The following is a 40,789-nucleotide window of genomic DNA, read 5'->3' as shown; positions in this document are numbered from 1 at the left end:
GCGCAGGAGGACGAGACCGTCGAGGTCGGCGGACAGCTCGCCGTCATCGGCAGCGAGGCTCCCGCCCAGCAGTCCGCCCCGGCCCAGCAGTCCGCTCCGGCCGAGGAGAAGCCCGCGCCGAAGCAGGAGGCTCCGAAGCAGGAGACTCCGAAGCCCGCCGAGCAGAAGTCCGCCGCACAGCAGCAGGCCCCGAAGGTCGCACAGGCCACCCCGGCTCCCGCACCGAAGCCGGTCGGGACCGCGGCGACGACCCCGAAGCCCGCACCTCAGGAGGAGTCCACCCCGAGCGGTGCGACCCCGTACGTCACCCCGCTCGTGCGCAAGCTCGCCTCGCAGCACGGCGTCGACCTGTCGACGGTCAAGGGCACCGGTGTCGGTGGCCGCATCCGCAAGCAGGACGTCCTCGCCGCCGCCGAGGGCGGCAAGGCCGCCGGTGGCGAGCAGCAGAAGCCTGCCGCTGCGGCCGGTCCGGCTCCGGGTGTCCGTCCCGAGCTCGCCAAGCTGCGCGGAACGACCCAGAAGGTCAACCGCATCCGCCAGATCACGGCGAAGAAGACCCTCGAGTCGCTGCAGACCACCGCGCAGCTCACCCAGACCTTCGAGGTCGACGTCACCAAGATCGCCCAGTTGCGGGCCCAGGCGAAGAAGACGTTCTCCGAGCGCGAGGGCGTCAACCTCACCTTCCTGCCGTTCTTCGCCAAGGCTGTCGTCGAGGCGCTGCGCGCGCACCCGAACGTCAACGCATCCTTCGACGACGGCAAGAAGGAGATCACCTACCACGCGGCCGAGCACCTCGGCATCGCGGTGGACACCGAGCAGGGTCTGCTCTCCCCGGTGATCCACAACGCCGGCGACCTGTCGCTGGCCGAGCTCGCCCGCGCGATCGCCGACATCGCCGAGCGTGCCCGCAAGGGTGGTCTCAAGCCCGACGAGCTGGCCGGTGGCACCTTCACCATCACCAACATCGGTAGCCAGGGCGCATTGTTCGACACCCCGATCCTCGTGCCGCCGCAGGCCGCGATGCTCGGAACCGGCGCGATCGTCAAGCGTCCGGTCGTGGTGATCGACGAGACCGGCAACGAGTCCATCGGCGTCCGCTCGATGTGCTACCTGCCGCTGACCTACGATCACCGCCTGATCGACGGTGCCGACGCGGGTCGCTTCCTCAAGACGATCAAGCATCGTCTCGAGGAGGGCGCGTTCGAGGCCGATCTGGGACTGTAGGTTCCCGGATCCGGACTACCCGTCCGGACGACCTCCGACGGGGGCATCACCGCTGCGGTGATGCCCCCGTCGGCGTCCGCGCCACAGCGGGTGCCCTCCCCCTGCGGTGCGGCGTAGAGTTCAGGAACATGAGTGATCCCTCGTCTTCCGCCCGTTCCGATTCGGCTCCCGTCGCCGTCGTACGGCTCGGAACCCTCGGTTATCTCGAGGCCTGGGAGAGGCAGCGCGAACTCGCGAACGAGCGCGCCGACGGCATCGGCGCCGACACCCTGCTGCTGCTCGAACACCCGCCCGTCTATACGGCCGGGCGCCGCACCGAGGACGGCGATCGCCCCACCGACGGCACGCCCGTCATCGACGTCGACCGCGGCGGCAAGATCACCTGGCACGGCCCCGGACAGCTCGTGGGTTACCCGATCGTCAAGCTCGCCGAGCCGATCGACGTGGTCGGCTACGTGCGTCGCATCGAGCAGGGTCTGATCCGCGTCTGTACCGATATGGGCCTGACCTGCGGCCGTGTGGAGGGACGTTCCGGCGTCTGGCTCCCCGCCGAGCTGCGCGACGGGCATTGGCTCCCCGAACGCAAGATCGCCGCGATCGGTATCCGGGTGCAGCGTGGGGTCGCCATGCACGGCTTCGCTCTCAACTGCAATTCGGCTCTCGACGCGTTCGACTCGATCGTCCCGTGCGGCATCCGCGACGCCGGAGTCGCGTCGCTCACCGGCGAACTCGGCCGGGAGGTCACCGTCGACGACGTGATCCCGGCCGTCACCGAGGCCGTCATCGCTGCTCTCGACGGTCGAATCCCCGTGACCGAGTGCGACATCGAGCGGGTCACCTTCGAGCAGGCGGTCGGGACGTCCGGAATTCCCACCACCACCCCGGAATTCACGACGCACCGGTTCTGAGGGGCGGTCGCACCCGCCGGGTCCGGGCGGGACCGGCGGCGTACGATCGAGGGCGTGACTGTGGCCCCAGAAGGACGCAAGCTGCTGCGGATCGAGACCCGAAACGCGCAGACGCCGATCGAACGCAAACCCAACTGGATCAAGACCCGGGCGAAGATGGGCCCGGAGTACACCGACCTCAAGGGCCTGGTGCGACGCGAAGGTCTGCACACGGTCTGTGAGGAAGCCGGTTGTCCCAACATCTACGAGTGCTGGGAAGACCGCGAGGCGACATTCCTCATCGGTGGCGAGCAGTGCACCCGTCGCTGCGACTTCTGCCAGATCGACACCGGTAAGCCCGCCGCGCTCGACCGCGACGAGCCGCGCCGTGTCGCCGAGTCGGTCCGCTCGATGGGTCTGCGCTACTCCACGATCACCGGCGTCGCCCGCGACGATCTGCCCGACGGCGGCGCATGGCTGTACGCCGAGACAGTGAAGCAGATCCACGCGCTCAATCCGGGCACCGGCGTCGAGAACCTCATCCCCGACTTCAACGGCAAGCCCGACCTGCTGCAGGAAGTCTTCGAGTCGCGTCCCGAGGTGCTCGCGCACAACGTCGAGACCGTGCCGCGGATCTTCAAGCGCATCCGTCCGGCCTTCCGCTACGAGCGGTCGCTCGACGTGATCCGGCAGGCCCGTGATTTCGGTCTGGTCACCAAGTCCAACCTCATCCTCGGCATGGGCGAGACCCCCGAGGAGGTCACCGAAGCGCTGCACGACCTGCACGACGCCGGCTGCGACATCATCACGATCACCCAGTACCTGCGGCCCTCCCCGCTCCACCATCCGGTCGAGCGCTGGGTCAAGCCGCAGGAGTTCGTCGATCACTCCGAGACCGCCCGCGAGATCGGGTTCGCCGGTGTGATGGCCGGGCCGCTGGTGCGTTCGTCGTACCGCGCCGGTCGCCTGTACGCGCAGGCGATGGCCCACCACGGACGCGAACTTCCCGCCGACCAGGCGCATCTCGCCGAGGAGGGCACGGCGTCCCAGGAAGCTGGCGCCGTTCTCGCGCGCTTCGGCAACTGACCTCGCGCCGCTCGTCGCGGCAGGTCCTCAGGCGGCCCCGGTGGTGGTAAACGTGCCATCACCGGGGCCGTATCCTTGAGTACATGGCGAAGGGCAGCAAGACCGACAAGGAAGCGAAGGCCGCGGCGAAGGCCGCACGCAAGCAGGCGTCGAAGGAGCGTCGAACCCAGCTGTGGCAGGCGTTCCAGATCCAGCGCAAGGAGGACAAGGCACTCCTGCCGTGGATGATCGGTGCCCTCGTCGGTTCGATCGTGGTGTTCTTCCTCGTCGGCCTGATCTTCGACATCCAGTGGTTCCTGCTGCCGGTCGGCATCCTCGTCGGCGTCCTGTTGGCCTTCATCATCTTCGGGCGCCGCGTACAGAAGAGCGTGTACTCGAAGGCCGACGGCCAGGCCGGTGCGGCCGCGTGGGCGCTCGACAACCTGCAGGGCGCGTGGCGCGTGAGCCAGGCGGTCGCGGGCACCACCCAGCTCGACGCCGTGCACCGCGTCATCGGACGCCCCGGCATCATCCTCGTCGGTGAGGGCAACCCCGGTCGCGTGAAGGGCCTGATGGCCCAGGAGAAGAAGCGGGTCGCGCGTCTCGTCGGCGACACCCCGATCTACGAGTTCGTCGTCGGCAACGAGGAGGGCCAGATTCCGCTCTCCCAGCTGCAGAAGCGTCTGAACAAGCTGCCTCGCAACATCGACACCAAGCGGATGGACACCATCGAGGGTCGCCTGTCCGCGCTGAGCACGAAGAAGTCCGGGCCGGCCATGCCCAAGGGTCCGCTTCCCGCCGGTGCGAAGATGCGCAGCGTGCAGCGCACGATGCGCCGCCGCTGATCTTCCGAAGTACGCCGAAGGCCGCCTCTCGTCCCGGGGACGAAGGCGGCCTTCGGCGTATGCGGAGCAGTTTTCGGGTGATCGGCTCGAACGGACGCGTGCGCGGTCAGCGCGAACGGACGACCGCGGTGCCCGTGGCGCGATCCTGCAGGCCGCGACCGTCGATGTCGGTGACGAGCGCCGGGGCGATGAACACCAGCAGCACCTGACGTGCGAGCGCGCGCACGATGCCGACCCGCACGGGGGCGTCCACCCGCACGACCTGCAGCCCGGCGACGAACTGGCCGGGGGTGAACGAGAACAGGCTTACGCATCCCACGCCCACCACGAACCAGATGATGAGGGTGTACGACGACAGCAGCGGGCTCTCGAGCGGGTTGCCCCCGACGAGGCCGGCGGCGATCGCCATGGACATGAACCAGTCGACCGCGAGGGCGAGTACCCGGCGGACGGTGGGCACCATGGACCCGGGGCCGTGTTCGGGGAGGCCGAGCAGTTGCCCGGGATAGTCCTGCTCCTGCTGGAGACCTTTGGGAAGCGCCGCAGCAGGCCCGGAAAGCCAACTGCCCGTCATGCGTGCCATGGCACCAGGATAAGCTCTCATGGGCGGACCAGCGTCGACCCGTGTTGGCCGCGGTGACTTATACCACCTTTTCGACCTCACAGCAGGACGAAAGCATGTGTAACACCCGCGAAACATAGGCTTGATGGACGGGCAACACCAGATCCATAACGTCTGATCCGACGCAGGCGCCCAGCACCCATGGCGCGCACCGACTGAAGGAGCACAAGCGTGGCGTTCACCACGGCCGAAGAGGTCATCAAGTACATCGCGGAAGAGAACGTCGAGTACGTCGATATCCGCTTCACGGACCTGCCCGGCATCGAACAGCACTTCTCGATCCCGGCGAAGGCGTTCAACGAGGACGTCTTCGAGGACGGCCTGGCATTCGACGGATCCTCCGTGCGGGGTTTCCAGTCCATCCACGAGTCGGACATGCTCCTGCTCCCCGATGTGACGACCGCCCGCATCGATCCCTTCCGCGCCGCCAAGACCCTGAACGTCAGCTTCTTCGTCCACGATCCGTTCACCCGCGAGTCCTACAGCCGCGACCCCCGCAACGTCGCGCGTAAGGCCGAGGAATACCTGATCAGCACCGGCATCGCCGACACCGCCTTCTTCGGTGCCGAGGCCGAGTTCTACATCTTCGACTCCGTCTCCTACGACTCGAAGATGAACGGCGCGTTCTACGAGCTCGACTCGATCTCCGGCTCGTGGAACACCGGCGCCGAGTACAACGCCGACGGCACCCCGAACCGCGGCTACAAGGTCCGCCCGAAGGGTGGCTACTTCCCCGTCGCTCCGTACGACCACTACGTCGACCTGCGCGACGAGATCTCCACCAACCTGCAGCTCGCCGGCTTCGAGCTCGAGCGCGGCCACCACGAGGTGGGCACCGGCGGCCAGGCCGAGATCAACTACAAGTTCAACACGCTGCTCTCCGCAGCCGACGACCTGCAGCTGTTCAAGTACATCGTCAAGAACACGGCGTGGAAGAACGGCAAGACCGCCACCTTCATGCCGAAGCCGCTCTTCGGCGACAACGGCTCGGGCATGCACGTGCACCAGTCGCTGTGGAAGGACGGCAAGCCGCTGTTCCACGACGAGTCCGGCTACGCGGGTCTGTCCGACCTCGCCCGCTGGTACATCGGCGGCATCCTCCACCACGCGCCGTCGCTGCTCGCCTTCACGAACCCGACGATCAACTCGTACCACCGTCTGGTGCCGGGCTACGAGGCTCCGATCAACCTCGTGTACAGCCAGCGCAACCGTTCGGCCGCCGTGCGTATCCCGATCACGGGCAACAACCCGAAGGCCAAGCGTCTCGAGTTCCGCGCTCCCGACTCCTCGGGTAACCCCTACCTGAACTTCGCGGCGCAGATGATGGCCGGCCTCGACGGCATCAAGAACAAGATCGAGCCGCTCGCTCCGGTCGACAAGGACCTCTACGAGCTCCCGCCGGAGGAGGCCAAGAACATCCCGCAGGCCCCCACCAGCCTGTCGGCCGTGATCGACAACCTCGAGCGCGACCACGAGTACCTCACCGAGGGCGGCGTCTTCACCACCGACCTCATCGAGACCTGGATCTCGCTCAAGCGCGAGCAGGAGATCGCTCCGGTCAACCTGCGCCCGCACCCCTACGAGTTCCAGCTGTACTTCGACTGCTGAGTCGAATCCGGTAAGCACTCTTCGAGAGGCCGTTCGTCCTTCCGGGACGGGCGGCCTCTCGCCTTGTCTGCGCCCCTTCCGCTCCGGCATCCTCGCGCGCCGAAACGGGGTTCGCCCCTGCTGCAGCAGCAGCAAGCCCCGGTTCGGCGCGCGAGAATCGTTTGTTCGTCATCGAATCCGGCGAAATCGCGACCGATTCCAGAAAAGTGGTCCATAGTGGGCACGTGCCCTCGACGCGGGATTTCTCCGAGCGGTTACGCGCAGCCGGTCTTCGCGTGACCCGACAGCGTCTGGCGGTGCTCGATGCGGCGCACGAGCACCCGCACGCCGATGCCGATCGCATCTTCGACGCGGTCGGCGCCGTCGTTCCCGGCATCGGCCGGCACACCGTGTACGACATCCTCCACGCGCTCTCGGCACACGGCCTGCTCCGGCGAATCCAGCCCGCAGGTTTCCACGCGCGGTACGAGGTGCGCGTCGGCGACAACCATCACCACCTCGTCTGCCGGTCCTGCGCCGCGATCTCGGATGTCGACCACACCATCGGCGACTCGCGTTGCCTGTCACCGGTGGACGACGCAGGTTTCGACGTCGACGAGGCGGACGTCGTCTTCTGGGGCCTGTGCCGCGACTGTTCGACAGACGATCCACGACAACAGCCCTGAATCGGTCCGATCGACCCTGATCCGGAAGGAAACCGCAGTGTCCGAAAGCGAAAACCCGGCAATCCCCTCCCCCGAGCCGTCACCGCACCGGCCGAGGACCAATCAGGACTGGTGGCCGGACCAGCTGGATCTGACTGTCCTGCACCAGCATTCACCGCTGTCCAATCCGTTGGAACCCGACTTCGACTACTCGAAGGAAGTCGAATCCCTCGACGTCGAGGCGCTCCGTCAGGATCTGATCGACCTGATGACGGATTCCCAGGATTGGTGGCCGGCCGACTTCGGTCACTACGGGGGTCTGTTCATCCGCATGAGCTGGCACTCGGCCGGCACCTACCGCATCGCCGACGGTCGCGGTGGCGGCGGCAAGGGCGCGCAGCGGTTCGCGCCGCTCAACAGCTGGCCCGACAACGTCAGCCTCGACAAGGCGCGTCGCCTCCTGTGGCCGATCAAGCAGAAGTACGGCCGCAAGCTCTCCTGGGCCGACCTGCTGGTCTTCGCCGGCAACTGCGCCTACGAGTCGATGGGGTTCAAGACATTCGGCTTCGCGTTCGGCCGCGAGGACATCTGGGAGCCCGACGAGGTCTTCTGGGGCCCGGAGGACACCTGGCTCGGCGACGAACGCTACGCCGGTGAGCGCGAACTCCAGGGCCCGCTGGGCGCCGTCCAGATGGGTCTGATCTACGTCAATCCCGAAGGACCCAACGGCAACCCGGAGATCCTCGCGTCCGGACGCGACATCCGCGAGACGTTCGCCCGGATGGCGATGAACGACGTCGAGACGGCTGCGCTCATCGTCGGTGGTCATACCGTCGGCAAGACGCACGGTGCCGCTCCCGCCGACAATCTCGGTCCCGAACCCGAGGGTGCCCCGCTCGAACAGCAGGGTCTCGGCTGGAAGAACTCGCACGGCACCGGTGCCGGTGCCGACACGATCACCAGCGGCCTCGAGGTCACCTGGACGCCCACTCCGACGAAGTGGGACAACACCTTCCTCGAGACGCTGTACGCCTACGAGTGGGAGAAGACCAAGAGCCCCGCCGGGGCGTGGCAGTGGACGCCGAAGGGCGGTGCCGGCGCGGACACCGTGCCCGACGCCCACGACCCGGCGAAGAAGCACGCGCCGGGCATGCTCACCAGCGACCTCGCGCTGCGCTACGACCCGATCTACGGCGAGATCACCCGGCGCTGGCTCGACCATCCCGAGGAACTCGAGCAGGAGTTCGCCAAGGCGTGGTTCAAGCTGCTGCACCGCGACATGGGTCCGCTCTCGCGGTACCGCGGACCGTGGATCCCGGAACCGCAGATCTGGCAGGACCCGGTGCCGGACGTCGACCACGAGCTGATCGACGAGAGCGACATCGCCTCACTCAAGGCGAAGGTCCTCGACTCGGGAGCGACGATCCCGCAGCTCGTCGCCACCGCGTGGGCGTCGGCCGCGAGCTTCCGCGGCACCGACAAGCGCGGCGGTGCGAACGGCGCACGCGTGCGGCTCGAGCCGCAGAAGGACTGGGAAGCCAACGAACCCGAGCAGCTCGCACAGGTACTGCAGATCCTCGAGGGTATCCAGCAGGACTTCAACGGCTCGGGCGGCAACAAGAAGGTCTCCCTGGCGGATCTGATCGTCCTCGCCGGTAACGCCGCGGTGGAGAAGGCCGCCGAGGATGCGGGACACGACATCACGGTTCCGTTCTTCCCCGGCCGCACCGATGCGAGCCAGGAGTGGACCGACGTCGAGTCGTTCGAGGTGCTCGAGCCGAAGCACGACGGTTTCCGCAACTACCTGCGCGGTGAAGAGAAGCTTCCGCCCGAGAAGCTGTTCCTCGAGCGCGCCAACCTGCTGACGCTGACCGCTCCCGAGACGACGGTGCTCGTCGGCGGTCTGCGTGCGCTCGGCGCGAATCACGGCGGCAGCAAGCACGGGGTCTTCACCGACCGCCCGCAGACCCTGACGAACGACTTCTTCGTCAATCTGCTCGACATGGGGACCGAGTGGAAGGTCTCGCAGAACAGCGAGGGCGTCTACGAAGGACGCGCTCGGGGATCGGACCAGGTCAAATACACCGCGACCGCCGTCGACCTGGTCTTCGGGCACAACTCGCAGCTGCGGGCGCTCGCCGAGGTCTACGCGACCGACGATGCCGGCCCGAAGTTCGTCCGCGATTTCGTCGCGGCCTGGACGAAGGTGATGAATCTGGATCGTTTCGATCTGAAGAAGTGACCGCGCCGGCGGTCCACGACCGCGCCTGACGCACCGTCCCGGAGCCACCCGTCGTGTTCGGCGGGTGGCTCCGTCGTGTGCAGGGGGTCGTGCGCAGGTCCGCCGAGCCGAAACCGACTGGACAGCCGTACTGCACACGGGTGTACCGTGAGGACACAGCTTTGGTGATGTTCGTCACACCCGCTCGCGGGGGAGTGGATGCGACGTGGTCCGTATCCGAACGACACGTCTCCTCGGGAGGCCACCATGCGTAGATCCCTCGTTTCGGCAGCATGCGCCGCTGTCATGCTGTCCCCCGTCCCTCTGTCCGTCGCACTCGCAGGCACCGCAGCGGCCCAGACCGACATCTCCGTCGTCGGCATGTCGCAGGAGCAGGCACAGCAGGTGCTCTCCGACGCGGGAGTCCCCTACATCATCCTCAACCGGTCCGGCAGCACCATGCAGAACTGCAGGGTGACCGAGCAGCGCGACCGTGGTTACGACGTCGAGGTCGAGTACGACTGGGACCACGAGAACAAGGAGTGGGACAAGACCGAGGTCGAGGTCTGGCGAGGACTCGCACTCGTCGTCTTCTGCGACTGATGGTCCGTCAGTCCCAGAACACCCGCTCGACGACCGCCCGCGCACGACGCGTGACGCGTAGGTAGTGGTCGAGGAACTCCGACGCGTCCTCACCACGCCACCCCGTCACGCGGGCAACGGCTTCGAGCAGCCGCCCCGGCCCCGGGAGCTGGTCGGTCGGTTTGCCGCGGACGAGCACGAGACAGTTCCGCGCATCCGTCGCGGTGATCCATGCCGTGCGCAGGAGTTCGACGTCGGTCGCGCTGAGCAGTTCCGCCGCGCCGATGCCGTCGAGGGCCTCGAGCGTCGAGGTCGTGCGGAGCGCCGGGAGCCGGTAGGCGTGCTGGAGTTGCAGCAGCTGCACGGTCCATTCGATGTCGGCGAGGCCGCCCCGTCCGAGTTTGGTGTGGGTGGCCGGGTCGGCACCGCGCGGCAGCCGCTCGGAGTCCACGCGTGCCTTGATGCGCCGGATCTCGCGGACGGCCTCCTGCGAGACCCCGCCCTCCGGATAGCGCACCTCGTCGATCATGTGCAGGAAGCGGGTGCCGAGTTCGCGGTCGCCCGCGACGGCGTGTGCACGCAGCAGCGCCTGCACCTCCCACACCTCGGCCCACTGCGTGTAGTACGCCCGGTAGGACGCGAACGTCCGGACGATCGGCCCGCTGCGACCTTCCGGACGCAGATCAAGATCGACCTCGAGCGGTGGGTCGGTGCTCGGCGCGCCGAGGAGTCGCCGCACCTGCTCGGCGATGCTCGTGGCCCACTTGACCGCATCGGTCTCGTCGGCGTCCGGCAGCGGGTCGCACACGAACAGCACGTCCGCGTCGGATCCGTAGCCGAGTTCGCCGCCTCCCAGCCGACCCATCCCGATCACTGCGATACGCGCCGGCGCCGGTCCGCGGGACTGTTCCGAGCCCCGGATCACCGCGTCGAGCGCGGCTTCGAGGACACCCGCCCATACCGTGGACAACGCCCGGCACACCTGCGGCACGTCGAGCATGCCGAGGATGTCGGCACTCGCGACGCGCGCGAGTTCGGCGCGGCGCAGCGAACGCGCGGCGGCGATGGCGCGAGCGGGGTCGGAGTAGCGCGAGGACGATGCGACGAGGGCGCGCGCCACCTCGGGCGGGTTCGCCTCGAGCAGCCGCGGCCCGGTCGACGCGTCGGCATACAGGCGGATGACCTCGGGAGACTTCACCAGCAGATCGGCGACGTAGGCCGACGAGCCGAGCACCGTCATGAGACGTTCGGCGACGGCCGGCTCGTCGCGCAGCACCCGCAGGAACCAGACCGTGTCGTAGAGCGCATCGGAGAGCCGCCGGTAGGCGAGCAGACCGGCGTCGGGATCGGTTGTCTCGCCGAGATATTCGAGCAACTGCGGGAGCAGCAGTGCCTGGATGCGCGCCTTGCGGGAGGCTCCCCCGGACAACGCCGCCAGATGTTCCATCGCGTGCTGCGGGCCGTTGTACCCCAGCGCGGCGAGCTGGCGGACGGCCGCGTCGGGCGACAACCGCAGCGCTTCCTTGTCGAGCTTGCTCACCGAGTCCAGCAGCGGCCGGTAGAACAGGCGCGCGTGCAGTTTCCGGATCCGCGACGAGTTGCGCTTGATCTCCGATTCGAGCACGCCGAGGGCGTCCTTGCGCCCGTCCGGCCGCATGTGCGCGGCGCGCGCGAGCCACCGCAGGGCCTCGCGGTCCTCGGGCGGTGGCAGGGTGTGGGTCCGCTTGAGCCGCTGGAGCTGGAGCCGGTGTTCGAGCAGACGGAGGAACTCGTAGGACGCCCGCATGTTCGCGGCGTCGTCGCGCCCGACATAACCGCCGTCGGCGAGCGCGCACAGCGCTTCGACGGTATTGGGCACGCGCAGCGATTCGTCGACGCGACCGTGCACGAGTTGGAGCAACTGCACGGCGAACTCGACGTCGCGGAGGCTGCCGCGTCCGAGCTTGAGTTCGCGTTCGCGTAATTCCGGGGGCACCATCTCCTCGACCCGGCGGCGCATCGCCTGCACGTCGGGCACGAAGTCCTCGCGTTCGGAGGCGGTCCACACCATCGGGCTCAGGGCGTCGATGTACCGGCGACCGAGGTCGAGGTTCCCGGTCATCGGCCGTGCCTTGAGCAGTGCCTGGAACTCCCAGGTCTTGGCCCACCGGTTGTAGTAGGCGACGTGGGATTCGAGGGTGCGGACGAGCTCGCCGCGTTTGCCCTCCGGTCGCAGCGCGGCGTCGACCTCGAAGAAGGCCGACGTGCCGATGCGCATCATCTCGCCGGCGATCCGGCTCGCGCGGGCGTCGGCGGGTTCGGCGACGAAGACGACGTCGACGTCGCTGACGTAGTTCAGCTCGCGCGCACCGCACTTGCCCATCGCGATGACGGCGAGGTCGATCGGGCACGGGCCCTCCGGGATCACCGTGGACACGGCCACCGCGAGGGCCGCGGTCAGCGCCGCGTCGGCGAGGTCGGCGAGCAGCGCCCCGACCTCGAGATAGGGCAGCACCGGTTCGTTCTCGACGACCGCCGCGAGATCGGCGGCGGCGATCAGCATCAGTTGGTCGCGGTAGGTGGTGCGCAGCGCCGCGACCGCGTGCGGGCCGATGAGCCCGGCCCGGTGGATCAGCCGGCCGGGACGTCCGTCGGGCTCGGGTTCGGCGTCGACGCTGTCGAGCATCCGCGCCGTGAAGGTGTGCTTGTCGGGCAGCGCCGCGCTGCCCGCGAGCATCTTCCAGCGATCCGGGTTGGCGACGATGTGGTCGCCGAGCGCCGACGACGCCCCGAACAGCCCGAACAACCGGCCGCGCAGGCGCGTGTCGGAGCGCAGCGCCGAGTCGAGTTCGGCCCAGTCGTCACCGAGCGCGTCGGCCAGGCGCGCGAGGGTGCGCAGGGCCAGGTCGGCGTTGGGGGCACGGGACAGCGCCCACAGCAGTTCGACGCTGTCGGCGTCGTTCCATCCGAGTCGAGCGAGCTCGGCGGGGGCGGTCGGCTCGACGAGGCCGAGCCGACCGGGGCCGGGAACTACCGAACGCGCGCTGGGCGGTCTCACCACGCTTCCATCGTCGCTTACAACCCCAGGTACTGCTCGAGTTCGAAGGGGGTGACCTGGCTGCGGTAGTTCTCCCACTCCCGCCACTTGTTGCGCAGGAAGTAGTCGAAGACGTGCTCACCGAGGGTTTCGGCGACGAGTTCGGACTTCTCCATCTCGCGCAGCGCGATGTCGAGATCGGTAGGCAGTTCGCGGTAGCCCATGGCGCGACGCTCGGCGGAGGTCAGCGACCACACGTCGTCCTCTGCTTCGGGGGCGAGCTCGTAGCCCTTCTCGATGCCGCGCAGACCTGCCGCGAGCAGCACTGCGAAGGTCAGGTAGGGGTTGCACGCCGAGTCGGGGGTGCGGATCTCCACGCGACGCGACGATGCCTTGTTCGGCGTGTACATCGGGACGCGCACGAGCGCGGACCGGTTCGACGGGCCCCAGCACGCGGCCGTGGGTGCCTCTCCCCCGTGCACGAGACGCTTGTAGGAGTTGACCCACTGGTTGGTGACGGCGCTGATCTCGTTGGAGTGCTCGAGGACACCGGCGATGAACGCCTTGCCGGTCGCCGAGAGCTGCAGCGGGTCGTCGGGGTCGTGGAAGGCGTTGGTCTCGCCCTCGAACAGCGACATGTGGGTGTGCATCGCGGAGCCGGCGTGGTCGCGGAAGGGCTTGGGCATGAAGGTGGCCCGCACGCCCTCCTGCATCGCGATCTCCTTGACCACGTAGCGGAAGGTCATGACGTTGTCGGCCATGGACAGCGCGTCGGCGTAGCGCAGGTCGATCTCCTGCTGGCCGGGCGCGGTCTCGTGGTGGCTGAACTCCACCGAGATGCCCATGGACTCGAGAGCGTCGATGGCGTGACGCCGGAAGTGCGGGGCCGAGCGGTGCACGGACTGGTCGAAGTAGCCGCCGATGTCGGCCGGGACCGGGGCGCTCCCCTCGGGGCCGTCCTCGACGAGGAAGAACTCGATCTCGGGGTGCACGTAGCAGCTGAAGCCGAGATCGGAGGCCTTGTTGAGCTGGCGGCGCAGCACGTGGCGGGGGTCGGCCCAGCTGGGGGTGCCGCCGGGCATGGTGATGTCGCAGAACATCCGGGCCGAGTACTGGTGACCCCGATCGTCGACCCAGGGCAGCACCTGGAAAGTGGTGGCGTCGGGACGCGCGACCATGTCGGCTTCGGAGATCCGGGAGAAGCCTTCGATGGCCGAGCCGTCGAAACCGATGCCCTCCTCGAAGGCTCCTTCGAGTTCGGCCGGCGCGATCGCCACCGACTTGAGGGTGCCGACGACGTCGGTGAACCACAGGCGCACGAACCGAATGTCGCGCTCTTCGAGGGTGCGGAGCACGAACTCCTTCTGGCGATCCATACTCGCGAGACTAGGCACAATCCGTTAATTCCGTGTTACATCAGGTGCCACTTGCGTATGGCGTGTCGCTCACGTGCGTCGGCGGTCAGCAGTGAGGATCACTTTCCGGCACCGTCGAATCCACAAGGTAGCTGGTCACAGCGGTGTCGACGCACGCGTTGCCGTCCAGGGCGACGGTGTGCTGCGTTCCCTGGAAGGTGACCAGGACACCGCCGAGCCGGGCGGCCAGTTCGACTCCGGCATCGTAGGGCGTCGCCGGATCGCCGGTCGTCGAGATCACGAGCACGGGCGGCAGGTCGCGGACATCGGGGGTGTGCGGCTCCCCCGTGGCCGGGACCGGCCAGAAGGCACACACGTCCAGGGCCGCCGATCCGGTGCCGCGTCCGTCGTCGAGGAAGGGGGCGGCCGCGCGGAACCGCATGTCGAGTTCGCCCGCGAGGGCCCGGTCGGTCACCGGCGGGTCGTCGACGCACCGGACGGCGTTGAAGGCGTCGGTGATGTTGCTGTAGGTGCCGTCCTCGCCGCGCCCCTCGTAGAGGTCGGCGAGCCGCAGCAGGGTGTCGCCCGTGCCGGTGGTCGCGAGCGACTCCAGCCCACCGCGCAGCGAACCCCACAGGGTCGGCGAGTACAGACCCTGCTGCACACCGGTGATGGCGTCGCGGTGGCTCAGGCCTCGCGGATCGGTGGTGGGCGCCGGAGCGTCGAGCAGCGGGTCGACGAGCCCGCGGAACCGCTCGGCGGCCCGGGCCGGATCGGTCCCGAGCGGGCACCCCGCGTACTGCGCGCAGTACGCCGCGAATTCGTCGAAGGCCTTCTGGAAGCCCTCGGCCTGCAGCACGATCTCCTCGACCGGGTCCTGCTCCGGATCGATCGCGCCGTCGAGCACCATCGCCCGCACCCGACCGGGGAAGGCCTCGGCGTAGAGGGTGCCGAGTCGGGTTCCGTAGGAGTAGCCGAGATAGGTCAGCGCGTCGTCACCGAGGACCCCGCGGAGGACATCCATGTCCTGCACGACCTCTCGGGTGCCGAGGTGCGCGAGCAGATCCGTGCCGTTGCGTTCGGCGCACAACTCCGCGTACTCACGATTGCGTTTCTCCGTCGCGGCGATGCCCTCGGGGCTCGTGTCCCCGTCGTCCACAGCGCGGTCGGCGTCGAACTCGGCATCGGTGAGGCAGCGGACCGCCGGTTCGGACGATCCGACACCGCGGGGGTCGAAGCCGACCACGTCGAAGCGGTCGGCGAGGACGGTGCCGTCGGCGGCGAGCGCGGTGGACAGTCCCGAGGCGCCCGGGCCGCCGGGGTTGACGAGCAGGGAACCGATCCGGTCGCCGCCGGCGGGCAGTCGCGACACCGCGAGGGTGATCACCTCGCCGTTCGGGTCCTCGTAGTCGAGGGGAACCTCGACGCGTGCGCACTCGACACCCTGCCGCACCATCATCGGCCCGTCCGCGCCGTACGACCCGCACGACTCCCAGTCGACGTCCTGCTCGTAGAACCGCTCGAGTCCCGGGACGACTCCGACCGCCGACGGCTGTCGCTTTTCCTGCGCGGTGTCACCACACGCGGTCGCCGCGGCGGCGGCCACGAGCGTCAGGAGGGACAGACGACGGATGCGCGCGCGAGCAGGGTGGGGCACGATCCGATCGTGCCACGCCCCGGTCGGCCTGCAGCGGCACGACCTGCGCTCCCTTCCGAGCGGTCGTGCGGTGTGACGAATCGCACCGCTGCGCGGCCTTCGTCCGTCCGAACCCGAGTGGCAGACTGAGACAGTCATCACCCGACCCGGGGACCCCGAGGGCCTCGAGGAAGAAAGGGACAGTGATGTCCGAGAACATGACGTCCGTATACGGTGGCGCGGCCTCCGCCGCAGCCCCTGCAGACACCCCCAAGCGCAAGACGCGAGTCCATCACCTGCAGGCGATGAAGGCCGAAGGCCGCCGCTGGGCAGAGTTGACGGCCTACGACTACTCCTCCGCCCGCATCTTCGAGGAGGCCGGTATCCCGGTCCTGCTCGTGGGCGATTCCGCAGCCAACGTCGTCTACGGCTACGACACCACGGTGCCCGTGACCGTCGACGAACTCCTCCCCCTCGTCCGCGGCGTCGTGCGCGGTGCTCCGCACGCGCTCGTCGTCGCCGACCTGCCGTTCGGCTCGTACGAGGCCTCGCCCGAACAGGCCCTCGCCACCGCCGTGCGGTTCATGAAGGAAGGCGGCGCCCACGCGGTGAAGCTCGAGGGCGGCGAGCGGATGGCTCCACAGATCGCCGCGATCACCGCCGCCGGCATCCCCGTGCAGGCCCACATCGGCTTCACCCCGCAGTCCGTGAACACGCTCGGCGGGTTCCGCGTGCAGGGCCGCGGCGACGGCGCCGAGCAGCTCGTCGCCGACGCGATCGCCGTCCAGGAGGCGGGTGCCTTCTCCGTCGTGATGGAAATGGTGCCGGCCGAGCTGGCCGGGCAGGTCACCCGCAAGCTGAGCATCCCCACCGTCGGCATCGGCGCGGGCAACGAGTGCGACGCGCAGGTGCTCGTCTGGCAGGACATGGCCGGCTACACCAGCGGCAAGACCGCGAAGTTCGTCAAGAAGTTCGGGCAGGTCGGCGACGAACTGCGCCGCGCCGCAACACAGTACGCAGCAGAGGTCGGGCAGGGCACCTTCCCGGGGCCCGAGCACTCCTTCTGACGATCGCTCGTTTGCCGAGGGGCACCACCGACCGCGGTGGTGCCCCTCGTGCGTCCGGGATCACCGCCGTCCCGGGGTGCCCGCGGAAGCGACACTGAGTAAAATTTCGGTAATGAGCCACCCCTGGCACGCACTCGATTCCGGTGACACGCTCGCCCGGCTCGAGACCACCGAAGCGGGACTGACCACGGCCGAGGCGACCCGCCGGCGGGAGCTGTACGGACCCAATGCGCTGCCCGCTCCCCGCTCGGATCGCTGGTGGTGGCGACTGCTGCGACAGTTCCACAACGTCCTGCTGTACGTGATGATGGCGGCCGCTGTCGTCACCGCGTTCCTGGGCCACTGGATAGACACGGCAGTCCTGATGGGTGCCGTGATCGTGAACGCGCTCATCGGTTTCGTCCAGGAGGGTCGCGCCGCGTCCGCGCTCGACTCGATCCGTGCCATGCTCGCGCCCCGGACGCGGGTCCACCGCGACGGCCGGATCGTCGACATCCCCGCGGCAGATCTCGTGCCGGGCGACGTGGTGCGCCTCGCCTCCGGCGACCGCGTCCCCGCCGACCTGCGGATCCTGAGCTCGCGTGAGCTGCGCATCGACGAGGCGGCCCTGACCGGTGAATCCGTGCCCGTCGCCAAGACACCGGACCCGGTCGACGCCGACACCGAACTCGGCGACCGCAGATCGACGTGCTTCACCGGCACCGTCGCGGTTTTCGGCCAGGGTGACGGCGTGGTGATCGCGACCGGCTCCGACACCGAACTCGGCCGCATCAATGCCCTGTTGTCGGGTGTCGACCGCGCGGCCACACCGTTGCTCGAGCAGATCGGCCGCTTCGGCCGTTGGCTGGCGGCGGTCATCCTCCTCGCGTCCGCCGTGACCTTCGCGCTCGGTGTCGTGTGGCGCGGCGAGAGCCCGGCGGAGATGTTCACCCTCGTGGTCGCGTTGGCCGCCTCCGCGATCCCCGAGGGACTCCCGGCCGTGATGACCGTGGCCCTGTCCCTCGGCGTGCAACGCATGGCCCGGCGCAACGCCGTCATCCGGCGCCTTCCTGCCGTCGAGACCCTCGGCTCGGTGACGGTGATCTGCTCCGACAAGACGGGCACGTTGACCCGCAACGAGATGACCGTGCAGAAGGTCGTGTGTGCGCACCGCACCGTCGAGGTGGGCGGTGTCGGTTACGCGCCGATCGGTTCGATCATCGCCGCCGAGAGTGGCGATCCGGTCGATCCGCACACCGACCCGGCACTCGATCTGGCCGTCCGCGCCGGTGTCCTGTGCAACGACACCGAGGTGGTCGAGGAGGACGGCGTGTGGGAGGTGCACGGCAACCCCACCGAGGCAGCGCTCGTCGTCCTCGGCCGCAAGGCCGGCCTGCCCACCGCGGCGGCCCACGAGCGGTGGCCGCGCCTCGATGTCGTCCCGTTCGAATCCGAACACAAGTTCATGGCGACCCTGCACCCGCACGACGACGGTCGCCGCGAACGCATCCTGCTCAAGGGCGCCCCGGAGCGGGTCCTCGTCGCCTGCACCGGCCAGCTCGGCGCCGACGGCGTGGTACGCCCCGTCGACGAGGCCTACTGGACCCGCCGCGCCGACGAGATCGCGGCCCAGGGCCTGCGCGTGCTGGCCCTCGCGTTCCGCGACCGCGAACCGGAGGACGGCGTGCTCGCCTTCGAAGACGCCCGGCACGACTTCACGATGCTCGCTCTGGTCGGCATCATCGACCCGCCGCGCGAGGAGGCGATCACGGCGGTGCGCGAATGCCACCGCGCCGGGATCACGGTGAAGATGATCACCGGTGACCACGCCGCCACCGCCGCCGAGATCGGGGCGCAGATGGGTCTCGGCACGGGTTCGCGGGCGATGACCGGCGCCGAGATCGAGACCCTCGACGATGCGGAACTGCGCCGGGTCGTCGCGGAGACGGACATCTTCGCGCGCACCAGTCCCGAGCACAAACTCCGTCTGGTGCGCGCCCTGCAGGCCGGCGGTCACGTCGTGGCGATGACCGGCGACGGTGTGAACGACGCGCCGGCGCTTGCGCGGGCCGACGTCGGGGTCGCGATGGGCATGACCGGAACCGAGGCCGCCAAGGAAGCGGCCGACGTCGTTCTCGCCGACGACAATTTCGCGAGCATCGCCGCCGCAGTCCGCGAGGGCCGCGGCGTCTACGACAACCTGAAGAAGTTCGTCCTCTTCATGCTGCCCACCAACGGCGGTGAGGCGCTGGTGGTCGTCGCCGCCATCCTCTTCCAGCTCACCCTGCCGCTCACACCCGCGCAGGTGCTGTGGATCAACCTCGCCACCGTCAGCACCCTCGGTCTGGCGCTCGCGTTCGAACCGACGGAGAAGTCGGTCATGCTCCGCAGGCCGCGACCGCCCGGGGAATCACTGCTGTCCCGCTTCTTCGTCTGGCGCGTGGTGATGGTGTCGGTGCTGATGATGGTCGGCTCGCTCGGCCTGTTCCTGTGGGAACTCGACCGCGGTGCACCGGTGGAGGTCGCGCGCACGCTCGCGGTGGACGCGATCGTCGTGGCCGAGATGTTCTACCTGCTCAACAGCCGCCGCATCCGCGACACGGTCCTCACCCGCGACGGGCTGTTCGGGAACCGGTACGTGCTTGCTGCGATCGCGGCGTGCGCCGCGTTGCAACTGTTGTTCACCTACGCCCCGTTCATGCAGGCGATCTTCGGGTCCGCCGCGATCTCGTGGGCGGACTGGGGCAAGGTGCTCGCGGCGGGCCTGCTGGTGTTCGTCGTCGCCGAGTTCGAGAAGTGGGTGGTCCGGCGCCTGCGACCGGCACCCGTGTCCTGACCGCCGACGGCCCCGTCCCCGGCCGGTGGCAGACTCGACGACGATCCGACCGTACGACCCGTGAGGTGTCCATGCAGATCCGCTCCAGTCTCGTTCCCGCCGTCGCCGTCGCGCTGGCAGGTGTTCTCGCGGCGTGCGCGCCGGCCCAGGACCCGGCACCGACCGGCACGTCCACCGAGTCCCCGGTGACGACGGAGACGACATCGGCTGCGGGGTCGAGCCCCGCGGAGGCCGGAGCGGGTGGCTTCACCGAGGCGCAGGCCGCAGATCTGTGTGCACGCCTCGAGGGCCAGCTGTCGAACTGGCGCACCTACACCCCCTCGGTGGGGCGCGGTGGCCTCAACATCCTCGTCGGCGAATGGGGTGCGGCGAACGGTGTCGACCTCGTCGCGCTCGCAGGCGACCGGGGCCGCATCGACGCGGCGACCTCCGCGCAGTGCCCGGAGGTGCGCGAGGAGGCCGTGCAGGCACTCGAGATCCCCGATCTCGCGTCGGGTCTCGTCGGGTTCTGACCGGTGGAGCGACGCGAACTGTATCCGCCGATCGAGCCGCACGAGACGGGCATGCTCGACGTCGGTGACGGCCAGCAGCTGTACTGGGAGGTCAGCGGTAACCCGCAGGGCAAGCCCGTGGTCTTCCTCCACGGTGGTCCGGGCGGGGGCACCGCGCCGCAGCACCGGCGCTTCTTCGATCCGGACGCCTACCGGATCGTGTTGTTCGACCAGCGCGGCTGCGGCCGGTCGCAACCCCACGTGGCCGACGGCGCCGACCTGTCGGTCAACACCACCGACCATCTGGTCGCCGACATCGAGCGGTTGCGCACCTTCCTCGGTGTGGACCGGTGGATGGTCTTCGGCGGGTCCTGGGGCTCGACGCTCGCCCTCGCCTACGCCCAGCGGCACCCGGAGCGCGTCACCGAACTCGTCCTGCGCGGGATCTTCCTGCTGCGCCGCAGCGAGATCGACTGGTACTACAACGGTGGCGCCGGGCAGCTGTTCCCCGAGGCGTGGGAGGGATTCTGCGCTCCGCTTGCGGCCGCCGGGCGGGGCGAGCATCCCGTGGACGTCTACCACCGTCTGCTGCACTCGACCGATCCGGACGTCGCTCTGGACGCGGCGATCGCGTGGTCCACCTGGGAGGGCGCCACGAGCTCACTGCTGCCGAACCCGGATCGCGTCGCGGAGACGGCCGAACCCCGTTTCGCGCTGGCCTTCGCGCGCATCGAGAACCACTACTTCCACCACCGTGGCTTCTTCGACGAGGGCGCACTCCTGCGCGACGCGCATCTGCTGCGCAACATCCCCGGGGTGATCGTGCAGGGCCGCTACGACGTGGTGTGCCCGGCGCGCAGCGCGCACGACCTGCACGAGGCGTGGCCGTCCTCCCGCCTGCACATCGTCGACGATGCGGGACATGCGGCGACCGAACCGGGGACCGTGCACCGGCTCGTCGAGGCCACCGACAGCTTCCGCTGACCCGGATCGGTCGGGCAGCCGCCGGCGCAGATAAGGCGGGCATCCGCCGGCGCGGATCAGGCGGGCAGCCGCCCGAAGCCCACCACGGCGTCGTCCCCGGTCACGTCGAGTTCGTGGACGCGGATGCGGCCCATCTCGTTGCCGCCGACGGTGATCGCGGAATCACCGTCGACGGCGACGACGATGTTCGTGTGCTCGCGCTGACCGACGCCGATCCTGTTGTGGTACAGCACCACATCGCCGACCTCCGGCCGATAGCCCGTGCCCACCGGTTCGTAGCGGTCGGCCTGCTCGTAGAACTCACCGAGCGTGAACACGCCGGGGATCCGCCAGTGTCCCGAATGCGGATTGGACAGCGGCACACCGGCTTCCCGCATGATCCAGCTGACGAAGTCGGCGCACCACGGTTCGCGGACACCCTCCGAGTAGAACGTGCCGGGATTCTGCGCCTCGTGCTGTTCCTCGAGCAGTTCGACGATCCGCACCTGCGTCGGCGACAACGACGAGGTGTCGATCTCGGGGAATGCCGCACTGTCCCACGGGAACAGCCGGTTCGGCAGGATCCACCACACGAGCACCGCGATCACCGCACACAGTGCGAGCACGACGGCGAGGACGGCAGCGACCGGCCGTCGCCGCCGCGTCGTCTCACCGGTCATGGTCGAAGCGGATCTTGCGTGCCTGCGGGTCGGCGAGCGTGAGCCGCACCCGCACCGTGCTGCCCTCCTCCGGCGCCCCGCCACACGGGCCGATGACGGTCTCGGAGGCGACGAACACCTCCGCGTCGCGCCGGTCGGTGGCCTCCTTCAGGACCGTCGCCTCGAAGGTCTCCCCCACCCGCGGCGCGAGGACGACGGCCTCGGTCAGGTCGACGCACGCTCGGTTCACCTTGCCGGCGAGCGAATCGGTCGACGACATGATCTTCGGCATCGCGGCCAGTGCTGCGCGGACCTCGTCCGGGACGTCCCGACCCGACGACACCGCGAGGCACACCTCGGTGGCGTAGCGGTCGGACAACCGGCGCAGCGGCGCGGTGACGTGCGCGTAGGGCGCACCGATCGCGCCGTGCAGGATCGTCTCGGGCAGGTCGCCGTCGAAGGCCGCGTAGGACGCGCCGCGCAGCAATGTCGGCGCTTCGCTCATCAGCACGAGTGTCTTCGGGTCGTTGGCGTCGAGCGAGGCGAGGAAGGCACCGACACCGAGCCCCGACGGCCACGGCACGTCGAGCGACCGCGCGGTGCGGCGCAGAGCATCGACCGCAGCAGGGTCGGCGGGCGGGAGCGTACGCAGCAGGCCGACCCGTGCGTCGATCATCATCTGCGCAGCGCACATCCCGGTGAGCAGCGAGATCTCGGAGTTCCACTCGTCGGCCTCGGTGCGCGGCTCGATCTGCAGCGTCCAGCCGTCGCCGTGCTTCACGACCTCCTGCGCGGGCAGGCGCAGTTCGATCGCCCCGCGGGCGAGCGCCGCGGCCGCTCGCAACCGCCCGAAGTCGGGCAACGCCTCGACGGACGGATGCAGCCGGCCTGCGTCGGCGTCGCGTTGCACTCCGGCGTAATCCATGCGTGCGACCGATCGGACGAGCGCGCGCCGCACACTCACCGCGACGGGCTCGGCACGGTGGTCGGTCTCGATCCGCCACAGCGCCGCCGGGCGGACGGCGTCCGGCAGCAGGCTCGCGGTGCCCTCGGACACCTCGCGCGGATGCAGCGGCACGGAGCCGTCGGGCAGGTAGAAGGTCTGCCCGCGGCGGTGCGTCTCGACGTCCAGCGCACCACCCGGTTCGACGAGTGCGTACACGTCGGCGATCGCGTAGTGCAGCACGAAGCCGTCGTCGGTGCGTTCGAGATGCAGGGCCTGATCGAGGTCCATCGAGCCGGGTGGGTCGATGGTCACGAGAGGCAGATCGGTGCGGTCCTCACGGACGTCCGCGTAGCGGTCGGTCGCGTGTCGCGCATCGGCGAGGGCCTCCGGCGGGAACTCGCCGACGAGGTCGAATTCGGCGCGCACATCGGCGAAGTCGATCGCGGGCGCAACGACGATGGGAGTGGTCACCACGATGCTCGTGAACTCCTGGTGGTTCGGGTGCTCGTCGTCGAATTCAGCCGTTCTTCCAGTCGTCGTCGGCGGCGTCGGCCGCCTTGTTCCGTTCTGCCGCGATCTCCAGCGCCCGCTGAGCGGTCTCCCTGTCCGGGTAGGGACCCATGCGGTTGAGGGCGTGCGGATCCTTGCCCTGGGAGACCTTCCCGGTGCGCACGTCGTAGTACCAGCCGTCGTCGCTCATGGTCTCAGTGTGCCCGAATCGCGTCTGTCTGTACGGACAACCCGTCGGCAGGCGTGGCGCGGTACTGTCGGGCCGCACACCCGTGCTCGATGTCCGAACGAAGGAGCAAGCAATGTCCTACATCCTCTACGACGCGTTGCTGCCCTGGCTGGGTCCGGATGCGGCCTCGTACTGGGCGCACCTGCTGGTCATCGATCCGATCTGACCCGACCGGTAGCAACGCGGTGGGAGCGGGAGACGCCGGGCGAACGAGTCGGCCTGTAAGCCGGATCCTGTCCCCCGCCGAAACGGGGTGGCGACCATCCATCTGGGCACACCGTCGCCGGGTACCTCGAGCGGTTCACCCGCAGGCTCGGGCGAGCAGCCCTCGAACACCTGCGCAGCCGCACCGCACGCGGTGCGACCTTCAACCTTGCTCCGGGCGGGGTTTACCTAGCCGCCCCGGTCACCCGGGGCGCTGGTGCGCTCTTACCGCACCCTTTCACCCTTACCTGCCGTACGGCAGGCGGTTTGCTTTCTGTGGCACTGTCCCGCGAGTCACCTCGGGTTGCCGTTAACAACCGCCCTGCTCTGTGGAGTCCGGACTTTCCTCGATTCAGGGCCTGGCACCGTGCGGTACCGGTTCCCTGCTCCGCGGCCGCCCGGCCGACTCGTTCGCTCGACCAGACTATCCCGCGGCGTATCGGCGCCGCCAACTACGGTGCACTCATGACGCGACTCGTGGCCCTGCTGCGCGGAATCAACGTCGGCGGCATCCGCATCCGGATGGCCGATCTGAAGGAGGTCTTCGGCGGCCTCGGATGCGAGAACGTCCGCACCGTCCTCGCATCCGGCAACGTGCTCTTCGACGCCGAGGACGACCCCGCCACCGCGAAAGCACGGATCGAGGCCGCACTCACCGAGCGGTTCGGTTACGAGGCCTACACCTTCGTCGTCGAGCAGTCGTATCTCGCACGGGTCGTCGAGGCGTATCCCTTCGACGACGCACGCACCGACCGGCATTCGTACGTCGTGTTCGTCTCCGATCCCGCAGTGCTCGAATCGCTGGTCGCCCTCGCGGACGATCTCGATCCGGACCTCGAATGCGTCGACGCGGGTGAAGGTGTCCTCTACTGGCAGGTCGTGAAGGGCTCGACCCTCGACAGTGCCGTGGGGAAGCAGTCGGGTTCGGCCCGGAACAAGGCGACGACGACCGTCCGGAACCTCAACACGCTGCGTCGACTGGTCTGACAGGGCACATCGCCGGCCATTGCACCTGCGTACAGGCTGCAGGTAGCGTCCCTCTTCGACATTCGTTCCGTTCGGAAGGTCCAGGATGCGCAGACGCACCGGAGTATTCGCCTCGATCGCCGCGGCCGCACTCCTCGCGACCACACCGACGGTGGCGACCGCCGAGGCCGATACCGACTTCTACACGCCCCCTCCGGCCTTCGAGACGGCGCCGCTCGGCGACGTCCTGCGCACCGCACCGTCGGTCGCCGCCGTCGTCCCGAACACCCCGGCCGTCCTCGACGCAGCCGTCACCCGGGTGATGTACCGCAGCACGAACGCCACCGGAGGACCGGTCGCCACCGTCGGCACCGTGCTCGTCCCGTCGCAGCCGTGGACCGGCCCCGGACCCCGGCCCACCGTCGTGCTCGGTCCCGGCACGCAGGGCATGGGCGACCAGTGCGCACCGTCGAAGCTCATGACCTTCGGTCAGGAGTACGAGTACATCCACATCGGTCCGATGCTCGCGGCCGGTTACGCCGTCGCGGTCACCGACTACGAAGGACTCGGCACACCCGGCGTGCACCCCTATCTCAACCGCGAGTCGCAGGGACGCGCGATGCTCGACCTCGCACGCGCCACCCGGTCGCTCGGTGATCTCGGTCTCGACCCCGAGGGCCCGATCGCGTTCTGGGGATATTCGCAGGGCGGCATGGCGTCCGCCTCGGCCGCCGAACTCGCCGCGACGTACGCCCCCGAGCTGTCGGTGGTCGGCGCCGTGGCCGGCTCACCACCCGCCGACCTGGGCGATCTCGCCGTGGCCGGCGACGGCTCCCTGCTCTCCGGCGGGGTCGGCTGGGTCGTCGACGGTTTCATCTCGGCCTATCCCGAGCACGCCCCGTCGCTACTGGCGGCGTTCGATCCTGCCGGACTCGACATCCTGCGTCGCGCCGAGACGGCCTGCGTCTTCGACGCGTTCACACTGAACCCGTTCGGGCAGACCTCGGCGTATACGGTCGACGGACGGCCCATCGCCGAGCACCTCGGCGACGAGCCGTGGGCGTCGCTGGTCGCCGAGCAGCAACTCGGCAACCGCACCCCGTCGATGCCGATCTTCGTCGCGCAGAGCACCGGCGACGACTTCGTGCTCGTCCAGGGTGTCGACACGATGGTCGACAAGTGGTGCTCGGCCGGCGCCGACGTCACCTACCGCCGCTACGACGTCGGACCCGTCCTGACGAAGACCGGAACCGGCCACCTGATCGGCATGTTCCCGGCCGTCGTCGAAGGCCTCGACTGGCTCGCTCAGCGATTTTCCGGCCGGGAATCCCAGCCCGGCTGCACCGCCTGACATCCCGCCGGAAGAAATTTCCGGCAACCGTGTAACACCGTCGGTCGGCCGACAGATAAACCTGATGAGTGGCCGCGCAGGCAACCCCCCGACATGTCTGCGCGGCCACTTTTCGTTTGCGGCCGCTACCGGTTCACAGGTGCGAGGTGTCGTTGACGAGCCGCACCGACGACCCACCGTCCGCGTAGAACTCGGCAATGCTGAGCGACGCGAGATCCAGGTGCAGGCGGTACAGCAGCGATGGACCCGATTCGAGCGCCATCTGCAGGAACGTCTTGATGGGCGTGACGTGCGAGACGACCAGCACGGTCGTGCCGGCGTAGTCGGTCAGCAGGTCGTCGCGCACCGAGGCAATACGCTTGGCCACCTCGTCGAAGCTCTCGCCGTTCGGGGGCCGCACGGAGGTGTCGCCGAGCCAGCGCCGGTGCAGTTCGGGGTCGCGACGCGCGGCCTCGGCGAAGGTGAGACCCTCCCAGTCGCCGAAATCCGTCTCGATGAGCCCGTCGTGCACCGTCACCGGGAGATCGAGGGCGTCCGCCGCTGCGGCGGCCGTCTCCCGCGCGCGCCCCAGCGGTGACGACAGCACGGCGGTGATCCCACCGCGGGCACCGAGCCGCCGGGCCGCGGCGACCGCCTGCTCACGACCGAGTTCGGTCAGCTCCGGGTTGCCCCGCCCCGAGTAGCGACGCTCGACCGACAGCGAGGTCTCCCCGTGACGCAGCAGCAGCAGACGGGTCGGTGTTCCGACCGCACCGGTCCAGCCGGGCGAAGCCGGAACAGCCGGGTCTGGCACCGGCACGACCGGCGGAGTGGTGACGTTCTCGGTCCGCGCGTTCACCTGGACCGGACGTGCCACGGTGTCGGATGCGACGTCCAGCAACGCTTCGGCGGCCGCGTCCATCGCGGCGTTGGCCAGCCGGTCGGCGTAGGCGTTCTCCGCACGCGGGATCCACGTGAAGTCGACGGTGCGGAACCGGCCGGCGAGCTCCCGCGCCTGCGCGGCCAGCGGGATCATGTCGGCATGCTTGACCTGCCACCGTCCGCTCATCTGTTCGACGACGAGCTTGGAATCCATGCGGACGTGCACCTCGTCGGCGCCGAGCTCGGCGGCGGCGGTGAGACCGGCGATCAGGCCCTTGTACTCGGCGACGTTGTTCGTCGCGCGCCCGATGCTCGCCTGGCGTTCGGCGAGGACGGTCCGATGGTCGGCATCGAAGACCACGGCACCGTAACCGGCCGGTCCGGGATTCCCGCGGGAACCGCCGTCCGCTTCGACGACGACCGTCGTCACAGTCCGGATTCCTTGGTGCGGACCAGGATCGCGTCGCACTCCGGGCACCGGACGAGCAGATCGGCGGGTGCGGCCGCGATCCGGGCGATCTCACCGCGGTCGAGTTCGAGACGGCACGCGCCGCAGCGGCGGGCCTGCAGCAATGCGGCGCCGATGCCGGACTTCTCGCGCTGCTTCTCGTACACCGTCACCAGTTCCGCGGGGAAGACGGCGAGCAATGCCTCGCGGTCGCTGCGGCACCGCTGCTCGGCCACCTCGATGTCGGCGAGCGCCTCGTCGCGGGCCCGGACGGCGTCGCCGAGCTGGTCGTCGACCTGCGAGACCTGCGCACCGGCATGGTCGTGGTCGGCCTTCGACGCCTCGCGACGCTCCATGACCTCGAGCAGGTCGTCCTCGAGTGCCGCCTGGCGACGCTCGAGGCTGGTGAGCTCGTGCTGCAGTTCGGTGAGCTGCTTCGATCCCACCGAGCCGCTCTGGAGCATCGACCGGTCGCGGTCGGCGCGCATTCGCACGGCCTCGATCTCGCCCTCGAGCTTCCGGATGTCCCGGTCGAGGTCGTCGAGGATGATCTCGACGGCCACCGCGGCGTCCTTGCGCGCGTTGCGCTCGGTCTGCAGGCGGTCCACCTCCTGCTGTTCGGGCAGTGTCCGACGGCGATGCGCGAGGCGGTTCAGCTCTGCGTCCACGGCGGCGAGGGACAGCAGCTTGGCCTGCACGGTGGGTTCGACGTTCACTCGGGTGGTTCCTGCTTTCGATGGTGTGTCGGTGGGCCGGGAGTCGGCGGCCACGCGGGACGTGTCGTAGCTGATTACCGTACCGCGCCCGCCGCGGTCGTCCAGGGATCGGTGCGCAACTCGCTGACCCGCGCCTGCCAGCCGTCCCGGTCGGCGAACGCCGCGTCGAGGACGTTGCGGGCCTGGGCGCACCACGGGTACTCGCTCGCCCAGTGCGCGACGTCCACCAGCGCGGGGCCTCCCGCGCGCAGATGTTCGTCGGCGGGATGGTGCCGCAGGTCGGCAGTGACGTAGACGTCGACACCCTGCGCGGTGGCGAGTCCGAGGAAGGAATCACCGGATCCGCCGCACACCGCCACGGTCCGCACCGGCCGGTCCGGATCGCCCGCGCCGCGCACGCCCCATTCGGTGGCGGGCAGAGCGGCGGCGACGTCGGCGGTGAACTCGCGCAGCGTGCGGGTCTGCGGCAGCTCCCCCACCCGGCCGAGCCCGCGATCGCTCGGCAGGTCGGCGAGCTCGATGATGTCGAAGGCCGGTTCCTCGTAGGGGTGCGCGTCGCGCAGGGAAGCGAGCACCGCCGCGCGCGACCGGCGCGGGGCGATGACCTCGATCCGGTCCTCGGGGACGCGCTCGAGGTCGCCGACCGAGCCGATGGCCGGGTCCGCGCCGTCGACCGGGCGGAACTGGCCGGTGCCTGTGGTCGACCAGCAGCATTCGCGGTAGTTGCCGAGGGCACCCGCGCCCGCCGCGAACAGTCCCGCGCGCACCGTGTCGGCGGCGTCGGACGGCACCATGACGACCCACTTGTCGGTCGCGGGTTCGGGCTTGGCCTCGAGCGGTCGCAGGCCGGTCAGGCCCAGCGCTCCGGCGAGGGCGTCCGAGACTCCGGGGTTCGCGCGGTCGGCGTTGGTGTGCGCGGTGAACAGGGCGCAACCGCCGCGGATGAGGCGGTGGATCAGCGCACCCTTGGGCGTGTGCGCGCCCACCGTGTCCACTCCGCGCAGCAACAGCGGGTGGTGCACGAGCAGCAGTTGCGCGCCCCACTCGAGCGCTTCGTCGACGACGGCCGCGGTCGCGTCGACGGCGAGCAGCACCTTGTGCACCGGCTCGTCGGGGTCGCCGGCGACGAGTCCCACCGAGTCCCAGCTCTCCGCCAGCGACGGCGGGTAGGCCGTCTCCAGAACGTCGATCACCTCACGCAGCGTCGCCGCCGTCACGTCCACCTCCAGCTGATCCGCTCTCTCCTACGCGCACGACCCTACGCGGCGGAAGACCGGACGAACGGGGAGAATGGCCCGGTGACCGTTCTCGCTGCCACCCAGCCGCTCGTGCTCCCCGCTCCCGTCGTCCTGTTCGATCTGGACGGCACGCTCACCGATTCCGCGACCGGGGTGATCAACGGGTTCCTCCACGCCGCCGAGACGACCGGTTTCGAGGTGCCCGACGGCGACCTGCAGTGGCTGCTCGGACCGCCCATGCGCGACACCCTGCAGAATCTCGGGCTCGACGAGGAGCAGGTCGCTGCGGGACTCGCGGCCTACCGGGACTACTACTCCGCGACCGGCTGGGCGGAGAACGCGGTCTTCGACGGCATCGAAGCGGTGCTCGATGCCGTGCGCGGGGCCGGGAGTCGCCTGGCGGTGGCGACGTCGAAGTCCCAGGCGTTCGCCGAGCGGATCCTCGACCACTTCGGTCTGACCGGATACTTCGAGTTCGTCGGTGGTGCGAGCGACGACGGCGCCCGGCGGCACAAGTGGGAGGTCGTCGCGCACAGCCTCGCCGCTCTCGGGATCGATCCGCAGGATGCCGAAGCGGGCGGCACCACCGGTGTGGTGATGGTCGGCGACCGCGAGCACGACATCCACGGTGCAGGCCGGTTCGGCATCCCCACGGTCTTCGTCGAGTGGGGTTACGGGACCGAGACCGAGGGTCGTGCGGCGGCGCGGACGACCGCCTCGGTCGAGGAACTGCGCGAGGTACTCACGGGTGGACACTGACGACCGCTTCCACGTGACCTTCGTGTGCACCGGCAACATCTGCCGGTCGCCGATGGCCGAGAAGATCTTCGCCGAGCACCTGCGGCGGGAGGGACTCGACGACCGGGTGCGGGTGAGCAGCGCCGGCACGCACGGCTGGCACGTCGGCTCCGAGGCGGATCCACGCACCGACGCGGTGCTGCAGCGGCACGGCTATCCCACCGGTCACCGCGCCGCCGAGCTCGGTGCCGAGCACCTGTCGGCCGACCTCGTCGTCGCCATGACCACCACCCACGAGCGGGCGCTGGCGCAGCTCGGTGTCCCGTCCGATCGCCGTGTGCTGCTGCGTTCGTTCGATCCCGACGCCGACGACGATTCCGTGCCCGATCCGTACTACGGCTCCCTCGACGAGTTCGAGCAGGTCCGCGAGCAGATCGAAGCCGCCGTTCCGGGCCTGCTCGAGCGGGTGCGGCAGCAGTGAGACGCACCTCACCGGCTACCGTGGATCTGTGCGCCGATTGACATTTCTCCTACGCCCCGGCTGGTTGGTCCTGGCACTGGTGGTCGTCGGCTTCGCCTACGCGTGCTTCACGGTCCTCGCGCCGTGGCAGCTCGGCAAGAACACGAACACCGAGGACCGCAACGGTCGCATCGCTGGGTCGATGGCACAGGATCCGGTTCCCGTCGGCGAACTGCTGGGCGGCGACGGTCCGACGATCGAGGACGAGTGGCGCCGTGTGCTCGCGCAGGGCTCCTATCTGCCCGAGTCGGATGTACTCGTGCGGTTGCGCAACGTCGAGTCGCGGCCGGCCTACGAGGTGCTGACCCCGTTCGTCCTCGATTCCGGCGGAACGATCCTGGTCAACCGCGGGTACGTGCGGCCCGTGCGCGGCACCGAGATCCCCGAGATTCCAGCCGCGCCGTCCGGCACCGTCACCCTCGACGCCCGCATCCGGATGTCCGAGGGAACGGTCGAGGACAAGGCCCCCTTCGTCGACGACGGCTACCAGCAGGTGTACTTCATCGACGCCCCGCAGGTCGCGTCCGTCACGGGTCTCGATCTCGAGGACGTCTACCTGCAGCTCGACGCCGACCAGCCCGGCGGTCTCGGCGTGATCCCGCTCCCCCAGCTCGATTCGGGCCCGTACCTGTCCTACGGCCTGCAGTGGCTGGCGTTCGGGATCATGGCCCCGCTGGGTCTGGGTTACTTCGTGTGGGCCGAGCTGCGGGAACGTAGGAAGTCCAAGGGTTCGCAAGACGGTGGTGACGCAGCCGAGGCCCCGGCGGAAGCGGCACCGCGCACCGCGAGCGAGAAGCTCGCCGATCGATACGGCCGGCCGCGGTGACCGAGCCGACCACCCTGCCCCGATTCGAGGAGCTCCCGATGTACGCGACCGTCGACGACTATCTGGCCGACAAGGATCCGGCCGCCGTCGATGTGTTCCGGCACGTGCGCGCGATGATCCTCGACCTCGGCGGCGACGTCACCGAGCACGTCCACGCGTCGGAGATCTCCTGGTCGCGGGGCCGGCCGTTCGCGGCGGCGTTCGTCTACGCCTCGCGTCTCGAGGTGGCCCTGGATCTGCCGCGGCGTATCCACCACGCGACGCTGCGTGAGGCGTTCCCGAAGAAGGGGACGGTGACGACGCACCGGCTGAGCGTCTCGTCGGTCGACGAACTCGACGACCACTTCGTGGAGTTGCTCGACGTGGCCTACCGCACCGCGGCGGAACCGCGCGACTGACGCCCCACGACTCCCTTCCGCACGAAGGAAACGAGATGGACGAGGTCAGCGGCGCGATCCGGTTCCTGTCCGCCTTCACGGCCATCGAGAACCACTTCAAGTGGCAGCTGCAGACGGACGAGGAGCACATGAGCTTCGTCCGGATGGCCAAGGAGTACGCCCGGCGCCACCGCACCCAGGTCGATCTGCCCGCCCTCCGGGCCTTCGCGGACCTGCGCAACGCGCTCGTGCACCAGGACTACTACGGGGGCAAGCCGGTCGCCGATCCGGTCCCGGAGGTCGTCGAGGCGATCGAGAGACTGCGCGACAGGATCATCGATCCGCCGAAGGTGCTGCAGGTCCTGCCGAGACGGGCACCCGCCGTGTTCGAGACGGGCACACCACTGAATCGGGTGCTCGACGAGATCCGGCGCCACGACTACTCGCAGTTCCCGATCTACGAGGACGACACCTATCTCGGGCTGCTGACGACGAACTGCATCGCCCGCTGGCTCGCGCATCGTCTCGCGACGGACGAGATCGTCGAGAGCGAGACCGTCGGAGCGGCCCTGGAGTTCGCCGAACCGCACGAGCGGGCCGCGCACCTGCCCCGAACCATCACGGTGCCGCAGGCGATCAAGAAGCTGTCCCCGCCCGCGGGCGGGCAACTGCCGCCGACGGCGTTGATCGTCACGCACAGTGGCAGCGCGAAGGAACGGCCGCTCATGATCGTCGTCGCCGACGACCTGCCGACGCTCGTCGCGGCGGTGAATGCGGGACATTAGATCCGTGTGGACCCGACCCCGCTGAGCGGGGCTCGATCCACCGGAATCGCACATGGGATTGTGGGCGCGGAGGGTTTCGAACCCCCGACCGCTGGTGTGTAAAACCAGAGCTCTACCACTGAGCTACACGCCCGAAAGACGGCGGCAGGTGCCGCCGACTTCGCATCAGGACTTTAGCGCGGCGAGCGCTCTGGCCCAAGCTCCCTGGTCACGGGCCTCTCCGGGCTGGTTCTCCTCCGCGAACTGCACGATGCCGTCCTTGTCGATGACGAACGTGCCGCGGTTGGCGAAACCGAACTTCTCGTTGAACACACCGTAGGCCTGCGCGACCTCGCCGTGCGGCCAGAAGTCGGACAGCAGCGGGAAGGTGTAGCCCTGCTCGGCCGCCCAGATCTTGTGGCTCGGCGACGGGCCGACCGACACCGCGAGGATGGCGGTGTCGTCGTTCTCGAAGGTGGGCAGGTCGTCGCGGACGGCGCACAGCTCGCCCTGGCAGACGCCGGTGAAGGCGAGCGGGTAGAAGACCAGGAGCACGTTCTTGCTGCCCCGGAAGCTCGACAGCGTCACTTCCTGGTTGTTCTGGTCCTTGAGGGTGAAATCGGGGGCTTCGGTGCCCACGGCGATCGGCATGCGTGTGGATCCTTACGTTCCGGGAGCCGGTTCAGCGGCGGGGACGGCCGGCCTTGGGCTGGACGAGGCGGCTGCCGATCCAGTCACCGAGGTTGGTGGCCGTGGTCTGGGTGAGGCCGGCCGTGGCGGCCGACTCGGCGATCTCGCTGGGCTCGACGTGATCAGGGCGCCCGGTCTTGGGGGTGAGCACCCATACGACGCCTTCGTCGGCGAGGGGGCCGATCGCGTCCATGAGGGCGTCGACCAGGTCGCCGTCGCTGTCGCGCCACCACAGCAGCACGACGTCGACGACCTCGTCGGAGTCCTCGTCGAGCAGCTCGGTACCGGTGACCTCTTCGATCGCAGCTCTCAACTCGTCGTCGGTGTCCTCGTCCCAACCGAGTTCCTGCACCACGTGGTCGTGAGTGATACCGAGCTTGGAGACATAGTTCTTGGCATCCGCCGCGGCGACCACGGTGGCTCCTCCTAAGGGTTGTGGTGCGCGAATCGGATCCGCGTACCGGCGTGACGATCAATTGGTCAAAGCGAACATCGTTGCGGGCCTCAACGCAACCCGAATCGCTGGGAAAAGCGGGAGAATCTTTCCAGAGGGACCCGTTGCACCGCCCCGCACCGTGTCCGATCCGTCCTGTTGGCCGGGCCAGGGCGTGATCCTTCGTCGCGGATGGGGGAAGATGAGGGGTGCATCATGTTCAGATGTCGATTGCGTCGGCTCCCACAAGAGCCGGCCGACGGAGAGGGCGCTCCACCTACGCGCCCACCACGATGAGGAGCAGACGTTGACAGACCTGATCCACGGATCCGACTCCCGAGAAGGCGCTGCACCGGGCGCGTCGGGACCGGATTCCTCGGCCAAGCCGGCATCGACCAAGGACAATCGTGTCCGGGTGATCCGCGAGGGCGTGGCCTCCTACCTGCCGGACATCGATCCGGCGGAGACCGAAGAGTGGCTCGAGTCGTTCGACGGGATGCTCGAGGCCGCGGGTCCCACCCGCGCGCGCTACCTGCTGCTTCGCATGCTCGAGCGTGCCAACGAGCGCAAGGTCTCCCTTCCCGCCCTGACCTCCACCGACTACGTCAACACCATCCCCACCGAGAGCGAACCGTGGTTCCCCGGTGACGAGGAGGTCGAGCGTCGCTTCCGCGCGTACATCCGGTGGAACGCGGCGATCATGGTCACCCGCGCGCAGCGCCCGGGTGTCGGCGTCGGTGGTCACATCTCCACCTACGCGTCGTCCGCCGCCCTGTACGAGGTCGGCTTCAACCACTTCTTCCGCGGCAAGGACCATCCCGGCGGCGGCGACCAGGTCTTCATCCAGGGCCACGCCTCCCCCGGCATCTACGCCCGAGCCTTCCTCGAGGGCCGCATCGGCACCGAGCAGCTCGACGGCTTCCGGCAGGAGCACAGCCACGCCTCGCTCGGTGGTGGCCTGCCGTCGTACCCGCACCCGCGCCTGCTCCCGACCTTCTGGGAGTTCCCGACCGTGTCCATGGGTCTGGGCCCGATGAACGCGATCTACCAGGCACGGTTCAACCACTACCTGCACGACCGCGGCATCAAGGACACCTCCGATCAGCACGTCTGGGCGTTCCTCGGCGACGGCGAGATGGACGAGCCGGAGTCGCGCGGTCTGGCGCACGTCGCGGCCACCGAGGGTCTCGACAACCTGACCTTCGTCGTCAACTGCAACCTGCAGCGTCTCGACGGCCCGGTGCGCGGCAACGGCAAGATCATTCAGGAGCTGGAGTCGTTCTTCCGCGGCGCCGGCTGGAACGTCATCAAGGTCGTGTGGGGCCGTGAGTGGGACGCCCTGCTGCACGCCGACAAGGACGGCGCGCTGGTCAATCTCATGAACGTCACCCCCGACGGCGACTACCAGACGTACAAGGCCAACGACGGCGCGTTCGTGCGCGAGCACTTCTTCGGCCGCGACCCGCGGACCAAGGAGCTGGTCAAGGACCTGTCCGACCAGGACATCTGGAACCTCAAGCGCGGCGGCCACGACTACCGCAAGATCTACGCGGCCTACAAGGCGGCAATGGAGCACAAGGGTCAGCCGACGGTGATCCTCGCGCACACCATCAAGGGTTACACGCTCGGTAAGCACTTCGAGGGCCGCAATGCGACCCACCAGATGAAGAAGCTCACCCTCGAGGACCTCAAGTACTTCCGCGACGTCCAGCGGATCCCGATCTCCGATGCCGAGCTCGAGAAGGATCCGAAGATGCCGCCGTACTACCACCCCGGCTTCGAGTCGCCCGAGATCCAGTACATGCTCGAGCGTCGCCGGGCCCTCGGCGGCTTCCTGCCGGAGCGCCGCACCGCCGCGAAGCCGTTGGCGCTGCCCGCGGAGAAGACCTACGACGTCGTCCGCAAGGGTTCGGGCAAGCAGGAGGTCGCCACCACCATGGCGACAGTCCGTGTGCTCAAGGAACTGTTGCGCGACAAGGAGATCGGCAAGCGCATCGTGCCGATCATCCCGGACGAGGCCCGCACCTTCGGTATGGACTCGTGGTTCCCGTCGCTGAAGATCTACAACCGCAACGGTCAGCTGTACACCTCGGTCGACGCCGATCTGATGCTCGCCTACAAGGAGAGCGAGGTCGGCCAGATCCTGCACGAGGGCATCAACGAGGCCGGTTCGACGGCGTCGTTCACGGCGGTCGGGACGTCCTACGCGACGCAGGGCGAGCCGATGATCCCCGTGTACATTTTCTACTCGATGTTCGGTTTCCAGCGCACGGGCGACGGCCTGTGGGCGGCGGCCGACCAGATGGCACGCGGGTTCGTCCTCGGCGCGACGGCCGGTCGCACGACGCTGACCGGTGAGGGCCTGCAGCACGCCGACGGGCACTCGCTGCTGCTCGCGTCGACCAATCCGGCCGCGGTCACCTACGACCCGGCGTTCTCCTACGAGATCGCCCACATCTTCCGCGACGGTCTGCGGCGGATGTACGGCGGCACGGAGGGTGTCGACGGCTTCGGTGGCGAGGACGTCTTCTACTACATCACCATCTACAACGAGCCGTACTCGCAGCCGGCCGAGCCGGAGGACCTCGACATCGAGGGGCTGCTCAAGGGCATCTACCTGTACAAGCGGGGCCAGGAGTCGGGCCCGAAGGCGCAGATCCTGGTCTCGGGCGTGATGATGCCCGAGGCGCTGCGTGCGCAGGAGATCCTCGCCGACGAGTGGGGCGTGTCCGCGGATGTCTGGTCCGTCACCTCGTGGGGCGAGCTGCGTCGCGACGGCGTCGAGTGCGACCGGCAGGCGCTGCTGAATCCCGGTGAGGAAGCTCCGGTGCCGTACGTCGCGTCGGTGCTCAACGATGCGGCGGGTCCGTTCGTCGCGGTGTCCGACTGGATGCGCGCGGTGCCCGATCAGATCCGCAAGTGGGTTCCGGGCGACTACACGGTGCTCGGCGCCGACGGCTTCGGCTTCTCCGACACCCGTGGCGCCGCCCGCCGCGTGTTCAACATCGACGCCGAGTCCACGGTGGTCGCGGTGCTCTCGGCGCTCGGCCGCGAGGGCGCGATCGATCGTGAGAAGGCCGTCGAGGCGGCCCGCACCTACAAGATCGACGACGTGACGGCCGCCCCGGTCTCGATGGCGGATCCGGGCGTCGCCTGATCCGTCCGCCGGTCACGTCCGAGTGGCGTGACCGGCCGGCTCGCGGCCGCCGGGTACTTTCGTCCCATGGTCGACGAGCCGCAACCCCGCCGGATGGGGCAGGTACCGGGCGTTCACAGGGAGCGCCCGGTACCGCCGTCCCGTCCCGAGCGGGCACCGCTCCCCGACGCGCTGCTCCGTCGGGTCAAACAGTTCTCGGGGCGACTGTCCACCGAAGCGGTGCACGTCATGCAGGAGCAGTTGCCCTTCTTCGCCGATCTCGACGCGTCGCAACGGTCGACCGTGCAGCTGGTCATCCAGACATCGGTGGTCGACTTCCTCGAGTGGGTGCGCAATCCCGACAGCGACCTGCGGTTCAGCCTCGACGCCTTCCAGATGATCCCGCAGGATCTCGCCCGGCGGCTGACGCTGCGTCAGACGGTGGACATGGTCCGCGCGGCGATGGAGTTCTTCGAGCAGTGGCTGCCGGCCCTCGCCCGCAACGAGGAACAGCTCGTGGCGCTCACCGAGGCGATCCTGCGCTACGGGCGCGAGCTCGGTTTCGCCGCCGCGGCGGTCTACGCGGGGGCGGCCGAGTCGCGGGGCGCCTGGGACACGCGGCTCGAGGCCCTCGTCGTCGACGCCGTGGTGCGCGGCGACACCGGGCCCGACATGCAGTCGCGGGCCGCGACCCTCAACTGGGACGCGACCGCCCCGGCGACGGTGATCGTCGGAACTCCCCCACCCGACCAGGGCGTCTCGGTGATCACCACCGTGCACACCGTCGCCCAGGAGCACGGTCGCGCCGCCCTCGCGGTGGTGCAGGGCGAACGCCTGGTGATGGTGGTCAGCGGTGAACTGCACGGGACGGTCGACGCGGCGAACTTCCGCACCGAGTTGATGCGCGCGTTCTCCGACGATCCCGTGGTGATCGGTCCGACGACACCGACGCTGGCGACCGCACACGTCTCCGCCGTCGAAGCGCTCGCCGGCATGGAGGCGGTCGTGGGGTGGCCGGGGGCTCCCCGGCCGGTGCACGCCGCCGAGCTGTTGCCCGAGCGCGCGCTGCTCGGTGATCCCGGCGCGATCGCCGCGCTCGAGGACTTCGTCGTCGCCCCGCTCGCTGCCGCCGGGCCGTCCCTCGCAGACACGCTGGACGCATACCTCGACAGTGGGGGTGCTGTCGAGACTTGCGCCCGGAAGCTGTTTGTTCATCCAAATACCGTGCGGTATCGATTGAAGCGGATCACAGAAGTCACGGGTCGGGATCCCACAAATCCTCGCGATGCGTACGTGCTCCGAATCGCTGCCACGGTAGGTCGCCTGGCACGAAGCCATAACGAATTGAGATCGCCTGCACCACCTGCCACTCGATTCACAATTCGCGAATCGGACACGTAACGTCCCCGGCCTTTCCTCCGATAGCGAGCACCGACGTGCAGATTTGTGGGAACCCTACAAATCGAGGGGCAACCTTTCATCGCTACCGACATCTCGCAGGCACCCGCTCGCGGTGTTCCCTGGTGATCGTGATTTCGCTGCTTGCCCCCGGCCAGGGGTCTCAGACACCCGGAATGCTCGCCCCGTGGCTCGAGCAGTCCGGAGCGCGCGACCGCATCGACCGGTGGTCGCAGACGGCGGGACTCGATCTCGCGCGTCTCGGCACCACTGCCACCGCCGAGGAGATCACCGACACCGCGGTGACCCAGCCGCTCGTGGTGGCCTCCGCCCTGCTCGCCTTCGAGGATCTCGACCGTCGCGGCCTCGTGCCCGCCGACACGATCGTCGCCGGCCACTCCGTCGGCGAACTCGCCGCGGCCGCCATCGCCGGTGTCATCAGCGCCGACGACGCCGTCGCCCTCGCCGCCGTCCGCGGAGCCGAGATGGCCCGCGCCTGCGCGCTCGAACCCACCGGAATGTCCGCCGTTCTCGGCGGCGCCGAGGACGAGGTGCTCGCGCGCCTCGCCGAGTTGGATCTGACCCCCGCGAACATGAATGCGGCCGGTCAGATCGTCGCAGCCGGGCGCCTGAGCGCGCTCGAGGAACTCGCTGCGAACCCGCCCGAGAAGGCCCGCGTCCGCGCCCTGCCGGTCGCCGGTGCCTTCCACACCCGATTCATGGCACCCGCCCAGGACGCCGTGGCTGCCGCCGCGGCGAAGATCACACCTTCGGATCCGACGCACACGCTGCTGTCGAACTACGACGGCAAGCCCGTCACCTCCGGAGCCGACGCCCTCGAACGTCTCGCAGCCCAGGTCACCCGGCCCGTCCGGTGGGACCTGTGCACCGCCTCCCTGCGCGAGGCGCAGGTGAGCCGGATCGTCGAGCTTCCCCCCGCCGGCACGCTGGTGGGCATCGCCAAGCGCGAGATGCGCGGCACGCCCACCGTCGCCCTCAAGACCCCCGCGGAGATCTCCGCTCTGGCCGAAAGTCTTCAACTCGGTTAGGTTGCTGCGCGCGCCGTCGCACAGCACGGGCACCTCACCGGGAACTCCCCGGACCCCCGGCCGGAAACATCCGGCCGGTTTCGAACGACATAGTCGACAGATCGAGAAGGGAGCCACATCGTGGCCGCCACCCAGGAAGAAATCATCGCCGGTCTCGCGGAGATCATCGAAGAGGTCACCGGCATCGAGCCCTCCGAGGTGACCGTCGACAAGTCCTTCGTCGACGACCTCGACATCGACTCGCTGTCCATGGTCGAGATCGCCGTCCAGACCGAGGACAAGTACGGCGTGAAGATCCCCGACGAGGATCTCGCCGGTCTGCGCACCGTCGGTGACGCCGTGAACTACATCCAGAAGCTCGAGGCCGCAGGCGTTCAGGCCACGAACGACAACGAATGAGTTCTGCTGTGACCTCCCCTTCTCCTCGGGCACTCCGCAACGTCGTCGTCACCAGCCTCGCGGCTACGACGTCGATCGCCGGCGACGTGGACGCCACCTGGAAAGCACTGCTGGCCGGTGAGAGCGGGATCGGCACCATCGACGGCGGTTTCGTCGACGAGTTCGACCTCCCGGTGCGCATCGGCGGAACCCTGAAGGTCAGCCCCGACGAGGGACTGTCCCGCGTGGAACTCCGTCGCATGAGCTTCGTCGAGCGCCTCGCGCTCACCCTCGGGCGCACCGTCTGGCAGAACGCCGGCAGCCCCGAGGTCGACCAGGACCGTCTCGGTGTGGTCATCGGTACGGGCCTCGGTGGCGGCGAGTCGCTCATCGACGCCGTCGACAAGCTCCGTGTCGGCGGCTACCGCAAGGTCTCGCCCTTCGCGGTGCAGATGATCATGCCGAACGGACCGTCGGCCACCGTCGGGCTCGAACTCGGTGCCCGCGCCGGGGTCATCACCCCGGTCTCGGCGTGCTCGTCCGGATCCGAGGCGATCGCCAACGCGTACCGCATGATCGCCTTCGGCGACGCCGACATCGTCGTCACCGGTGGTGTCGAGGGTCAGCTGGACGCGGTCGCCACCGCGGGCTTCGCGATGATGCGGGCGCTGAGCACCCGCAACGAGAACCCGAAGGGCGCCTCGCGTCCGTTCGACAAGGACCGCGACGGTTTCGTCTTCGGCGAGGCCGGCGCACTGATGGTCCTCGAGAGCGAGGAGCACGCCAAGGCACGCGGAGCGACCATCCACGCTCGTATCCTCGGCGCCGGCATCACCTCCGACGGTTACCACATCGTCGCCCCCGACCCGGAAGGTACGGGAGCGGCTCGGGCCATGCGGCGGGCGATCGAGACCGCCGGGCTCACCAAGGCCGACATCGGGCACGTCAACGCGCACGCGACGGCCACCCCGATCGGCGACGTGGCCGAAGCCAAGGCCATCAACGCGGCCGTGGGCAACCACGCCGCGATCTACGCCCCCAAGTCCGCGCTCGGTCATTCGATCGGTGCGGTGGGTGCACTCGAAGCAGTACTCACGGTCCTGACTCTGCGTGACGGGGTCATCCCGCCCACGCTGAATCTCGAGAACCAGGATCCAGAGATCGATCTCGACGTGGTCAAGGGCGAACCACGTTCCGGCCGGATCGATTTCGCGCTGAACAACTCGTTCGGTTTCGGTGGGCACAACGTGGCGCTCGCATTCGGTCGCGCCTGACCGTCGACGCCGGTCCGCCCCATGCGGTGGAGGCTCC

Annotated in this window: 36 protein-coding genes, 1 tRNA gene and 1 other RNA gene; 24 read left to right on the top strand and 14 right to left on the bottom strand. The window is 69.0% G+C overall.

All coding sequences use genetic code 11. The features are described 5' to 3' along the window. The 4 genes from sucB to ACNJ7K_RS14835 form a co-directional block, all read left to right on the top strand. A partial coding sequence (sucB, locus tag ACNJ7K_RS14850) for a 2-oxoglutarate dehydrogenase, E2 component, dihydrolipoamide succinyltransferase (protein ID WP_487041848.1) occupies positions 1–1,224 on the top strand: 1,224 nt, incomplete at its 5' end. A gap of 128 nt (positions 1,225–1,352) precedes the next feature. After that, a complete protein-coding gene (gene lipB, locus ACNJ7K_RS14845; RefSeq protein WP_120283312.1) occupies positions 1,353–2,132 on the top strand; it encodes a lipoyl(octanoyl) transferase LipB in 780 nt (259 codons plus the stop codon). A gap of 54 nt (positions 2,133–2,186) precedes the next feature. After that, positions 2,187–3,197 (top strand): lipoyl synthase, encoded by a 1,011-nt coding sequence (gene lipA, locus ACNJ7K_RS14840; RefSeq protein ID WP_024101310.1) that lies wholly within the window; start codon positions 2,187–2,189, stop codon positions 3,195–3,197. A gap of 83 nt (positions 3,198–3,280) precedes the next feature. Further along, on the top strand, positions 3,281–4,021 hold the full coding sequence (locus ACNJ7K_RS14835; protein ID WP_024101311.1) for a DUF4191 domain-containing protein: 741 nt from the start codon (positions 3,281–3,283) through the stop codon (positions 4,019–4,021). A 106-nt stretch (positions 4,022–4,127) separates the two neighbouring features. Here the strand turns inward: ACNJ7K_RS14835 and ACNJ7K_RS14830 are convergent, their stop codons facing one another. Beyond that, positions 4,128–4,604: an RDD family protein gene (locus ACNJ7K_RS14830; RefSeq protein ID WP_016694972.1), complete on the bottom strand. Its 477-nt coding sequence runs from the start codon at positions 4,602–4,604 to the stop codon at positions 4,128–4,130. A 210-nt stretch (positions 4,605–4,814) separates the two neighbouring features. Between ACNJ7K_RS14830 and glnA (ACNJ7K_RS14825) the strand changes: the two genes are divergently transcribed. The 4 genes from glnA (ACNJ7K_RS14825) to ACNJ7K_RS14810 all read left to right on the top strand — a co-directional run bounded on the left by glnA (ACNJ7K_RS14825) (position 4,815) and on the right by ACNJ7K_RS14810 (position 9,719). Next, the gene (glnA, locus tag ACNJ7K_RS14825; RefSeq protein ID WP_006554411.1) at positions 4,815–6,251 is read left to right on the top strand and encodes a type I glutamate--ammonia ligase; all 1,437 of its coding nucleotides are present in this window, start codon (positions 4,815–4,817) and stop codon (positions 6,249–6,251) included. A gap of 224 nt (positions 6,252–6,475) precedes the next feature. Next, a complete protein-coding gene (locus tag ACNJ7K_RS14820) occupies positions 6,476–6,916 on the top strand; it encodes a Fur family transcriptional regulator (RefSeq protein WP_183070725.1) in 441 nt (146 codons plus the stop codon). A 37-nt stretch (positions 6,917–6,953) separates the two neighbouring features. After that, positions 6,954–9,137: a catalase/peroxidase HPI gene (gene katG, locus ACNJ7K_RS14815; protein WP_183070726.1), complete on the top strand. Its 2,184-nt coding sequence runs from the start codon at positions 6,954–6,956 to the stop codon at positions 9,135–9,137. Between the two features lie 246 nt (positions 9,138–9,383). Further along, complete coding sequence (locus tag ACNJ7K_RS14810; protein ID WP_039958655.1) at positions 9,384–9,719, top strand: hypothetical protein; 336 nt, start codon at positions 9,384–9,386, stop codon at positions 9,717–9,719. A gap of 7 nt (positions 9,720–9,726) precedes the next feature. Here the strand turns inward: ACNJ7K_RS14810 and ACNJ7K_RS14805 are convergent, their stop codons facing one another. The 3 genes from ACNJ7K_RS14805 to ACNJ7K_RS14795 form a co-directional block, all read right to left on the bottom strand. Next, on the bottom strand, positions 9,727–12,738 hold the full coding sequence (locus tag ACNJ7K_RS14805) for a bifunctional [glutamine synthetase] adenylyltransferase/[glutamine synthetase]-adenylyl-L-tyrosine phosphorylase (protein ID WP_024101315.1): 3,012 nt from the start codon (positions 12,736–12,738) through the stop codon (positions 9,727–9,729). Positions 12,739–12,752: 14 nt separating this feature from the next. Then, on the bottom strand, positions 12,753–14,090 hold the full coding sequence (gene glnA, locus ACNJ7K_RS14800) for a type I glutamate--ammonia ligase (protein ID WP_024101316.1): 1,338 nt from the start codon (positions 14,088–14,090) through the stop codon (positions 12,753–12,755). Positions 14,091–14,175: 85 nt separating this feature from the next. After that, a complete protein-coding gene (locus tag ACNJ7K_RS14795) occupies positions 14,176–15,726 on the bottom strand; it encodes an alpha/beta hydrolase (protein WP_487041847.1) in 1,551 nt (516 codons plus the stop codon). 185 nt (positions 15,727–15,911) lie between these two features. Between ACNJ7K_RS14795 and panB the strand changes: the two genes are divergently transcribed. From panB to pip, 4 genes are all read left to right on the top strand, one after another. After that, entirely contained in the window at positions 15,912–16,772 is an 861-nt protein-coding gene (gene panB, locus ACNJ7K_RS14790; RefSeq protein WP_024101318.1) for a 3-methyl-2-oxobutanoate hydroxymethyltransferase, read from the top strand. A 112-nt stretch (positions 16,773–16,884) separates the two neighbouring features. Beyond that, positions 16,885–19,587, top strand: a complete 2,703-nt coding sequence (locus tag ACNJ7K_RS14785; protein ID WP_006554419.1) for a cation-transporting P-type ATPase — start codon at positions 16,885–16,887, stop codon at positions 19,585–19,587. Positions 19,588–19,658: 71 nt separating this feature from the next. Continuing rightward, positions 19,659–20,099 (top strand): hypothetical protein, encoded by a 441-nt coding sequence (locus tag ACNJ7K_RS14780; RefSeq protein WP_033097808.1) that lies wholly within the window; start codon positions 19,659–19,661, stop codon positions 20,097–20,099. A gap of 51 nt (positions 20,100–20,150) precedes the next feature. Next, entirely contained in the window at positions 20,151–21,062 is a 912-nt protein-coding gene (gene pip, locus ACNJ7K_RS14775) for a prolyl aminopeptidase (protein ID WP_487041853.1), read from the top strand. A 56-nt stretch (positions 21,063–21,118) separates the two neighbouring features. Here the strand turns inward: pip and ACNJ7K_RS14770 are convergent, their stop codons facing one another. The 4 genes from ACNJ7K_RS14770 to rnpB form a co-directional block, all read right to left on the bottom strand. Further along, positions 21,119–21,721 carry a CHAP domain-containing protein gene (locus tag ACNJ7K_RS14770; RefSeq protein ID WP_120283324.1) on the bottom strand — a complete coding sequence of 201 codons (603 nt, stop codon included), beginning with the start codon at positions 21,719–21,721 and terminating at the stop codon, positions 21,119–21,121. Further along, complete coding sequence (locus tag ACNJ7K_RS14765) at positions 21,711–23,120, bottom strand: RNB domain-containing ribonuclease (protein ID WP_120283326.1); 1,410 nt, start codon at positions 23,118–23,120, stop codon at positions 21,711–21,713. Before ACNJ7K_RS14765 ends, ACNJ7K_RS14770 begins: the two co-directional genes overlap by 11 nt. A gap of 43 nt (positions 23,121–23,163) precedes the next feature. Continuing rightward, positions 23,164–23,346: a hypothetical protein gene (locus tag ACNJ7K_RS14760; RefSeq protein WP_006554424.1), complete on the bottom strand. Its 183-nt coding sequence runs from the start codon at positions 23,344–23,346 to the stop codon at positions 23,164–23,166. Between the two features lie 245 nt (positions 23,347–23,591). Next, positions 23,592–23,999, bottom strand: an RNA gene (gene rnpB / locus ACNJ7K_RS14755) — RNase P RNA component class A. 55 nt (positions 24,000–24,054) lie between these two features. On the opposite strand from rnpB, the gene ACNJ7K_RS14750 reads away from it, so the two are divergent. Both ACNJ7K_RS14750 and ACNJ7K_RS14745 read left to right on the top strand, forming a co-directional pair. Beyond that, on the top strand, positions 24,055–24,576 hold the full coding sequence (locus tag ACNJ7K_RS14750) for a DUF1697 domain-containing protein (protein ID WP_120283328.1): 522 nt from the start codon (positions 24,055–24,057) through the stop codon (positions 24,574–24,576). Between the two features lie 85 nt (positions 24,577–24,661). Then, entirely contained in the window at positions 24,662–25,906 is a 1,245-nt protein-coding gene (locus ACNJ7K_RS14745; protein ID WP_120283330.1) for a lipase family protein, read from the top strand. Between the two features lie 133 nt (positions 25,907–26,039). On the opposite strand, the gene ACNJ7K_RS14740 is transcribed toward ACNJ7K_RS14745, so the two are convergent. The 3 genes from ACNJ7K_RS14740 to ACNJ7K_RS14730 all read right to left on the bottom strand — a co-directional run bounded on the left by ACNJ7K_RS14740 (position 26,040) and on the right by ACNJ7K_RS14730 (position 29,154). Beyond that, positions 26,040–27,197, bottom strand: a complete 1,158-nt coding sequence (locus ACNJ7K_RS14740) for a bifunctional RNase H/acid phosphatase (protein WP_120283331.1) — start codon at positions 27,195–27,197, stop codon at positions 26,040–26,042. Continuing rightward, positions 27,194–27,931 (bottom strand): zinc ribbon domain-containing protein, encoded by a 738-nt coding sequence (locus ACNJ7K_RS14735; RefSeq protein ID WP_120283333.1) that lies wholly within the window; start codon positions 27,929–27,931, stop codon positions 27,194–27,196. Before ACNJ7K_RS14735 ends, ACNJ7K_RS14740 begins: the two co-directional genes overlap by 4 nt. Positions 27,932–28,005: 74 nt before the next feature. After that, positions 28,006–29,154 carry a Nif3-like dinuclear metal center hexameric protein gene (locus ACNJ7K_RS14730; protein ID WP_120283335.1) on the bottom strand — a complete coding sequence of 383 codons (1,149 nt, stop codon included), beginning with the start codon at positions 29,152–29,154 and terminating at the stop codon, positions 28,006–28,008. A gap of 75 nt (positions 29,155–29,229) precedes the next feature. Between ACNJ7K_RS14730 and ACNJ7K_RS14725 the strand changes: the two genes are divergently transcribed. The 5 genes from ACNJ7K_RS14725 to ACNJ7K_RS14705 are packed head-to-tail and all read left to right on the top strand — an operon-like array spanning position 29,230 to position 32,415. Continuing rightward, positions 29,230–29,928: an HAD hydrolase-like protein gene (locus tag ACNJ7K_RS14725; protein WP_487041846.1), complete on the top strand. Its 699-nt coding sequence runs from the start codon at positions 29,230–29,232 to the stop codon at positions 29,926–29,928. Further along, the gene (locus ACNJ7K_RS14720; protein WP_487041845.1) at positions 29,918–30,388 is read left to right on the top strand and encodes a low molecular weight protein-tyrosine-phosphatase; all 471 of its coding nucleotides are present in this window, start codon (positions 29,918–29,920) and stop codon (positions 30,386–30,388) included. Before ACNJ7K_RS14725 ends, ACNJ7K_RS14720 begins: the two co-directional genes overlap by 11 nt. Positions 30,389–30,416: 28 nt before the next feature. Then, a complete protein-coding gene (locus ACNJ7K_RS14715) occupies positions 30,417–31,253 on the top strand; it encodes an SURF1 family cytochrome oxidase biogenesis protein (RefSeq protein ID WP_033097779.1) in 837 nt (278 codons plus the stop codon). Next, a complete protein-coding gene (locus tag ACNJ7K_RS14710) occupies positions 31,250–31,651 on the top strand; it encodes a DUF5655 domain-containing protein (RefSeq protein WP_159418013.1) in 402 nt (133 codons plus the stop codon). The genes ACNJ7K_RS14715 and ACNJ7K_RS14710 overlap by 4 nt, the downstream gene beginning before the upstream one ends. A gap of 35 nt (positions 31,652–31,686) precedes the next feature. Continuing rightward, positions 31,687–32,415, top strand: coding sequence for a CBS domain-containing protein (locus ACNJ7K_RS14705; protein ID WP_159418012.1), 729 nt, complete (start codon positions 31,687–31,689; stop codon positions 32,413–32,415). Between the two features lie 61 nt (positions 32,416–32,476). On the opposite strand, the gene ACNJ7K_RS14700 is transcribed toward ACNJ7K_RS14705, so the two are convergent. From ACNJ7K_RS14700 to ACNJ7K_RS14690, 3 genes are all read right to left on the bottom strand, one after another. Further along, positions 32,477–32,548: transfer RNA gene (locus tag ACNJ7K_RS14700), tRNA-Val, on the bottom strand. Between the two features lie 32 nt (positions 32,549–32,580). Further along, entirely contained in the window at positions 32,581–33,045 is a 465-nt protein-coding gene (locus tag ACNJ7K_RS14695) for a peroxiredoxin (protein WP_016693279.1), read from the bottom strand. Between the two features lie 31 nt (positions 33,046–33,076). Next, entirely contained in the window at positions 33,077–33,499 is a 423-nt protein-coding gene (locus ACNJ7K_RS14690) for a DUF3052 domain-containing protein (RefSeq protein WP_006554437.1), read from the bottom strand. Positions 33,500–33,824: 325 nt separating this feature from the next. On the opposite strand from ACNJ7K_RS14690, the gene aceE reads away from it, so the two are divergent. From aceE to ACNJ7K_RS14665, 5 genes are all read left to right on the top strand, one after another. Beyond that, the gene (aceE, locus tag ACNJ7K_RS14685) at positions 33,825–36,674 is read left to right on the top strand and encodes a pyruvate dehydrogenase (acetyl-transferring), homodimeric type (RefSeq protein WP_230791263.1); all 2,850 of its coding nucleotides are present in this window, start codon (positions 33,825–33,827) and stop codon (positions 36,672–36,674) included. Positions 36,675–36,767: 93 nt separating this feature from the next. Further along, complete coding sequence (locus ACNJ7K_RS14680) at positions 36,768–38,054, top strand: PucR family transcriptional regulator (RefSeq protein ID WP_120284381.1); 1,287 nt, start codon at positions 36,768–36,770, stop codon at positions 38,052–38,054. Between the two features lie 128 nt (positions 38,055–38,182). Further along, positions 38,183–39,100 carry an ACP S-malonyltransferase gene (locus ACNJ7K_RS14675; RefSeq protein ID WP_487041844.1) on the top strand — a complete coding sequence of 306 codons (918 nt, stop codon included), beginning with the start codon at positions 38,183–38,185 and terminating at the stop codon, positions 39,098–39,100. A gap of 120 nt (positions 39,101–39,220) precedes the next feature. Then, positions 39,221–39,499: a meromycolate extension acyl carrier protein AcpM gene (gene acpM / locus ACNJ7K_RS14670; protein ID WP_006554441.1), complete on the top strand. Its 279-nt coding sequence runs from the start codon at positions 39,221–39,223 to the stop codon at positions 39,497–39,499. After that, complete coding sequence (locus ACNJ7K_RS14665) at positions 39,496–40,752, top strand: KasA/KasB family beta-ketoacyl-ACP synthase (RefSeq protein ID WP_487041843.1); 1,257 nt, start codon at positions 39,496–39,498, stop codon at positions 40,750–40,752. The genes acpM and ACNJ7K_RS14665 overlap by 4 nt, the downstream gene beginning before the upstream one ends. The last annotated feature ends 37 nt before the right edge of the window (positions 40,753–40,789 follow it).

The sequence above is a fragment of the Rhodococcus shunpengi genome (assembly GCF_048381395.1).
GTDB lineage: Bacteria > Actinomycetota > Actinomycetes > Mycobacteriales > Mycobacteriaceae > Rhodococcus.
This window is presented reverse-complemented; position numbering and strand designations above follow the sequence as displayed.

Bases quoted from the DNA above. Each gene is read 5' to 3' on its own strand.
- ACNJ7K_RS14785 (WP_006554419.1), top strand. From the start codon at position 16,885: ATGAGCCACCCCTGGCACGCACTCGATTCCGGTGACACGCTCGCCCGG.
- ACNJ7K_RS14745 (WP_120283330.1), top strand. From the start codon at position 24,662: ATGCGCAGACGCACCGGAGTATTCGCCTCGATCGCCGCGGCCGCACTC.
- ACNJ7K_RS14835 (WP_024101311.1), top strand. From the start codon at position 3,281: ATGGCGAAGGGCAGCAAGACCGACAAGGAAGCGAAGGCCGCGGCGAAG.
- lipB (WP_120283312.1), top strand. From the start codon at position 1,353: ATGAGTGATCCCTCGTCTTCCGCCCGTTCCGATTCGGCTCCCGTCGCC.
- ACNJ7K_RS14665 (WP_487041843.1), top strand. From the start codon at position 39,496: ATGAGTTCTGCTGTGACCTCCCCTTCTCCTCGGGCACTCCGCAACGTC.
- ACNJ7K_RS14780 (WP_033097808.1), top strand. From the start codon at position 19,659: ATGCAGATCCGCTCCAGTCTCGTTCCCGCCGTCGCCGTCGCGCTGGCA.
- ACNJ7K_RS14680 (WP_120284381.1), top strand. From the start codon at position 36,768: ATGGGGCAGGTACCGGGCGTTCACAGGGAGCGCCCGGTACCGCCGTCC.
- ACNJ7K_RS14770 (WP_120283324.1), bottom strand. From the start codon at position 21,721: ATGACCGGTGAGACGACGCGGCGGCGACGGCCGGTCGCTGCCGTCCTC.
- ACNJ7K_RS14750 (WP_120283328.1), top strand. From the start codon at position 24,055: ATGACGCGACTCGTGGCCCTGCTGCGCGGAATCAACGTCGGCGGCATC.
- ACNJ7K_RS14830 (WP_016694972.1), bottom strand. From the start codon at position 4,604: ATGGCACGCATGACGGGCAGTTGGCTTTCCGGGCCTGCTGCGGCGCTT.
- pip (WP_487041853.1), top strand. From the start codon at position 20,151: ATGCTCGACGTCGGTGACGGCCAGCAGCTGTACTGGGAGGTCAGCGGT.
- glnA (WP_024101316.1), bottom strand. From the start codon at position 14,090: ATGGATCGCCAGAAGGAGTTCGTGCTCCGCACCCTCGAAGAGCGCGAC.
- ACNJ7K_RS14695 (WP_016693279.1), bottom strand. From the start codon at position 33,045: ATGCCGATCGCCGTGGGCACCGAAGCCCCCGATTTCACCCTCAAGGAC.
- panB (WP_024101318.1), top strand. From the start codon at position 15,912: ATGTCCGAGAACATGACGTCCGTATACGGTGGCGCGGCCTCCGCCGCA.
- ACNJ7K_RS14760 (WP_006554424.1), bottom strand. From the start codon at position 23,346: ATGAGCGACGACGGCTGGTACTACGACGTGCGCACCGGGAAGGTCTCC.
- ACNJ7K_RS14705 (WP_159418012.1), top strand. From the start codon at position 31,687: ATGGACGAGGTCAGCGGCGCGATCCGGTTCCTGTCCGCCTTCACGGCC.
- ACNJ7K_RS14810 (WP_039958655.1), top strand. From the start codon at position 9,384: ATGCGTAGATCCCTCGTTTCGGCAGCATGCGCCGCTGTCATGCTGTCC.